We start from the raw sequence: 57671 nt of genomic DNA, 5'->3' as shown, positions 1-57671 counted from the left end.
ATAACCGCCAGGCTGTCCAAGATCACCCGGCTGCTCATCAGCGCGGTCTGCTCGGCCCAGTCATACGGCGGTGAGCACTCCACCACCTCGATGCCGTTGAGCCCGGGCTCGGAGATCAACCGGATCAGGTTGAGCGCCTCTCGGGGCAGCAGGCCCCCGGGCTCGGGCCAGCCGGTCCCCGGCACGAAACCGGCATCGATGACATCGATGTCGAACGACAGGTATACCGCCTTGGCGTCCTTCCAGGCCGTTTCCAAAGCGATCTCGGCGACCTTCTCGATCCCCACCCGCTCGACATCGCCGACGGTGATCACCGTGCTGCCGCGCTGTCGGCCCACCTGGACCCCGGCCCGCGGTGCTTGCCACCCCCCGATACCGATCTGCACCAGGTTCGTCGCCGGCGCATTCTTGATGTTGGTCGCGTGGAACCACGGGGTGGTATGCATCCGCTCGTCCAGGTCGGTTTCCTGGGTGTCGACATGCCGGTCGAAGTGGATGATGCCCACGTTGCCATCCATGTGTGGGGCCAGCCCCCGCACCGTCGGAAATCCGATCGAGTGATCACCACCGAGAATTACCGGAAACACACCCTGGGACACTACGTGCGACATCGCGGTGCTGATCTGATCGAACGACTTCTCGATATTACCCGGAATGGTCACCACGTCGCCGATGTCGACGATGTTGAGCTGCTCGCGCAGATCCACGCCCAGCTCGTAGCAATACGTGCCAAACAGGTTGGTAGCACGACGAATACCCATTGGGCCGAACCGGGTGCCCGGCCGGTAGGTGGTCCCCGCGTCCAATGGCGCCCCGAAGACCGCCACTTCCGCGTCGCCGACATCGTGCACATCCTCGAGGAACGGACACTTCAGGAACGTCCCACGCTCGCCGGCGAAGTGCGGCAATTCGCCACGAGCAAACGTCGACAACGTCCGATCTCCGATCGTCGGTGCGGCCTGCAACCCGTGGGCCAGGCAACGCTCGATCTCTTCTCGGTGCCGGCGGGTGGATAACTCCGCTTCGGCCTGCTGCGCCCAGGCACCCTCCCGATTGGGGATGTCGGCCTGACCGGCAAAAGGATTGAACATCGCTGCTTCCTCTCGTCGAGTACGAACACGGCAGAGGATGACTTGGCGACCGGCGAATCAGCAGATAACTCGACCACCCGCTCGGGGTACCGGCGCGCCACACACACCCTGCATTCGCCGTCTTGTCGCTGTCCGGGTACGGCGAACTCGTCCGGGCGGTCCATATGGCTACGCCGCTACCCAAGTTACCTACCCGGCCATGAATCACAAGATGGTCGCCGTCACAGGGCGGTGACTTTCCTGGTAATGGCTAGCGCGCGGTGCGGCAGTTCGGGCGGTGCATGTCGTTGAGCAGCGTCACGGCCATCTGCCGCGTAGGGCTACTTGTGGGTTGCCTCCTGAATCAAGGTCGCGGCCGTGCGCTTGAGGACGTCGCGCTGTCTGCTCACATCGACGATCGCCTTGCGCAGCTGATTGAGCTCGTCGCGCTCGCTGACCGGGCCGTCCTCGTCGAGGTCCGTCGGTTCGATCCATCGGCCGGCGGGGTCGTCGTGCATCCCCGACGCTCCGGCGACGGCCGGAATCATCTTGTGGCGTGCGCCTGCCCGGAGCCGATCCTGCTCGCCGCGCGGCGCATTGACGACGCTGGCCACTGGGCCCATCGTCGGCATACCGCCGTAGAAAGCTCCCGCCCGCGGCAGCGCATCCAGCCCGGCGGTAGACGATTCGGATGCAGCCAACCGGATCGGGGCGGACGTGTCCCACGTTGGCGGCACCGATAACCCGCCGACCGACGCCGACTGGCCCAGACCCGCCGCTACACCGTTACCCAGGCCCGCCGCGGCGGGGCCGCTCACCCCGGTGCTCGACGCCAGCGCCGAGCCCGACACGTCAGATGCCGCCGACGCGGCAGTCGCCGGCGCCGAGAGTGCACTGACCAACGGATTCCAGGCCGCGGCCACCGGCGGGTCGAGGGTCAGCAGAGCCCCGGACGCGTCAAAGTTCAAACCTTCCGAAAGGATCTGGTAGCCAACGGTATTCGCGCTGAAGTTGTTGAACAAGTCCAGGATCGAGGCGGGCGCCGACGATGTTTGCGACGATTCGGACGAGGTCCCCGCCGACGCGCGCTGCAGCATGCTGGGCAGGTTCGACAGCGCCGATTGCGCACCCGGGCCCGCGGCCGAGGCGGCGGCCTGGCCCATGGAGGTGCCCTGATTCGCCGTACCATCCGAATTCGTGGTCTGCGACGGCGCGGTAAACGCCGTCAACCTCGTCGCCGCCGCCGACGCCTCGGCATAACCCTGCATCATCGACACATCCTGAGCCCACATCTGCGCGTACTGCGCCTCAGTCGCCGCAATCGCCGGAGTGTTCTGCCCAAAAACGTTGGTAGCCACCAACGACGCCAACAACGCCCGATTCAACTCAATCTCCGCCGGCGGCACCGTCACCGCAAAAGCCGCCTCATAAGCCGCCACCGCCAGCCCCGCCTGACTAGCCGTCTGCCCCACCTGCTCAGCAGTACTACTCAGCCACGACACATACGGAGCCACCGCAGCCACCATCGACAACGACGACGGACCCAACCACGGCCCACCCGCCAACTCCGACACCACCGCCCGATACGACGACGCCGTAAAACTCAACGTCTGCGCCAACGCACCCCACGCAGCAGCCGCCCCCACCAACGGACCCGACCCCGCACCCACATACATCCGACCCGAAATCACCTCGGGCGGCAGGACCGCAAAATCCATCAGGCCACTCATAACATCGCTTCCTTGATCAGGCGTGCGGCGGCATCTCGTTCGGTCGCCACCTCGGCGATTTCCTTGCGCAACTTGGCGAGTTCCTCGCGCTCGCTTTCGCTCAACGCGCTGGAGACGTGTCGGCGGGTTGGGCGCGGTTGGGCGCTGTGGCCGGGCGGGTGCTCGGCGACGTCCGGTTCGCCGGGCAACGACGGCACGACTTTCTGGGCCGGGCCCGAGCGGATGCGAGTCTGTTCCCCCCGGGGAGCGTTGACCAGGCTGCCCACCGGCGGAATGCCGCCGAAGAACGGTGCGGCGCCCTCGACCTGGGGCACGGCCCCCAGGCCGGCGACCGGAAGCTGGGTTGTGCTGCTTGCCAGCCGAATCGCGGGCGAGGAGCCCCAGGACTGTGGCACCGACAACTCGCCGACGGTGGCTGCCGCACCGACGCCCGCCGACACCGAACCCGCCCCGGCGCTGCGCGAATTCACCAGCGTGCCCAGGCCCGGATCCACCGGCGTCACATCGCCGGCGACCGCCGCGGCCGTCGGAACCGCGAGGCCGTACAGACCGCCCAGGATGGGCGTGATACCGGACGCGGTGAACAGCGGTCCGCTGAGTACCAGGGCCCAGTTTCCGACGTTCTCGGTGAAGGTGTTGAGTCCGGACCCGCCGTCGCTGCTGAAGATGCCGCCCGGGCTGATCGGCGACAGCGGGTTGGACGACCCGGCGGCGAGAGTCTGCAGTGTGTGGGGCAGGTTCGACAGCGCCGATTGCGCACCCGGGCCCGCGGCCGAGGCGGCGGCCTGGCCCATGGAGGTGCCCTGATTCGCCGTACCATCCGAATTCGTGGTCTGCGACGGCGCGGTAAACGCCGTCAACCTCGTCGCCGCCGCCGACGCCTCGGCATAACCCTGCATCATCGACACATCCTGAGCCCACATCTGCGCGTACTGCGCCTCAGTCGCCGCAATCGCCGGAGTGTTCTGCCCAAAAACGTTGGTAGCCACCAACGACGCCAACAACGCCCGATTCAACTCAATCTCCGCCGGCGGCACCGTCACCGCAAAAGCCGCCTCATAAGCCGCCACCGCCAGCCCCGCCTGACTAGCCGTCTGCCCCACCTGCTCAGCAGTACTACTCAGCCACGACACATACGGAGCCACCGCAGCCACCATCGACAACGACGACGGACCCAACCACGGCCCACCCGCCAACTCCGACACCACCGCCCGATACGACGACGCCGTAAAACTCAACGTCTGCGCCAACGCACCCCACGCAGCAGCCGCCCCCACCAACGGACCCGACCCCGCACCCACATACATCCGACCCGAAATCACCTCGGGCGGCAGAGCCGCAAAATCCACCGAACACCTCCGTAACAAGTCATCACGGTGCCGAACGAATCGTGCCGAGCTGGACCCATGGCTCGGCGGTGTGGTTGTGCGCGTTGGCCTTTGCGCTACGACGCGCGAGTCGGCGGACAGCCTCGTTGCCCCGTGCTGGCGTCCTAACGACAGCCGACCACGTCACCGACTGACACCCCCAAGCTAAGTACCGGTCCCTAACTCACGCTGACTCTCATTGCCGGACTGCGTGTTTCGACTTCGCTTCTACTATTTCTATCGGGTGATAGGAATCTTAGGAGTCATTTGGATCATGCTGATGAGCATCGTGTTTCGAGCGCGTTTCGGCATTCATGTGCGCACGCGCCAAAAATGGCGGGCCACAGCGGCATTGGGCCATGAGCCGTCGCTGGACAATCGAAACATCGGACCTTATCGGCAAATCCACTAACCGCCGCGACGCTGCCGTTCGTCGACGGTGACGGGGCGACCAGTGGTTCAGAACCGGCCGGCCGCAAACTCGGGATGCGCTACCCGGCAGTGTCGATGGCCAGTTCGTCGCGGATGCGGTGGGCTTTCACCTTCAAAGCGGCCGTACATCCGGCCGTGAGCGCGCGAAGGCAGGCGTCGGCGATGCCCGTGGCGATGGCATCAGGGCCGGCCTCGGCCAACCACTCGGGGTTATCCGCGCGGATCTGGATCGAGGTCTCGACGAAGTGGAACGGCAACTCCGTCGCGACGGTCATGTCGACCTTGTTTTTGTCTTTCCATAGATTCGAGTCGGCACACGTCCGCCGGGCGAGCGTGCGGTAGCACTCGCGCAGGTATTCGCGGCGGGATTCGAAATGCGGGAATTTGGTACCGCGGATCTCGGGAAGTTGGAACAGCGCACCGAGATTCCATCGGCCCGCCAACAACTGATGCGAGTCGTACCAGACCATGACATAGAGGCGACTCGCCGGGGAACTGGGATGGTCGGACAGCCGCTTTGCCAGCCTCGCCGAGGCGTCGACGGTCCGGACCAGCAAGTTGTCGAGGATGTCATCCTTTGTCTGGAAGTGGTGGTAGATGCTGCTCTGCCTGATGCCCACCGCATCGGCAATCGCCCGGGTCGATGTCGCGGTGTATCCGTATGCGGTGAACAGCTCGGCGGCGGCGTCGAGGATTTCCTCCCGTGGGGTGTCACCGGGTCTGCGCTGATCGATGATCCTGGGACGTCCGCGTCGGACTGCTGTCATTCACAAGAGGATGCCACCAACTCGTCGTGAGTTGCTCGGTGGGTTTGGGGTCGGTTGCCGGCCATCGCCCGTCACGGTGCCGACGGCGCCGGAGCACACAGCTGCGGAATCGCGAATTCCAGCATCTGAATGGCCCGGGGCACGGGATTCTCGCCTGCGGCAAGTTCGTAGAGAACGGTGCCGTCGACGACGGCCAGGACGGCGCGCGCCGCTTGCGGACTGACGCAGCGGCCGTTGCGGGCCAGCACATGTCCGATCAGGTCGGCGAGGATTTCGTTGTAAGCACCGATTAACGAGGTCAGCTCGGCGTGCTTGCCCGCCTGTAGGTAGCGCTCGTATACGCCCGAGATCGTCGCGCGGGTCAACGATCCGTCCTCGGCGGCGTGCACTGTCGCGACTTCGGTAATGAGGCGCGCGGTCGCATTGAGGTCGAGTTCGCGGGGTAGGCGGGTGACGAAGTCGTTGGCTTGGTCGACCCACCCGTTGAGCATGAATTTCAGTCCGGCGGCCAGCAGATCGTCACGCGAGGCGTAAAAGGCCCGGACGGTCTGTTCCGGCAGGCCGCCCTCTTCAGCGACGGCCCGGCTGGTGACCGCGTCGAATCCACGTCGCCGCAGCACGGCCACCGTGGAGCGCAACACCGCCCGCCGCCGATGTTGGGAACGCGTCGACGATCCGGAAGAGTGCGCCATGGTCCACCCCGTCTCAGAGCGAGTACAGATAGCGGTCACGTTCCCAATCGGTGACGGTGCTGTGGTACGAGTCCCACTCCGCGTATTTCATGTCGACGTATTCGGAGACGAAGCGCTTGGGGAAGACGCGGCCGGCGAGCTCGCTACGGGCGAATGCCTCCGTCGCCTCAAGTAGGTTGCGCGGCAACCGGACCGCGTTGAGTGTGGGATTCGGCCCGGTGTCAATCAACGCCACATCCACCGGATCCCCGGGATCCATCGCATGTTCCAGCCCGTCGAGGCCGGCCGCCAGCAGAAAGGCGGCCGCCAGGTAGGTGTTGGCCGCGGAATCCACGGCGCGATTCTCGATCGCTGGACGGTTTTTCGGCAATCGCAGCATGCACGACCGGTTTTGTACGCCGTACGCCGACCAGGCCGGTGCCCACGATGCCGTGCCGTCGGCCAGGCGGGGATTCAGTCTCTTATAGGAATTCACCGTGGGGGTCACGACAGCCGCGAGCGCGTCCGCGTGGCGCATCAGACCCGCGATAAACCGGTATGTGGTTGCGCTCCAACCCAATCCGCGGGGGTCGGCGGCATCGCGCATCGCGTTCTTTCCGGTGCTGGACGACGCAAGGCTCATGTTGTAGTGGTGGCCCGAACCCCATGCCTGGGTATATGGCTTGGGCATGAAGGTCACGGCCAGCCCATGTCGCTTTGCGATTTGTCGAATCATCAAACGGAAGTAGGTAATTCGGTCGGCCATCCGCAGCGCGTCGTCGTAGGCGAAGTCAAACTCGTATTGGCCGTCACCACCTTCGTGATCGAAGCTGAACACCCCGAAGTCGCTGTCTTGCAGAGCAGTCACGAAGTCATCGAGAAAGCCCGCGGCATCCAGCGTCGCTTCGGCGTCGTAGGCGGGGCTGGGCTTCAACCCGCCGGTCCGGGCGAGCGGGGAGAGGTAGTCGGTCCCATCGCCGGCCCGCGCCGGGTCGAATACGAAGACTTCTGTCTCGACACCCAACTTGAAGTCGAACCCCAGCTCCCGCGCTCGATCCAGTTGAGCTTTTAGGATGTTGCGCGGACACTGGTCATGCGCCGTGGTGCCGGCCAGCATCAAATCGGCGGCCATCCATACGAATCGCTTGTCCCAGGAAAGCTGGCGTAGCGTTGCGAGGTCTGGCAGCGCCACTGATTCTTCTTCGTGGGGGTCCATTGCGCCGAAGCCGGTGATGCCCCGGGGAGTGAATCTTTCGGACCCGGCCAGCATTTCGGGGAGCCGTTCGATGGGCACCACCTTGGTCTTCGGCCGGCCATGGACATCGATCCACGAGCTCAGGGCGTACTTCGCCCCCCGGCGTGCCAGCGACTCTGCGATCTCCCGGTGTGCGGGCTCAACGGCGCTAACCGTGTCCATCGATTGCCTCCTCGAATCGAAGTGCGTGCGTGGCGTGCAGCGGCCGTGTCAACGGCGGCTCTTCGGAAACTCCCGCCAAAACCTTGCGGACGACCGCCTCCACGACGGCGTCGAACAGGGTGTTGCCCAGCGACGCGGTGGCCCGCGATGGCTGACCGGTGACGCCGTTGCCGGACAGCACCTCGGCGGTGTAGCGAAAGGTCAACGCGCCGGTACGGTCTGGGTCGTCCGCATCGAGCATCGCCGTCCGGTCGACCAGCTCCGAGAACAGATGCAACGCCAGCGAGGTTTCTGCGCGATTGGCGTGGATGTCCGCCCCATCGGTCATCACCTCGGCGGTGATCGCCGGGGTAGCAGTCCACCAGTCGAGCCACGTCGATTTGAGGTCCGGCCGGACGAATCGTAGCCGGTCGGTTGCCATCCCCAGTGCCGCAACGTTTCCCATGTGGGCATTGACGAAAATCAGTCGCCGCAGGCCGCTGCGCGCCGACCACTCGGCGATCCGGATCAGCAGCCTGGCCAGCTCCTCGGGAAACAGTGACAGGGTGCCGGGGAACGCCGTGCCGTGGCCCAGGCTGCATCCGATGCTGACCGGGGGCAGCACCATCGTGGCAGCACATCTGGCCGCGGCACCATCGCATATCGCCTGCGCGATCCGCGTATCGGTGTCGGTTGGCAGGTGCGGCCCGTGCTGTTCGGTGGCACCCACCGGAACCAGGCCGACGCAGCCTTCCAGCTCGAGCCGTCCAATCTGGGTCGACGTGCATTCGCCCCATCTCATGAGACGGCAGACCGGCTGCGATACCGACGACCGGGTTTCACCAGCGGCACTGGTGCCCTCCGACGATTCGGAGCGAAGGCTCCGCGATCCTTCCGGGCTTTTGTCCCCTGGTGTACCGCACAAGGATGTGCGGCTGCACCCCTCGGTCCAGGCCTCTCGCGAGCGGAACCCTAGGCGCCGACCCCCGTCGGGGATCTGGGATGCACGCTAGGCGACACTCGTGTCGACGCGATGTCAGAAAAGTGTCCGCGATGTTACCGACGACTCGCCGACGGCGCCGGTGCGGCGTGACCTTCGCAGCGCCAACGTATTTCGAAGATTTGCCGGCGGAATACTGCTACTCGCCCAACCGCGGTAGACATGCCGGAACGTTTCTGCAAGTATGGCCGTCGAACTCGCCTTCTGCGACGAGTTTTCTTCAATCGCAATTGTTCCCGCGATCCGCAGTCACGCCGAAAGGACATCACCATGTACGACTGGTCTGCCGTCGACGTCGATCGGTTGCGCAGCGATCGCCGCGAAGCGATCGCCGATCTGATGAGGCGGCACGAGCTATCGCACCTGCTGTTGACCGGGTTCGACCACATCCGCTACGCGACGGACTACCGCATGCAGATCATCGCGGAGGCGTTCGACTGGTTCGCCGCCGTCGTCGATCGGGACGGCGGGACCGAGATCTTTGCACCGTGGATCGACGAGACGCACGCGGCGCCGGTCGCGGACCTGCCCTGGATCAGCAAGATCCATCCGACACCTTCGTGGTCGCCGATGGTCGGGCATCCCGAGACGTGGACGGCAAGTTTGCTGGGCGCGTTGACCGGAGCCACCCGAGTGGGGATCGAGTTGATCGATCCCGCTGTGCTGCAACGCCTCAAAGACGCACTTCCCGCGGCGGACTTCGTCCCGATCGGGCGCGAGCTCTACGATGTCCGCATCCGTAAGACCCCCGAGGAGATCCGGCTGCTCGAAGATGCCAGCATCGTCAATTCGCTGGGCGCGGAGGCCGGCTTCAAGGCTGCCCAGCCCGGGATGACCGATCACGACGTGCTGGCGGCGATCATGGCGACGCTGCAGGCCAGCGGGCCGGAATTTTTGAGTCACTCCCTGTGTAACCACGGCCGTGGCGACGGCGGGTGGTTCGCCGAGGGCACCGTTCTCGCGGAAGGCGATCCGTACTTCTTCGACATCGGCCTCTACGGCCGGTGCGGCTACGCCTCGGACATCGCGCGGACCGGCTTCGTGGGCGGCGATACGCGCGCTGCGATCAAATCGGTCTACGCCAAGCTACTCAAGGCGCATGAGGTTGCCGCCGAGGCCGCCAAACCTGGTGTGCGCGTGTCGTGTATCGACGACGCGGTGAACGACTACCTGCGCTCCGAGGGCTTGCCCACCACTCCGTACGCGATCGGGCACGGCGTGGGTCTGCGCGCCTGTGAACTTCCGACGGTCTACCGCGGGTCGTTGACGGATCGCGATCAAGTCCTGGTCGAGAACAGCGTTATCGCCTTGGAGCCGGAGACAGGCCTCGAGGTGGACGGACGCTACATCCTGCTCAAGCTCGAGGACAACTACGTCGTCGAACACGACGGCGTGCGAAGGCTTTCGCCGGCGGGTTACGGACTCGACGGCCTGTGACGCAGGCCGGCAGCGGCGGTTCGGGCCGGCTGCGCGTCCTGCTGGTACAGGAATGCCCGGCCGCACGCGACGTCGACGCCAACGTTGAGCGAATTAGGTCGCTGCTTGGCAGGCATCCGGATTGCGAGATCGCGGTATTCCCCGAACTATTCGTCACCGGGTATCAGACCGATCGTCCCGCGGAGTTGGCGCTGGGCGCCGAGGCGGCGGCGGTGTCAGCAATCCGGCAAGCATGTGCCGAATGTGAAACCGCGTTCGTCGGGGGTTATCTCGAGCGGGGCGCCGACGAACGGATCTACAACTCGATGTTAGTCGTCGACGCCGGGGGAGAGATCGCGGGAAACTATCGGAAGACCCACCTCTTCGACGTCGAGTCGGCCGCCTTCGACGCGGGCGACAAGTTAGCATGCATCGACGTAGCGTCTCGACGGCTTGGCCCACTGATCTGCTTCGACATGGAGATCGCCGAAGTGGCTCGCACCCTTGCGTTTCAACGCCCCGATGTCTTCGTCGTGATCGCCGCGAATATGGCGCCGTTCCACGATGATCACGTGGTGGCCTCGCGTGCACGCGCACTCGACAATCGCACTCCGCTGATATACGTGAACCGCGTCGGTAGCGAGTCGGGTTTCGATTTCACCGGTGGGTCACGAGTCGTCGACCCGAATGGTCGCGTGGTGGCCGAACTGGGCCACGGGCAGCGGGTTGCCACCGTCGACGTCGTGCTGCGCCGCGACCCGCCCGCCGAGGTCGACTACCTGCGGCATCTCCGCCCCGAGCTGTACTGGGCGCACAACGGGCCGTGCTAACGCTGTGAGCTTGCCCGCGGCAGCAGCCGCCCCGGCACAATGCATTGCCGTGAAACATCCCCGCCGTTGATCCGGGCGACGAGCGAATCGATTGCGGCCGTCGCGATCTGGGCGGGCATCAGGTCCACCGCGGTGATCGGTACTCGCAAGTGCTGGATCATCGTGCTGTCGCCCAAAGCGGCGACCAGGATGTCGTCGGGTATCGATAAGCCGAGTTCGTCGGCGGCCACGGTGACGCCCAGCGCGAGCCGATCCAGGGTGGCCAACACGGCGTCGGACCGGACACGACCCGACAGGAGCCGCTGGACCGCCGCGCGCCCGGACTCTTCGGTGCTGCCGCCGTCGACATAGGAGATCCGGGCGGCACAGCGATGCGCCTGGCACCACCGGGTGTAATGCTCAACGGTGTCGCGGACGTACGACGCTGTCGGATCGCCGGCCAGCAGTGCGGGTCTGCGCGCTCCGGACGCGCGAAGATGGTCCAGGACGGCGGGGATAGCGGTGGGGTAGTCGTTGTCGACCCAGGGATGGTCGGCCGTCGTTCGACCTACGGTGACCACCGGGACGCCGGCGCGGGTGGCCTGCACCAGCAGACTCTCATCGTCGTCGGTGGGGTCGACGACAATCACGCCGTCGTAGGACAGGTTGGGCGGCAACGATTCTGGTGACAGTGCCAACGCAAATCCGTGCGTCGACGATCGAATGGCCGCGGTGGTCATCAGGCCGACAAAAAAGTCGATGCTCCATAGCGACGCGGCCTCGGTTCCCGGTGCGCTGACCGACATGAGCAGCAGTCCGGTACGTGCACCCACCAGGCTACGGGCGGCGGCACTGGGTCGGTAGCCCAGTTTGTCGGCCGCAGCACGCACCCGGCTGCGGGTCTTGGCGGTCAGCCGCCCATTGCCCGACAGCGCATCGGAAACCGTCGTGACCGACACGTTGGCAGCTCGCGCCACGTCCTTGATAGTCACCCGGCTGCGATCGGCTACCCGGGCCATGCACTGCCCGCTACCAGCACGCCCACCACACCCCGTCTCAAGAGAGACTGCCGAAACGATTCAGCGGTGAGGTTACACGAGGATACGGGTGTCGGGGCCGCGAAGGCCCGGGCCGCCCGAGCCGTCGAGGCGGCCCGGGGTCATTCGGCGGCGGGCACCATCGCCCATTGCGTGCCGTGCACTTGCGTTGGGCTGCGGTGCACCGCGCTGTAGATTACCGCACCGACGACGAGGGTGCCGGCGGTGAACATCAACGGGAAATATTGCAAATACCAGTGACCCCCCTGGGGGTCATAGATGGCTTGGCGCGGCCAGATCAGGTTGACGAACATCGCGGCCCCGTATCCCACCGCCACGACGTTGACCCACAACCCGGCCCGCCCCATGCTGAAGGCACGTCGCCCGTGGTCGTCGACGGCGTCGGCACCGAACACCGCCTCACCACGCAGTCGCGTCACCAACATTGCGCCGGTGACCATCAGGTAGGCCAAGTAAATGATGATGATGCACGTCGATTCCATTGCCACGAACGCGGCTTGCGGCCCGAGGTTGAGCAGCAACACCGCGATCGCGCCAAGGCCGATCGCGGTGGCCGCGGTTGCGGGGGTGCCGGTTCGACGGGGAACACGGGACAGCGCGGCATGAAACAGGGTGCGGCGGTCGCGAGCCATCGAGAACAGCATGCGGGATCCGGCCGTCTGAATCGCCAATGTCGCAACGCAAATCGCAATCGCGACCATGATCAGCAGGATCTTTCCGGTCGCTCCGGACAGTACGGTCGCCACCACGTACGCTGGTCCCTCGTCGGCGAGCCTCCCGTCGCTGAGGCTGGGCGCGGCCAGCACGGTCACGACAATGATCCCGAAGCCGAGGACGCCGGCCGCCGACAATGCGCGTAATGTGGTTCGCGGTGCGATCCTTCGGGCATTGTGGGTCTCTTCGGACATCTCACTGGCGCTGTCAAAACCCACCAGCACGTACGCGGCGGTGAACGAGGCGCACAGCAATGCGCCGAAGTATCCCGCGTGGCCGACGGTGCCGGTGGTTGCCAGGACCGCGCCCGGGCGTCGGCTGTGCACGAGCAGCAGGATGATGATGGCCACGGCACCGGTTATTTCCGATATGACGCCGCAGTTATTGATGATGTACATCAGCTTGATGCCGATGATGTTGACGATGGTGGTCAGCGCCATCAATATGCCCGCCAACAGGATTGCGTTGTGGGCACCGGAGCTGGAGGTGGGTGACGGGTCGCCGCCGACCAGCTGGAAGCCATTCCAGATTTCCGGCAGCACCACTTGCAGGGCGACGGCGGCGCTCGTCATGACGACGATCTGGCCGATGATCATGATCCACCCGGCGAACCAGCCGAAGACTGGGTTGGCCAGTCGGCTCGCCCACTGATAGATCGCGCCCGAGAGGGGGTAGCGGGCAGCGAGTTCGGCGAAACATAGCGCAACCAGCAGCTGTCCGCCCAGTACCACCGGCCACGTCCACACGTAGGCGGGCCCGCCGAAACTGAAGCCGAGCCCCGCCAGCTGGAACACGGCGGTCAGCACGGAGATGAAGGAAAAGCCCGCCGCGAAGGACGCGAATCGCCCCATCTTCCGGTGCAGCTGTTGCTGATAGCCGAAGGAGGCCAAAGCGCGGCTCTCGCTGACATCCTCTTGTTCAATAATGCTGGTTTCCATCATCTTTCCCTTCACGACTGGCCGTCAAGATTGTGGAGTGGGGTGGCCGAATGACGACAGGGCCAGCGAACTCGCCGGCAGGACAAGCTCACCCGCTTCGATGCGGTCTCGCAGGTAGACGAAACTCTGCGCCGTCTGCGCAAACAGGTGATCGCCGGCCTTCAGCGGGCCGCGTGTCGGCTGACCAGGGTCGCAGAGTTTGGGCATCGGCGCGACGATCGTGTCGTAGTCGACATTGAAAAACAGTGGGTAGGAGTATCTTTCACTGACGACCTTGCGCACCCGGTGCGTAGTGGCGACGAATAGACCGTTAGTCCAGAGCTCCAGCATGTCGCCGATATTGACCACGAAACAGCCCGGCCTGGGCGGCACGTCGATCCACTGTCCGGCGCCGTTGAGTACCTCGAGCCCCGGTTGGGTCGCCTTCAACAAGGTGATGCACTCGTAGTCGGTGTGCGCCCCGATACCCGGACTGTCGGTGGCTGCCTCGTCGACCGGATAGTGGATCAGCCGCAGCTGGCTCGGCGGATCGATCAGGAACCGGTCGAAATAGTCCTCTGATTCCCCCAAATAAAGCGCAAACGCGCGCATGATCGCACGGCCCGCCATGAACACCGCTTCGTAGTATTCAGTGACAGCCTCGGCGAACCCGGACAGTGCCGGCCATTGATTAGGGCCGCTCAGGGCGGTGATGCCGGCGCGGTCGGGGCGGTGGCGAGCGCAATCGTAGGCTTCCTTCTTGTCGGCGGTTCCACCGGCGAACACTTCGCCGCCTTGCGGCACGTAGCCGCGATGGTTCGTCGAGTTGCCGATGTAGACCGACATTTTCGCGTCCATGGACTGGCCGAAAAAGCGTTGCGACGCGCTGTGCATGCGGTCAAAGACCTCGTCCGGCACGCCGCTGCCGCTGACGTACATGAATCCCACCTGATGTGCGGCCGCGCCGAGTTGTTGCGCGACAACGGCTCTCGCCGAGGAATCCGCGGTGGCCAGCCCGGAGATGTCGATCTCGGGCACCGTATCGAACGACGTTAAGGCGGACATCTGGTTATACCTCACGTGTCTGAAGCAGGGCCGGGTCACCAGTGCGCTCGCCGATCTGCCAGCGCCCCGCCAACAGGCATGCGGAATCAAGAGCAGTGCCGGCGGTAATCAGTGCGTGCGATTCGCCCGCGTTGACCACGATTGGGAACTCGGCCGGATCATTTCTAGTCGAATCTCTTACCCGCCAACCGTTGTCGTCGATCGTGCCGATCGCAATCTCACAGTTCGAGGGACCATGACCGGTTTGGGCATCGAGTCCGCGACTCACGGCGTACCCGAAGAAGCCCGCCGACCGCAGCAGCAGGGCAACCCGGCCGGCGCCATCGCGGAGCAATGCGGTCGCCGAGTCCTCCGGCTTGTGGCGTTCGGTCCGAATCCACACCTCGCAATATGGCTCGAGGACGCCCTCCTCGACCAGCGTGTCACCGTCCCACCTGAGTCGCCCGACGTCGAGACGTCGTTCCGACGACCAGTCGATCGTGTGATGCCACGTGAATTGTGTTCTGTCGTCATCATTTTGATGCAGACGGCCAGCGAACGCATCCAATCGTGGCCCCCATTCGGCATCCGGGGACCGGTCAACCGCCGGATCCACACCGGGCCGGCGCACGTCAACGAACCATTGCCGACCCTGCAGCCAGGTCACCTGTGTGGTGGTGTCCGACCGCCCATCCGGCCACTGGATCGAGCGGCGCGACCAGACTCCACACAGGTCTTCGACTGTCGGAGCCAATGCAGACATCTATTCACTCCTAATTTTCTATCGCTCGATAGAAAATTAGGAGTCGTTTGAATCATGCGGATGAGCTCCGTGTTTCGAACGCGTTTCGGGTCGCGCACGCCCCACGCGTCAAACACGCTGAGCCACAGCATCTTCGGGATACACTACGGTTGCCGCGGCGGGTCGCCTGGTTGCTGCCCGTGTGCCGAATCGGCGCTGTCGAGACGTTTGCTGCGCGACGCCCGTGTTTGCACGCCAACGCAAGTTGGCCACCCAGCGGCCGCGGGGCGGGACCTCTTCGCGCCATCGGCGGGGTTGCCGACACTTGCTGGCCCAGCAGCGGCCCGAGCATTCGAGGCGATCGACGACGGTTTGCTGACGCCGTTTCGATACGCTGACTTCAGACCGCGCCGAGCAGGAAGACACGATGCCAGCACATTCCCACAGCCACCGCACCGTCGACCGGCCGAAGCGAATACGGCAACCGGGGGAGCCGCTGCGCATCGGCGTCGGCGGCCCGGTTGGCTCGGGGAAGACCGCTCTGGTGGCCGCGCTGTGCCGACAGCTGCGCGACGAGCTGTCGCTGGCGGTACTCACCAACGACATCTACACCACCGAGGACGCCGACTTCCTGCGCACACACGCCGTGCTGCCGCAGGATCGGATAGCGGCCGTGCAGACCGGTGGCTGTCCGCACACCGCGATCCGCGACGACATCACCGCGAACCTGGACGCGATCGACGATCTGATCAGCGCCCATGACCCCCTGGACCTCATCCTCGTCGAGTCCGGCGGCGACAACCTGACGGCAACCTTCTCCTCGGGTTTGGTGGACGTGCAGATCTTCGTTATCGACGTGGCGGGAGGCGATAAGGTGCCGCGCAAGGGCGGCCCGGGGGTGACTTACTCAGACCTGTTGGTAGTCAACAAAACCGACTTGGCCCCCCTGGTCGGAGCCGATTTGGGCGTGATGGCCCGTGACGCCGAGGCCGCGCGCGGTGGCCGGCCGACGGTTCTGCAGTCGTTGACGAAAGATCCAGCCGCATCCGAGGTAGTGGCGTGGGTTCGCACCCAACTGGCGAACTGATGCAGTCCGAGGTGGTCCTGGTCGCGTCTCGACACCGCTCCCCGCGCATCGAGTGCAGCGGAGGTATCCAAGCGCGATGCACCGCGCCGGACACGGTGCACTTCGTGGCCGCGGCTGCCACCCCGTTGGGCGGCGACACCGTCAGCATCACGGTGGTCGTCGAGTCGGGCGCGGTGTTGAAGCTGCGCAGCGCCGCCGGCACGCTGGCCTTACCCGGGCCCGACACGCCCACGTCGCGCGCCCACTGGGACGTCGAGGTGAGCGGAATGCTCGACGTCGACCTCGAGCCGACGATCGTATCCGCCGACGCCCGTCATCTATCCGAGGTGGGCGTGGTCCTGCACGACGACGGCCGGCTTCGCTTCCGTGAGCGCATTCAGATCGGCAGATGCGGTGAGCGCCAAGGCTTTTGGTCTGGATCGCTGTGGGCTGACCGCGATGATCGCCCGCTGCTGCGGCACCGCATCGAGTTGGGCGCCGGTTCGTTGGCCGATGACAGCATCGCGGCGCCCCGCGCCACTGTCAGCGAGTTCTGCTATCCGGCAGCGGATTTCTCTGATATGCCCGCCGATTCGACCGTGCTGAGGTTGGCAGGTGGCGGAACATTGAGTACCTGGCAGGCAGACCGACTGGTCGGTTAGCTCGCCGCGCGGGTCGGCGAGGAGTCACGGGCCTCGGCGGCTAATTCGGCCAGCTGCTCAAGTCGAGTTCGCGCGAACGCTTGCTGGTCGGTGATGGTGAGCTGGCCGCGCCGGGTGCTCAGGAACGTCACCGTCCAGGACAGCAGCGTGGTGATTTTGGTCTTGAATCCGATCAGGTAGACCAGGTGCAGCACCAGCCACATCAGCCAGGCGATGAAGCCACTGAACTCAAGCGGGCCAATCTTGGCGACCGCGGAGAACCGCGACACTGTCGCCATCGAGCCCTTGTCGAAGTATTGGAACGGCTCGCGCTGGGTCGCGTCCGCCCCGGCGAGCTCGGCCTTGATCGTTCTCGCGACGTACTTCGCGCCCTGAATCGCCCCCTGCGCAACGCCGGGCACACCCTCAACCGCCGCCATGTCGCCCACCACAAACACGTTCGGATAACCCGGGACCGACAGGTCGGGAAGCACTTTGACCCGGCCGGCCCGGTCCAGCTCGGCCGGGGATTGCTCGGCGATGTCGCGGCCCAGCCGGCTGGCTTGCACACCCGCTGACCAGACCTTGCAGGCGGACTCGATGCGGCGGACGGTGCCGTCGGAATCCTTGACAGTGATCCCGTTGCGATCCACATCCGTGACCATGGCGCCCAGCTGGATCTCCACGCCCATCTTCTCCAGCCGTGTCCTGGCGCGCTCGCCCAGCTTTTCTCCCATCGGCGGCAGCACCGCGGGAGCCGCGTCCAGCAGGATCACTCGCGCCTTGGTCGAATCGATATGCCGGAAAGCACCTTTCAGGGTGTACTCAGCCAATTCGGCTATCTGCCCGGCCATTTCGACGCCGGTGGGGCCCGCACCGACCACGGTGAAGGTCAGCAGCTTCTTGCGTCGCTCGGGATCGCTCGACCGCTCGGCTTGTTCGAAGGCACTCAGGATGCGGCCGCGCAGCTCGAGCGCGTCATCGATGGACTTCATACCCGGCGCGAACTCAGCGAAATGGTCGTTGCCGAAATACGATTGCCCAGCGCCGGCGGCGACGATCAAGCTGTCGTACTCGGTTTCGTAGCTGTGGCCGAGCAACTCCGAATGCACCCGTTGATTGGCCAGATCGATATGGGTGACGTTGCCGAGCAGCACCTGAACGTTGCGCTGTTTGCGCAGCACGACACGGGTCGGCGGGGCGATCTCGCCCTCGGAGATGATCCCAGTGGCAACCTGGTACAGCAACGGCTGGAACAAGTGATGCGTGGTCCGCGCAATCAACTTGATGTCGACGTCGGCGTGCTTGAGCTTCTTTGCCGCATTGAGCCCGCCAAACCCCGATCCGATGATCACGACACGGTGCCGTCGCTTGGGTTCAACTGTGGCTTCTGGCTGCGGGCTCATTGGGTGAATTGCTCCTGACGGGGCTTCGTGTCATGCGACTTCAGTTAGCTACTACGGTAGTCACCCCGCCACGGCCAAACCCAGGTAGTAAGCCTGTGTAATCAAACACATCGGCCATTAACCCTGGTGGCACCAACGTGATTCGCGTCATGTCGGCCGCTGGATGCGACCTTGGTTACATGCCGCGCAGCCGGGGTGGTGCGCGGCCACGGTCATGGTGACTTCGGGGGTATACCCACGCCCGGCGCGGCTAACGATCACTCACCGCTCGACGGCGGGGTGCTACGCGAAACGCGTCAGCGCGCCGTGGCTCACGTGCAGCGTTTGCCCCGTGATGTGGCGCGCCCCCGGAGTGGTGAGGAACAGCGCCAAGCGGGCGACCTCGTCGGCGACCGACGAGGTCGCCCGCGACAGGCCGTCGTAGCCCGGTTGTGCGCTGCGCCCGCTCGCCACCGCGTTCACCGTGATGCCGCGAGTGCCGAAGATGCCGGCCTGTCCGCTAACCCAACTCGACAACGTCGCCTTGATGGCCGCGTCGATGCTGGCCGCCGGCGGGTTCTCCGGCACGACGCTGATGATCGAGCCGCCGGACCGCAAGTGGTCACCGACGACCTGCAGCGTCAGCACGGCGGACAGCACGGTCGAGTCGAGGGTGTTGCGCCAGGCGTTGGCCGTGTCGGCGATGGAGTAGGCGCGGGGGTCGCCGGCGTCCCAGGACGGGGCGGGCACGTTGACGATGGTGTCCAGGTGATGGGGGAACGACGGGCGGGCTTCCTCCAGGCTGGCCGGATCGGTGGTGTCGCACACGATCGCGTCGACGTCGAGTTCTTTGGCGTTGACTTCGAGATCGCTGCGGCGAGCACCCACGAGGGTCACCTTGTGACCGCCATCGCGGAAGGCCTCGGCTACGGTTCGTCCTAGATCCGTGTCGCCACCGGTGACCAGCACCTCCACTGCCATGACCTCCTTGTATTCACCGTTGAATCCCGGGCCATGACGCTCGCGCCCGGGATGTCAGCGTGTTATGGCGTCGATCTGGTCAATGTTACTGGACAGTAGCTAGTCGGCGAAATTTCCGCGGGCACGACGCGCAGACGATTTCGAAAAGTTTTGGCCGCGATCGTTGAACCGGTCGCAGGCTAGGGTCTGACCCATGCGTCGGAGCCGAGTTCTGGCCAGGGTGGTGTGGGGTGTGGCGTCGATGGTGGTTGTCGCGGGTGTGACGGCCTGTGGTGCCAAGACGCCGGCCACCACACCCGCGTCGCCCGGTCAGTCGGCACCGGCCGCGGGGTCGATCGTGGTATTCGCCGCGGCATCCCTGAAGCCCGCGTTCACCCAGATCGCTCAACGTTTCAAGACCGACAATCCCGGTAGCGGCGTGGAGTTCGACTTCGCCGGTTCCTCCGAACTGGCGACCCAACTGACCCAGGGGGCGTCGGCCGACGTCTTCGCCTCGGCCGACACCGCGCAGATGGACAACGTGGTCAAGGCCGGGCTATTGGCCGGGAATCCGATCAACTTCGCCGCCAACACGCTGGTGATCGTCACCGCGCCGGGCAACCCGAAGAAGATCGCCTCCTTCGCCGACCTGACCAAGCCCGGCCTGAAGGTGGTGACCTGCCAAAAGCCGGTGCCGTGCGGCGCGGCCACCCAGCGCATCGAGGATCGCACGGGGGTGCACCTCGACCCGGTCAGCGAGGAACCGAGCGTGACCGATGCCCTCACCAAGGTCACCACGGGGCAGGCGGATGCCGCCCTCGTCTACGTCACCGACGCCAAGAATGCCCACGGGTCCGTGACGACCGTCGACTTTCCCGAGGCGGCCGGCGCGGTCAATGTCTACCCCATCGGGGTGCTGAGGAAGGCGCCGCAGGCGGCCTTGGCGCAGAAGTTCGCCGCACTGGTGACATCCGAGGCGGGCCAGCAGGTGCTGACCCAACTGGGCTTCGTCAAACCCTGACCGATCACCGTGCGCCGGACCACCAATCTGCCCCGCTGGGTGTTCGTTCCTGCCGCGCTCGGGGCTGCGTTCATGGTGCTGCCGTTGCTGGCCATCGCGGTCAAGGTTGACTGGTTGAACTTTTGGGCGCTGATCAGCAGTTCGTCGTCGATGACGGCGCTGTGGCTGAGCGTGAAGACGGCGGCCGCGAGCACGGTGCTGTGTGTGCTGTTGGGCGTCCCGATGGGCTTGGTGTTGGCGCGCAGCAGCGCACGTCTGGTCCGGGTGTTGCGCCCGCTGATCCTGCTGCCGCTGGTATTGCCGCCGGTGGTGGGCGGCATTGCGCTGCTGTACGCGTTCGGCCGGATCGGCCTGGTCGGGCGGTACCTGGAAGCCGCCGGCGTCAGCATCGCGTTCAGCACGGCCGCGGTGGTGTTGGCGCAGACCTTTGTCTCCTTGCCGTTCCTGGTGATTGCGCTGGAGGGCGCCGCCCGCACGGCCGGCGCCGACTATGAAGTGGTCGCGGCCACATTGGGGGCGCGACCCAACACGGTGTGGTGGCGGGTCACCCTGCCATTGCTGTTGCCGGGTCTGATATCGGGCGCCGTGCTGGCGTTCGCTCGCTCGCTGGGGGAGTTCGGCGCGACGCTGACCTTCGCGGGTTCGCGGCAGGGAGTCACGCGCACGCTGCCGCTGGAGATCTACCTGCAGCGCGTCACCGACGCGAACGCCGCCGTGGCGCTGTCGATTCTGCTCGTCGCGGCGGCCGCGCTGGTGGTGCTCGGACTGGGTGCCCGCCGGCTGACCGGGACGGACGTGGGGTAGGCGACCATGGGCGAACTGCAGCTTCGCGCGGTGGTGACGGAGCGACGGTTGGACGTGGAATTCTCCGTGGCCGCCGGGGAGGTACTCGCGGTGCTCGGACCCAACGGCGCGGGCAAGTCGACCGTCCTGCACGTGATCGCGGGGCTGCTGCACCCCGACGAGGGGTTGGTGCGATTGGGCGACCGAGTGCTGACCGACACGACAGCCGGCGTCGAAGTACCGACGCATCAGCGACGAGTGGGGCTGCTCCTGCAGGATCCCCTGTTATTCCCACACCTGAGCGTGGCCGCCAACGTCGCGTTCGGACCGCACAGCCGAGGTCGCGGACTGCTGCGCTTCGCCCGGTTCGGCGCCCGACGCGCGGAGCACGACACGGCGCTGCGCTGGCTGCGTGAGGTGGATGCCGAACAGCTGGCCGGCCGCAAACCGCGACAGTTGTCCGGCGGTCAGGCCCAGCGGGTCGCGATAGCGCGCGCGCTGGCCGCCAAGCCCGATCTGCTGCTGCTCGACGAGCCGCTGACCGGCTTGGATGTCGGGGCCGCCGCCGCCGTCCGCGCGGTGCTGCGCAACGTCGTCGCCCACAGCGGCTGCGCGGTCATCCTGATCACGCACGACCTGCTGGACGTATTCGCCCTCGCCGATCGGGTGCTGGTGCTCGAGTCGGGGCGTGTGTCCGAAATCGGGCGGGTAGCCGACGTGCTGACCGCGCCGCGCAGTCCGTTCGCGGCCCGGATCGCCGGTGTCAACGTGGTCGGCGGAACCATCGGCCCGGACGGCGCCCTGCACAGCCAGGCTGGCGCCCGCTGGTACGGGTCGCCGGCCCCCCAGGCGGGTGCCGACCTGGCCGACGGGCAGGACGCGGTTGCGGTGTTTCCTCCGACGGCGGTCTCGGTGTTCCGGGAGCCACCGCACGGCAGTCCCCGCAACTGCGTCGGTGTCACCGTCGCCGAGCTGGACGTCCGCGGCGCCGCGGTCGTGGTGCGCGGCGCCGAGCAAGCCTACGGGGCCCCGGCGCTGGCGGCCGAGATCACTGTCGACGCGGCCACCGAGCTGCGACTGACGCCCGGGGATCGGGTGTGGTTCACGGTCAAGGCCCTCGCGGTGGCGCTGTATCCGGCCGCACCCCATCGCCCGGGATGAACAGCGCAGACTCACCGTAGATTGCACTCCGGCAACATCGCGAAATCCGGCTCGCATCGCCCGCACGGCGCCCTTGCTTCACCGCGGTAACACGGTAGGTTCGTCGCCATGGATCAGGTGGACTCACGCTCGACACGTCGCAAAGGAATGTGGACGACGCTGGCGGTTGCCACGGTGACCACCGCGGGGGCCGTGACCATCGCGTTGCCGGCCGTCGCGGATGCCGACCCCGAGGTCCCCACTCCGGTCCCGGCAACGACGACCGCGCCGCCACCGGCAGCCGCGCCGCCACCGGCAGCCGCGCCGGCTCCCGCGGGACAACCTGCCCCGGCGGCCCCGGCCCCCGCCGGACAACCCGCCCCGGCGGCTCCGGCCCCGGCCGACCCGAACGCGGGACCCGTTGCGCCGCCCGCGCCCGTCGACCCGAACGCGCCGGCGCCACCACCGCCGCCGCCTGCCGATCCGAATGCGCCGCCGCCCGTTGATCCCAATGCCGCGCGCATCACGAACCCCGTCGGGGGATTCAGCTATCTGCTACCCGGCGGCTGGGCGGAGTCGGACGCATCGCATCTCGACTACGGCTCGGCGCTGCTCAGCAAGATGACCGGTCCGCCGCCGGCGCCGGGCCAGCCCGCGCCGGTCGCCAACGACACCCGCATCGTGATGGGACGACTGGACCAAAAGCTGTACGCCAGCGCGGAAGCCAACGACAGTAAGGCCGCCGTCCGGCTCGGCTCGGACATGGGCGAGTTCTTCATGCCGTACCCGGGCACTCGGATCAACCAAGAATCCACCCCGCTGACCGGTGCCAACGGGCTCACCGGAAGCGCATCGTTCTACGAGGTCAAGTTCAGCGACCCCAGCAAGCCGAACGGGCAGATCTGGACCGGCGTCGTCAGTGCCCCGGGGGCGTCCACCACCGGCCCGCCGCAGCGCTGGTTCGTGGTGTGGCTGGGAACCAGCAACAACCCGGTGGACAAGGTCGGTGCGAAGGCGTTGGCCGAATCGATCCTGCCGTTCACCGCGCCCGCCGCACCGCCGCCCGCGCCGGGCGCGGCCCCGGGTGCACCGGCGCCGGCTCCCGCGCCCGCGGCACCCGCTCCAGCACCAGGGCAAGCCCCGGCCAGCGAAGTGGCCCCCGCGCCGCAACGGACATACACCGCCTGAGTTTTCGGCCCGTGAGGGCGCCAGGCGGCCAGCCCGTGCGATGCGCCCGAAATCGCCGAGGGTTTGCGACTTCGGGAGCGGGTATACCTCCTTCGTCCCCGTCTGTAGCTAACACTCGAAGGAGCCGGTCGTGGTTCTGCACATCATCTGGCTAATTGTTTTGGGTCTTATCGTCGGTCTGGTCGCGCGCCTTCTCGTGCCCGGCAAACAGCCGATGGGGTGGATCGCGACGGCCGTACTGGGCATCGTCGGCTCCTACGTCGGCGGCACCCTGGGCAGCGTCATCTTCCCGCCGCACAAGTTCGACATCCACCCACCCATCCAGCACTCGTTCCTCGGTGCACTGGTGGGTGCGGTGATCCTGTTGCTGATCTACAAGTTCGCCACCTCGCGCACGAAAACGCTGTAGCGGCGGACCGACTCGCGACTCGAGCGGATCGATCGGTAGCCGTTAGCGGCATCATGGGGTGATGACGTCCGAGTCGACGCCGACGACGATGACCGCGTGGCAGGTGCGGCGCCCCGGCCCGATGCACACTGATCCGCTGGACCGCGTCAACACCGACGTCCCCCGGCCCGGCCCGGCGGAGTTGCTGGTGGCGGTTCGCGCGTGCGGGGTATGCCGCACCGACCTCCACGTCACCGAGGGCGATCTCCCGGCGCACCGCGATCACGTCACCCCGGGGCACGAAGTGGTGGGGGAGGTTGTCCAGGTCGGGTCCGCGGCGGACGCCGAGGAATTCCGGGTGGGCGATCGGGTCGGTATCGCCTGGCTCCGCCACACCTGCGGGGCGTGCAAATACTGCCGTCGCGGCGACGAGAACCTGTGCCCGGAATCCCGTTACACCGGGTGGGACGCCGACGGTGGATATGCCGAATTCGCGACCGTCCCGGCGGCGTTCGCGCATCGCCTGCCGAGCGGTTACAGCGACAGCGAGCTGGCGCCGCTGCTGTGCGCCGGCATCATCGGGTATCGGTCGCTGCTACGCGCCGAGCTCCCGCCCGGCGGACGCCTGGGTATCTACGGCTTCGGCGGCAGCGCGCACATCACCGCGCAGGTTGCGTTGGCCCAGGGCGCCGAGGTGCACGTGATGACTCGCGGCGAGCAGGCCCGAAAGTTGGCGATGGAGCTGGGCGCGGCCTCGGCGCAGGGCGCCGCGGACCCGCCGCCGGTGCCGCTGGACGCAGCGATCCTGTTCGCCCCTGTCGGTGATCTGGTGTTGCCGGCGTGCGAGGCGCTGGACCGCGGCGGCACCCTGGCCATCGCCGGAATTCATCTCTCGGACATCCCGGTCCTCAACTATCAGCGTCACCTGTTCCAGGAACGCCAAATTCGCTCGGTCACGTCGAACACCCGGGCCGATGCGCGGGAGTTTCTCGACTTCGCCGCCCGTCATCGCATCGAGGTGACGACGCCGGAATATCCGCTGGCGCAAGCCGACCGGGCGCTGCGCGATCTGGCTGACGGACGCATCGCCGGGGCCGCGGTGCTGCTGGTGTAGCGCTCAGGTCGACAGGTGCCAAACCAGGGCGGCGGCCAACGCGCCCAGGCCGTTCAACGACCAGTGCAGCGCAATCGGCGCGATCAGGCTGCCGCTGCGTCTGCGCAACCAGCTGAAGACGAACCCGGCCGTTCCCGTGGCCAGCACCGCGAGCGTCACCCCGGCCGTCATGCCGACCAAGCCGCCGCCGAACAACCGGGTGAAGCCGACATTGTTGCTCGTCAGCCCGAGCGAGGTCGCGACGTGCCACAAACCGAACAGCAGCGAGCCGCCCAGCGCGACCCCGCGGAATCCCCACGCCCGGTGCAGGGCGCCGTGCAGCACACCGCGGAAAGCCAGCTCCTCAGGAATCACGGTTTGCAGCGGGATGATGACCATTGACGCGATCAGCGCACCGGAGACCGTGGCGTAGTGATTGTTCAAGAACATCGGCCGAGTCACCGGCAGCAGCACCCCGACCGTGATCACCGACGCCACCACTGCCACGGCGGCCAGCGCATAGCCCATCCCGGACTTCCAGTGCTCGCGTCCGAGCCCCAGATCGACCCAATCCAGGCCGTTGGAGCGCATCAGCAGCACCAGCCCGGCCGCCGCGACCGGGACGGCGGCAACGCTTGCCCACGGCGTGGTGAAGTGCGCGATCAGATTCGTCAGCACCAGCACGGCGACGACCACGGCGATGTCGAGGTGCAGCCGAAGACGGTGCAACGCCGACAGCTGCGAGACCACCGGGTGCAGATCGACACCGGCCGGGATCTGGCCGAGGGTGGTCGCAGTGTGCTCAGACATCCTGGCCGAGTTTACCGGCGCGTCAGCGGTTCGACTGCCATCGCCAGGTCGCGATGCGGGGGTCGTCTTCGCCATGTTCGCGGGTATAGCGGCGGGCATCCAGCCGCGCGTCGACCATGTGCTGACGCAGCAGCGCGGCCGGGCCAGCCAACCCGTCCACCCGGTCGATGACGTCCATGACCAGGTGGAAGCGGTCCAGATCGTTGAGCATCACCATGTCGAACGGGGTCGTCGTGGTACCCCGCTCTTTGAAGCCGCGCACGTGCAGGTTCGCGTGATTGGCACGGCGGTAGCTGAGCCGGTGGATCAGCCAGGGATAGCCGTGATAGGCGAAGATGACCGGCTTGTCGCGAGTGAACAGGGCGTCGAATTCCTTGTCGGGCAAGCCATGTGGGTGTTCGGAATCCGGCATCAACCGCATCAGGTCGACGACGTTGACCAGTCTGACCGCCAGATTGGGCAGCTCGCGCCGCAGGATGTCGGCGGCGGCCAGTGTCTCCTGCGTCGGGATGTCTCCGGCGCAGGCGAGTACCACGTCGGGTTCGCCGGTCGCGGTGCTGGCCCACTCCCAGATCCCTAGGCCGCGGGTGCAGTGCGCGATCGCCTCGTCCATGGTCAGGTAGCCCAGCGCCGGCTGCTTGCCCGCGACGATCACGTTGATGTAGTCCCGGCTGCGCAGACAATGGTCGGCCACCGACAGCAACGTGTTGCCGTCCGGCGGCAGGTACACCCGCGAGATTTCCGGCCGCTTGTTGGCGACCAGATCGATGAAGCCGGGGTCCTGATGTGAGGCGCCGTTGTGGTCCTGGCGCCACACGTGCGAACTCAACAGGTAGTTCAGCGACGCGATCGGCTGCCGCCACGGTAGTTCGCGGCTGGTGGCCAGCCACTTCGCGTGCTGGTTCAGCATCGAGTCGACGATGTGCACGAACGCCTCGTAGCAGTTGAACAGCCCGTGCCGCCCGGTCAGCAGGTAGCCCTCGAGCCAGCCCTGGCACAGGTGCTCGGAGAGCACCTCCATCACGCGGCCGTCCGGGGCGAGGCCCTCGTCGTCGGGCTCGGTCCGCGACAGCCACACCTTGTCGGTGGACTCGAACACCGCCGACAGCCGGTTGGAGGCGGTTTCGTCGGGTCCCATCAACCGGAAACGATCGGGGTTGCGGGTGATGACGTCACGCAGGAAGGTACCCAGCACGCGGGTGGCTTCATGCATTGAGGCCCCCGGCGCCTCGACCGGCACCGCGTAGTCGCGGAAATCCGGCAGGTCCAGTTCGCGCAGCAGCAGGCCGCCATTGGCGTGCGGGTTGGCGCTCATCCGCCGCTGACCGGTGGGCGCCAGCGCGCGCAGCTCGGGACGCAACGCGCCGCCGCGGTCGAACAGCTCCTCGGGGCGGTAGCTGCGCAGCCACTCCTCGAGTTGCGCGCGGTGCGCAGGATTGTCGTGCGTCTCGGACAGCGGCACCTGGTGCGCGCGCCAGCTGCCCTCGACGTGCTTGCCGTCCACCTCTTTGGGCCCGGTCCAGCCTTTCGGGGTGCGCAGCACGATCATCGGCCACACCGGGCGGTCGGTCTGGGTTCCGCCGCGGGCCGCGTGCTGGATGTCGGCGATGTCGTCGAATGCGTCGTCGAGCGCGGCGGCCAGCTCTCGGTGCACGGTGGCCGGATCGTCCCCGGCGACGGTGATCGGGCGGTAGCCGTAGCCGCGCAACAGCGCTTCGAGCTCGGCGTGCGGGATCCGGGCCAGCACGGTCGGGTTGGCGATCTTGTAGCCGTTGAGGTGCAGGATCGGCAGCACCGCCCCGTCGACGGCCGGGTTGAGGAATTTGTTCGAATGCCACCCGGCGGCCAGCGGCCCGGTCTCGGCTTCCCCGTCGCCGATGACGCAGGCGACCACCAAATCCGGGTTGTCGAATGCCGCGCCAAACGCGTGCACCAGCGCGTAGCCGAGTTCGCCGCCTTCATGGATCGACCCCGGCGTCTGGGCCGCGACATGGCTGGGGATTCCGCCGGGGAAGGAGAACTGGCGGAACAGTTTGCGCAGTCCCTCGACGTCTTCGCCGATTCCGCTGTACACCTCGGTGTAGGTGCCCTCGAGGTAGGCATTGGCGACCAGACCGGGGCCGCCGTGACCGGGCCCGGTGACGTAGATGACGCTGGCGTCGCGGTTGCGGATGACGCGGTTCAGGTGCGCGTAGATGAGGTTGAGGCCGGGCGTGGTGCCCCAGTGTCCTAACAGCCGAGGTTTGACGTGTTCTGCCGCGAGCGGTTCCCGCAGCAGCGGGTTGTCCAGCAGATAGATCTGGCCTACCGAGAGATAGTTCGCGGCGCGCCAATACTTGTCGATCAGGGTCAGTTCGTCGTCGGAGAGTGCTTCGGGCGCTGAGGTCGGGGTTTGCAGGCTCACTTGCTCGATTGTCCGCGCCGCCGCGGCACCTCGCTAGGAGCGAAAGTCACTCGTCGCCGCGGGCGCGGGCCTCGTAGGCACGGCGTTTCTCGACGTCGACGTCGTCGGTGAACACGTGGTCGCCGCCCAGCAAACGGTTCAACCCCTCGGCCAGGCGCCGGGGCCAGAACTTCTGCGAAACCACCATCGCACCAGCGGCTTTGGTGATCCGCACCCGCGGCTTGGGCCGTGCCACGAGCGCCACGATCGCGTCGGCGATCTCGTTCGGCTCGGCGTTGCGGAAACCCTTCATTCCGGGCGTGCCGGCCACGAGTTCGGTGTTGACGAACGTCGGCAGCACCGAGGAGAACTGCACCCCGGCCGAGCGGTACTCCAGCCGGGCGGCGTCGGTGAACGCGAGCACCGCATGCTTGCTGGCGCAGTACGTCGCCAGTCCGACGATGTGCAGCTCGCCGGCCAGCGAAGCGACGTTGATGACGTGCCCCTGACCGCGCGGAACCATGCGTTGTGCGGCCAGCTTGCTGCCCAATATCACCCCGTAGACGTTGATGTCCAGAATGCGGCGGGTGACCGCGTCGGGTTCGTCGATGATGCGGCCGACGGGCATGATGCCCGCGTTGTTGACCAGCACGTCGATCGGGCCGAGTTGACGCTCGACCTGGTCGAGGAACTCCGCAAACGACTGGGGATCGGTGACGTCGAGTTTTCCGTAGACGTCCAGGCCGAGTGCGGCGCCCGACTCCTTGACCCGAACCTCGTCGACATCGCCGATCGCGACCTTGGCGCCCAGATTGTGCAGCGCGGTCGCGGTGGCCAGACCGATTCCGCGGGCGCCGCCGGTGATCACGATGACCTTGCCCTGAATTTTGAGGCCGATCGATGCGATGTCTGCCATGCTGCTAAGCACAGCACTCGGCTCCGGACCGCGCAACGAAGCTCCGATCACAGACGAAGGCCCGATCACAAACGAAGGCCCACTCACCGATACTGCAACGGTGATCCGTGTGCGCCGCGCCGTCGCGGCCGACGCGCCCGAGGTCGTCCGGGTCCACGTCCGGTCGTGGCAGTGGGCGTACCGCGGCTTGCTTGCCCAGGACTACCTCGACGGCCTCGACCCGCAGGGGTGGACCGCCAGATTCCGCGTGGTTGGCCTCATCGACGGCCCTGCTGGAGTGAACTCACCGGAGTAGTGAAGTGGCTGAGATGTCACGTGGGCCGGTGGAAGACCGCTCAGTCGAGCGACGATCTTTGCGCGTTGCACGATGTCGAGGACCTCTCCACACTCTGCGCGGTCCAGATATCGACTGGCGCGCGTGCGCAACTCAGTGACAGAAACGGCGGTGCTCGCCCGATGCGGCTTGTCGGCATCGTCGGTTGTGGGGTCAGACATGGTTACTGCCAGTCGGCCGCGTCGCAGGATGAGAATGACTGCGCCAGTGGAAATGTGGCGGATCAAACCCGTGATGTCTGAGCGAAGTTGGCCCACTCCCACGGTGATCGTCACACCCGGAATCGGGTCGAGGTCACTCATGTGCGCCAACGCTACGCATTGAGCGCGTAGTAGGACTCGTCGATGAGATGGCTTACCACAACGACTGTCAACTGCTCCACGTGGTGGTTTTCGTTGGCACGAATGACCACAAACTGAGCAGCCGTTTCCGGCCTGCGGCGTGCGTGCGTGAGTCGTGGTGGTGGGTGTGGCGTGGTGGGGCGGTGTTTGTGGCGTGGGTGTTCTAGCGGTGGTGGTAGTGGGGGGTGATGCTGGCGGCGGTGGCTTGTGAACGCGGTGCGAACGGTAGGGGAATGAGCACTATGGGTTGGGTGGATTTTGTGGTGTCGTCCGGTGGGGTTGCTGGGCCGGGGGGCCGATTTTTCCCGCCGGGACCGTGGGTGGGGTGTGGGCACACGCGGGAGTTGCGGCGCGCGCGGTGATCGGTGGGGCCGATCAGGGGTGTTGAGGTCGGTGGGGGTGTTGTTGGTGTGGCTGTCCTTGGGTGCAGAGTTGCATCGGCTTGGTGTGAGGGGTTGCGCCGGTCTGCTGGTTGCGGGGTAGGCGACAGAGCAAAACGAGTGGGGCCCGTGGTGGTGTCGCATCTCTGGGGTGTGGGGGTGCGGGGTGGGTATTGAGATTCCGCCGGAGTTGCAGTGGGTTGCGTATTTGACGGGGCAGCAGTGGCCTCAGGGTGATGAGACGGCGATGTTTGCCCTGGCGGGCGAGTGGAATGGTGCGGCGGAGCAGTTGTCGGATGCGGCGCCGGGGTTGGAGCAGGCGCAGTCGCAGGTGTCCTCGTCGTTGACGGGTCAGACCGCGGATGCGGCGGCGGGGCAGTTTGCGTCGTTGTTGTCGGGTGATTCGTCGGTGTCGTCGGTGGCGGGGTCGATGACGTCGTTGGGGAATTTGGCGGAGCAGACCGGGACGCAGATTCAGTACACGAAGTTGCAGATTTTGAGTTCGTTGGCGATCGCGGCGTATGAGATCGCGACGGCGTTGTGGGAGGCGGATTTTACCTTTGGTGCGTCGTTGGCGTGGATTCCGGCGATTGAGGCGATCACGGTGGCCGCGGTGCGGGAGTTGGTCGAGCAGTTGTGGGATCGGATCGCGGCGTTGTTGTCGCAGGTGGTGACTAAGGAGGGGTTGGCAGCCTTGGGTAAGGCTGCGTTGGTGCAGGCGGGGCATTTGCTGCCTGGTATTGCCGAGTCGGTGGCCGAGGGGGTGGTCCAGGGTGTGGTGCAGGATCTGTTGATTCAGGACTTTCAGATAGTGGAGGGGGTGCGTAACGGTCTTGATGTGCAGCAGACCATCGACATTGGGGTGAGTGGGCTTGTCGGTGGGGTGGTGGGTCCGGTTGTGCATCATGGGTTGGCTCATGTGGTGGGGCAATCGAGCAGCATTGTGGGGAAGGCGCTCAGCGGGGTGGGGACCCATTTCGGGGTGGGGGTGGTCGCCAATGTCGCGGGGACGGTGGCCACGGGGGGCAGTGTGGATGCGGCCGATATTTTTGGGGGGGCGGCCGGGGGAGCGCCGTCGGGAGGAATCCGCAGCTTCGAACACGGCGGGGCTCACGGCGCAGGGGATGACGAGGCCCACCCGGTGGCGGTGCCCGACACCAAGCCCACCACCCCCCACACCGACACAGCTGCTGATACCCACTCCGACGCCGGGGGTGGTGGTGGGGGGTCGCGCGATCCGCTATTCCAGCCACCGCCAGACGAGCAGACCCCGTCCGCAATCCCGGACACCTCGAATACCTCGGTCGGGGGCGCTGGTGGTGATCCTGCTGGGGCGCAGGGAATTTCGACTGACATCAACGGGGCCGGCTCACTAGCGCAGAGCAATACCACCTCCGGGCCGGAGGGGCCAACACCCACCGGCACGGCATCCCCCAACGGTGCCGGGTCAAGCCCACAGCGTGATCTGTCGGCTGCCGGCGACACCTCGTCGGCCGGTGCCCGACACGACGCGCGAGGGTCCGGGCAATCAAGCCAGGGGGTGTCCTCGGATGTGGCCGACGCCGGCGGTACCGCCGGGGCGTCGACGTCGACGTCCTCCACCGTGGCGGGTGGGGATGCGAGCACGTCCACGCCCACCCACGGCGCGGGGCAGGGCAGGGCAGGACAGCAGTCCTCGGGATCGGTTGCCGACGCGGCGGCAACTACTGCCACATCCAAGTCGGCGGCGGGTTCGGCGGGGGCCGCGGCCAGCACGTCGGTGGCCAACTCCTCCCACCATTCGGCGGCGGGGCAGGGGTCGGCAACCGGGTCGGCGCTGTCACAAGCATCACGGTTCGCCCACCAACCCGCGGCCACCCCGACTGCGACATCGGGTGCGGCCCAGTCGATTACCCACACCCCGTCCCACGCCGAGGGTGATCCGACGGGGAGTCAGCAATCTCAGGTGCATGCGGTGTTGGGTTCGGCCGGTGCGGACTCCTCGACCACCACGCCGTCGTCGACGGCCTCCTCGGTGGTGGCCGAGCCGGTGCGGTCGCCGGTGGCGGATACCCCCGCCCCGGCGCCGCCTCCGCCTCCGGTCGCGGTCCCGGCCGATCGTGGGACCGGCGCACCGGATGCGGGTGTGGGTGTCGTGTCGGCGCTGGGTTCTGATCAGGGGGGTGCAGCGTCTCCACCGCCCGTTCAGCTTTCCCTCGAGCATGCGGCCTCGCCCACTGCCAACGGGGATGACGCTGCGGGCCTGCCGGATCGGCAGGGAAGTGTGGAGTCAGACAGTTCGACGCCAGCCATGGTGTCCTCGGATCACCTCGACGATGATCCCGCGTTACCCACCGCATCGGGGGCCGCTGTCCCGGATGCGGGACTGCCTGCTGCGGGGGGTGACCGTTCGGGTTTCCCGCAGGGCCCCGTTGTGGGGGGTGGCGCGAGTGTGGCTGGCGGCAAGGCGGATTCGGAAATCCTCGGGGGGCGAGGTCTGGTCGCATTGTCGGAGTCGGGGGCAGCGGGCGGTGAGGCGCGGGAGTCGGTGTCTGACAGTGCGGGTGGTGGGTTGCGGGGGACACCGGCGGACAAGCCTGGTGGTTCGTCGGCGGCTACCGCCGGGGCTGGGCGCTCCTCCCGGCCCGAGCCGACGGTGGTGGCGCGGTCTGCGGAAGGGCCGGTGGCGGGACCGGTCAAGGCGTCGTCTGAGGGTGGTGAGGGCTCCCATCCCGCTCGGGGGTCCACGACCCACCATATCGGTGATGACATCGAGGCGGTCGGTGCCGGGGACGGTGCCACCAGGTCCACACCAGGCGCCGCGGCGGCCGGCACTGACCACGCTGAACCAGCAACCACCACAGTTAAACCCCCGCACGACAGCGCGAACGGCGATGACGTAGACCCGTTCTCCGACAACGACAGTCATCGTTCAACCAAGGAATCATCGACTGCTGGCGACCACGACCAAGACAGCCAAGACAGCCAGGGGCACCAGGGCAGCCATGATCCGGTCGAGCAAACCGACACCGCGCACCCCCATCCTTCAGAGCGCGTGGCCACCCACACCAGCACCGACGGCCGCGGGAACGAGGCGAGTCGTGCCGGCGGCCCTGAAGTAGATTCCGCCACCAGGCCCGAAAGCCGTGGTGCGGTAGGGGATGGCGAGGGGGAGGGGCACGACGCGTCGGGGCGGGTCGTGGCTGGTGGGCACGGCCAGGAGGGGGGCGCGGCAGACCCGGTTGGGGGGGATCGGTCGTGGGTGGGGGTGACGACGCCGTTTGATGATTGGCGTCGTTTTGAGGCGGGGGAGCCGCAGCGCGCTGCGGATGTGTTGGGTGCGGTGACGGCCCGGTTGCGTCGGGCTGGGTTGGGTGAGGACGACGGGGAGTGGGTGCAGCGGGCTTATCGGGAGCTTCCCCCCGATCAGCGTCGTCGGGATTCACGGGCGCTCGCGGAGATCCTTTTCAACCGGGTGGTGACGGGTCAGTCGTATCCCGGGGGTCGGGGCGGGGCTCGTGACGGGCACAATGCGCGCTTGGACGCGGCCCTGCGGGCAGCCGAGGATCCCACCCGCGGCGCTGGCGGGTCGTCCTGGCATCAGGATGTGCTCACCGAGATTCTCAACCATGTGGACCAGATCACCGACGACCAATATCGACGTCTGCATGCTTTGGGTGTGCGGGTGCCGACGCGGGTGCGGGTATCTGCTGGGCGGGCCACCGTGGGAGCTGGCGGGTCGGGGTCGTCGCGGGGGGTCGGGCTGCCCGTGGCACGCGCAGGCCAGTCCCATCAACCGCACGGCCCGCAGTCCTCTCGCAGCAGCGGTTCAGGGCCCAGTAGACACGCCTCGTTGAGCGGGGCTTCGGGGTCACACACGGTGCAGCATCGGCTATCTCAGGGTCCGGGGCCGGTGGCGGGTCGTCGGGATGTGGTGTCGGGGCAGGGTGCTAAGGCGGCCGGTGAGGGGCAGGAGCGGCGGGTCACGGTGCCCGGTGATGGGTGGTGTTTGTTGTATGCGGTGGTGGTCAGTACCCCGCCGCGGCATTGGCCGCAGGGTTTGTCGGACACTGCTGATGCTGATCATGCGGCGATCTTGCGGCAGTTACAGGATCGGGGCAGCCGGGCCGATGCTGGTGGGCGGGGCGGGGCGGGTCCGCAGCCGACGGTGTTGGATCGCACCGCGCGCGCGGTGCACCAGTTGGTCATGCGGTGGGTAGACCAGGCCGGTGCGGGGGGGTTGCCCCCCGATGTGGTGGCGCCTTATCGCCGTAGCCAAGAGCAGATGGCTCAACTCGACGATTTCGTGCGCCAGGCCAGTCGTGAGCAGTTGTCGGCTCGGCTGCGGCACGCCGGGATCACTGAGGTCGGTGCGCCGGACTGGTTGGATCCCAGCCATTTACGTGAGCTTTACATCACCGCGCGCGCCAATGAGTTCGTCCACGACACCGGTCAACCGGTCGAGCAGGCGCGTGAGCGAGCGCGAAACGAAGTGACAGCTGAGCGCGGGGGGGCCTCCGCTGATGCGGTGTTGGGCGTGCAGAGGCAGTTCGATTATTTGAGCCGACACAATGCGCTGCCCGGTATGGACCAATTGACCGACGCGGAGTTAGGCACTGCGGTCCGAGAAACCCACGCCCAGCAAGCACTGACCGCTGAAGAACACCAACAGTTAGTCAATGCGGTGCGCCAATGGGGACCCGGTACCACCGCCTGGAACAGCGCCTACGGCGAAATGTTTCCTGCTTTGGTGGCCCATTCCCTGGGCGTGCGGATCCGCAACACCATCGCCGGGGATCTACAAGAGGTCGGCCCACCCACCACCAACCGCACCATCACCGTGCACTACAACGGACACGACCACTACGACGCCACCCTGCCCACCGACCACCACCAGCCCCCACACCACCCGACCTTCCGGGAAAACCGCCGACCGGATCCCACACGGCCACACCCCCACCCGCACAACACCACCACACACAAACGCCCCCGCGACCACGACGACCACGACCGCGACGACGACCGCGAGGACTCCCGCCGTCAACGCCGCCGCCACGACCACGACCGCGACGACGACCGCGACAACACCCGCCGCCAACGCCCCCGCCACGACCACGACCGCGACGACACTCGCCGCCAACGCCCACCCCAGTACGAGCAGCCACACCGGGCAGCCTTCCGGGAAGGCTTGCGATCGGATTCAGGAAGGCTGGGCTCGCGCAGGCCGGACGACGTCAGCGCACGCAAACGGTCCCGCGACGACGACTATGACCGCGACGACACCCGCCGCCAGCGCCCCCGCCGCGACGAGGACGTCGCGGCCCGCGACACCCGGCGTGACCCACCCCCTCCCCGACACGAACAGCCACACCGCGTGGCGTTCGGCGGTGATGAGCATGGTTACCCGGTGGGGAGGTTGTCTCGTGAGCTCAAGGCAGAGCTCAAAGGGATGGCCGGGGTTGGTGGCAGGGGCAGGCAGGGCGGGTATTCGCCGACACAGCGGGCGGTGATTGCTGAGTATGCCGGTGACTTTTTAGCGTCGGGGGATACCGCCCCGATGCGGGGGGATGAGGTTGCCGGTTATGGCGGGCTGGCCAATGAGTTCAGCAAGAATGTCGAGGATCCGGATTCACGAGACGCGTTAACTGTGGTGGCGCGCAAATTTGCTGGCCTGCCCCGGCACGGTCGCCCGCTCGCGACGCGTGATCTGGCGTTGTTCGCGAACGCGTTCAGCAAACTCGACCTCGACGCTTACCGCCCGGTGCTTCACGCACTGGAAAAGATCGCCATCACCGTCGCCCACACCGGGCTGCCCGGCCACGGCTCCCAGAATTTGGCGATGATAGCCAACGGGTTAAGCAAGCTCGAGGTTCACCCAGAATCGGATGCCGAACGCGCACTAAACAACATCGCTGCCACCGTGGCCAACACCGATCTGCCCGGCTACAGTTCCCAAGATTTGGCGATGATAGCCAACGGGTTAAGCAAGCTCGAGGTTCACCCAGATTCGAATGCCGAACGCGCACTAAACAACATCGCTGCCACCGTGGCCAAGAGAGATCTGAGGGATTTCACGTCGCAACAGGTGGCGATGGTAGCTAATGGGTTAAGCAAGCTACATATTGACACAAATTCGCGCGCCGAGCGCGGACTAAACAGCATCGCTGCCACCGTGGCCAACAGAGACCTCAAGGATTTCATTCCACAGCATTTGGCGATGATGGCCAACGGGTTAAGCAAGCTAGACGCCAGTAAAAACCTTGATGCAGCACCCGCACTTAACAACATCGCTGCCACCGTGGCCAACAGAGATCTGAGGGATTTCACGTCGCAGCAGGTGGGGATGATGGTCAACGGGTTGAGCAAGCTCGATCCCACCAGCAGCGTGCCCGCCAGGATGGCGCTGGACACCATCGCTACCGCGGTGGCCGCTAGGGATCTGAGGGGTTTCACCTCGCAAGATTTGGCGATGGTGACCCATGGGCTGGGCAAGCTCGATCCCACCAGCAGCGTGCCCGCCAGGATGGCGCTGCACACCATCGCTACCGCGGTGGCCGCTAGGGATCTGAGGGGTTTCACCTCGCAAGGTTTGGCGATGGTCGCCAATGGGCTGGGCAAGCTCGATCCCACCAGCAGCGTGCCCGCCAGGATGGCGCTGCACACCATCGCTACCGTGGTCGCCAACCGAGATCTCACGGAGTTCACTGCACAGCAGGTGGGCATGGTGGCCAATGGGCTGAGCAAGCTCGAGGTTCAGACCGATTCGGATGCCGAAGACGGACTGAACAACATCGCTAACGTGGTGGCCGCCCGGGATCTGAGGGCTTTCACGTCGCAAGATTTGGCGATGGTGGCCAACGGGCTGAGCAAGCTAAATATCGTAGGGGGTTCGGATGCCGAACATGCGTTGGACAGCATCGCTAACGTGGTGGCCGCCCGGGATCTGAGGGCTTTCACGTCGCAAGATTTGGCGATGGTGGCCAACGGGCTGAGCAAGCTAGATGTCCTACAGGGTTCGGATGCCGAACACGGATTGAATGCGATCGGTGCCACAGTGGCCGACCGAGATCTAAAGAATTTCACTTCTCAGAACTTGGCGATGGTGGCCGGCGGGCTGAGCAAGCTAGATGTCCTACAGGGTTCGGATGCCGAACACGGATTAAACAAGGTCGCTGCCACCGTGGCCAACAGAGACCTGACCGACTACACGCCGCAAGAGTTGGCGATGGTAGCCAACGGGCTAAGCAAGCTAGATGCCGAGAGAGATTCGCACGCCGAGCACGGACTGAACAAAATCGGTGCTGCGGTGGCGAGCAGAGATCTGACGAAGTTCACGTCGCGAAATTTGGCGATGGTGGCCGGTGGGTTGAGCAAACTAGACATCGGTGACAACCCGGATGCGGCACGCGGGTTGGGCACGATCGGTGCCGCAGTGGCTGTTGCGGATTTGACTGGCTATAAGCCGCAAGATTTGGCGATGGTGGCTAACGGGCTGAGCAAGTTAGCTATTAGTGACAACCTGCATGCGGTGGGTGGGTTGGGCAAGATTAGTGCCGCGGTGGCCGACAGAGATCTGAAGGATTTCACGTCGCAAGAGTTGGCGATGGTGGCCGGTGGGTTGAGCAAGCTGGATGTTGAGAGAGATTCGCACGCGGCGCACGGACTGAACAAAATCGGTGCTGCGGTGGCCAGCAGAGATCTGACGAAGTTCACGTCGCGAAATTTGGCGATGGTGGCCGGTGGGTTGAGCAAACTAGACATCGGTGACAACCCGGATGCGGCACGCGGGTTGGGCACGATCGGTGCCGCAGTGGCTGTTGCGGATTTGACTGGCTATAAGCCGCAAGATTTGGCGATGGTGGCTAACGGGCTGAGCAAGTTAGACATCAGTGACAACCCGGACGCGGCACGCGGGTTGGGCACGATCGGTGCCGTGGTAGCCGACAGAGATCTGAAGGATTTCACGTCGCAAGAGTTGGCGATGGTGGCTAATGGGCTGAGCAAGTTAGACATCAGTGACAACCCGGACGCGGCACGCGGGTTGGGCACGATCGGTGCCGTGGTAGCCGACAGAGATCTGACGAAGTTCACGTCGCAAGATTTGGCGATGGTGGCTAATGGGCTGAGCAAACTAGACATCAGTGACAACCCGGACGCGGCACGCGGGTTGGACACGATCGGTGCCGTGGTAGCCGACAGAGACCTGAAGGATTTCACGCCGCAAGATTTGGCGATGGTGGCTAATGGGCTGAGCAAACTCGACATCAGTCAAAATCCGGACGCGGCACGCGGGTTGGACACGATCGGTGCCGCAGTGGCCGACGGCGCGGATCTGAGGGCGTTCAATTCGCAGGATTTGGCGATGGTGGCTAATGGGCTGAGCAAACTCGACATCAGTCAAAATCCGGACGCGGCACGCGGGTTGGACACGATCGGTGCCGTGGTAGCCGACAGAGATCTGACGAAGTTCACGTCGCGAAATTTGGCGATGGTGGCTAATGGGCTGAGCAAACTAGATATCAGTCAAAATCCGGACGCGGCACGCGGGTTGGGCACGATCGGTGCCGTGGTAGCCGACAGAGATCTGAAGGATTTCACGTCGCAAGATTTGGCGATGGTGGCTAATGGGCTGAGCAAGGCGGATCTGGGGGCGGGTTCGGATGCGGCACGGGGGTTGGGCAGGATCGGTGCCGCCGTGGCCGAAGTCGATTTGACTGACTTCAAGCCGCAAGGTTTGGCGTTGGTGGCGAATGGGTTGGGCAAGGTAGCCAGCAGTGATAACCCGGACGCGGTGGGTGGGTTAGGCAAGATTGGTGCCGCGGTGGCCGATGGGGATTTGAGGGGGTTCCCGTCGCGGGATTTGGCGTTGGTGGCTAATGGGTTGAGTAAGGCGGATTTCGAGGCGAGTCCGGAGGTGGGGCGGGGTTTAGAACAGATCGCGCGGACGGTGGGTCGAGGGGCGCATTGGTGGGGGTCCTTCGAGCAGGTGGACGTTAACCAGTTGGCCAATGCGTTGTCGCGGGGGTGGACCGCGGAGGGGGATGGGCCTGACGGGATGGCCCGGCAGGCGGTGTTCGCCGAGCGGTTACATCAGTTGGCTGATTATTGGGTGGATTCTGGGCGACTCCCCGAGGCTGGGGTGTTGGATATCGCGACGGTGTTTAAGGCGTTGGGAAAGGTGGGTCTGCACGACGATTTGCAGGTGTTGGCCGGGCCGGGGCTGACTCGGTTGGAGGAGGTGCGGGCACGCGACGGGCTTGACCGCGTGGATTTGGAGACGCTGGGCAGTGTGGGTGCGGCGTTGTTGCCGATGCTGCGTAACCCGCGGTTGCGTCGGCATCGGGTGCAGGCGCTGGATTTTTTGGTGACTGTGCAGCCCGAGATCGCCCGCGATATCAACTTGTTTCACGGGAAAGAGTCAGCGCGCCCGGGGGAGAAGTTTGATACCCGGGCTCCGGCGTTGACGATGTTTCAGGTGCTCAAGACCTATTCGGTGGTCGCGGACATGGTGCGCCGCGGGGGGCGGGGCAACAGCGCCGACCCGCAGCGGGCAGAGGATCTGAAGGCGTGGCTGCGTGCGACGCTGCGAGACAACCAGGCACTGATTGAGAGTGATTTATCGAGTCACAGCTGGAATTTGATCGCCCAGCTGGAAGCCGAGCATCCCCTGGATGCACTCGATGAGTGGTTGCAGGCAGACGGGCGCCAGGAGCAAGCCAGCCTGGGGGTGCCTGCCGCGTTTGATGTGGCCGCGGTGGTCGAGCAGATGCGTCACGAGCCGGCGCCACCCCCGCCGCAGGCCGGCGTGGTGAACCTGTCGAACAAAGTTGATTTGCGGGGGCGCCCGATTCGAGGCGCTCAGCAGGATGTGCCGGAGCCGCGGTATTCCATTTTGAGTCGCTTGACCGAGGGCACACTCACACCGGTGTCGGTGCAATTGCCGGGCAAACTGAGCACGTTCATGTTGGCGCGGATGGTGCATATCGGGGGTGTGCCGCACCGGATGGACATCGTGGGCGGCAGCGCGATGAAAGCCCCAGGGGAGCGACTGGAGGATATCTTCAAGCGCCGGCCGGGGGAGGCCCGGGTGCCCGATGGGGGGCGGTTGATGGCGTTTCCGCTGGCTGATACCCGTCCGAGTAGTGCGTTTTCCCGGCTGATGGCCAAACTGTTGCCCAACCAGGAAAGTTTCTACTACTTCCAACGGATGATGCTGGCTTCTCCACCGGGTATTGGGGGGTTGAAGCCCCATGATTATGTGTTGGAAGGCGAGTTTCCGATTGCGATTCTGCCCGACCGCCCCCCAGCGCAGGGACACGCGTTTCAGCTCGAGGGGGGGATCGCGCTGCGCCCGCACGACGGGACCGGGTTCATCAAGGAATCCGTCGCCCACAAAATGGGCCTGTTTGACAAAGCAGGGGCAAAGTTACCGGTCTTTGGACAAGAACGCCCGGCCAAACTGCCCGCCCAAGCACTGCAGCACTACCCTCGCTCCGCGGACGTGGTCACCGAAGTCGTGGACAAACTGCGGGCCAGCCTGGCGGCCAGCAGCACCCCGCTGCAAGGGGAGGACTTATTCCGCACCGTGACCACCGGCAACATCACGGGGGCGCATGCGGTGGCGGTCCCCTCCTCCGACGGCAAGCTGCACCTGCCCCCCCAAAAGCGAAGCGACGCAGGCGCAGCCGACGCGGTGGGCCCACACTCCGCTGGTGTTCTGCTGGGCCGGGCTCCGTATGACAAGCCCAACCTGCGGCCGATCCCACCCGACCGGGTCGGTGAACCCGACGACGCCACCGCAGCGTTCCTGCAGCAAGCCACCGCCCTGCAGTACAGCTTTGTCGCGGCCGAACCCCACGACAGCCCCCAATCTGAGCCGCAACTGTTTTTCGCCAAGGGTGTGCTGGTGCTGGTCCCCGATGACAAATGGCCCGCAGCCTATTCCACCCGCAGTGTGGTGTTTTCCGCTGAAGACATCAAAACGCATTCCAGCTGGACTACCAGCAAGAACCGCCCCACCACCGACACCGCCATGGTCGCTACCGGCATCCTGCAAGCCATCGAAGTGTTCGGCCCGGGATCATTAGTCGCGGTCCCCCCCGAGGAACAAAAAAAGCTCGACGGGGACTTCGACGGCGACGCCGTCCTACTCCTGGGCGACCGGCCCGCGTTGTTTAACCACGTGCACACATTCGAGGAAACTCAAAAACCGCTGCCGTCTCTCAAACCACCCAAATCCCACACCCCCGCCATCGACCGCACCACCGGCCAGTACACGTTCGGACGTGCCCGACAAATACTGTCCACCAAACTCGGCACGCTGGAACGCTACAGCGGTCTGCTGCAAACCTACCTCGCCCAACCCGACCACACCCGCGCCTGGCTGGCCCGACGCAGCGTATTCGGCACCTACGAAGGCCTGCACCCCGACCTCAAACGCCAACTACGCACCGCCCTAGAACACACACCCCCCACCACGACCGACCACCCCACCACCGACCCCCACACCACCGACGCGCACACCACCAGCCCCGACACCACCGACGCGCACATCACCGGCCCCGATACCACCGACGCACCGACAATCGACCAGCTCACGACCGCCCTGGACGAGGAGTTCAACCGCGCCCACAACCCCCACACCAAAACCGTGATCCGTATATTGCAAGACCAACTACGGGCCTGGCGCCACAACCCCACACCCACCCCCCACGACAACCCCGCCCAGTCACACTCAACACCGGCCCCGCACGACCCCGCGTCGGTCCCGCGGCCGGTCGCGCACGACCCTGCGCCGGTCCCGCGGCCGGTCGCGCACGATCCTGCGTTTGTCCCACACGACCTTGCGCCGGCCGCCCATGATGCTGCGTCGGTCCGGCAGCCGGGGGCGGTTTCTGGGCGGCATGAGAGGGGTGGGCAGTCAGGTCAGGTTGGGGGTGAGCTGCCGGTGCGGCACGACATTATTAGTGCTGACTTGGTGGAATTGTTCCCTAATCTGGACGAGGTCAACACCGCGCGCACCCCGGCCGAGCGCATCGTAGCGATCCTTAACGGTTTTCCGAACCGTATGCATCTTGATCCCGCCGGCTACGATCCCACCGACCTGCACCAAAGCCTGCAGAACTTCCTCAGTTTGGGCATCAAGGTCGGCACCGACGCCTATAAATCCGATACCGGCGCTTATGAGTTCACACGCAAAGCCCACCGCCTTCAAGCCCTGTTCCAGCAGGCAGAAGGGTTGAAGAAGGTTCCTTACAGCAAAGCCGCGGCCCGCCGTTTACACCGTGGAACCCTCGACCCAGACGCTGATCGCCGTGAACTTCACGGTAATCCCACCCTGGCCGCCGGTCTCATGGAAGCCGGCCTAGACCTCGCCCAGGAGCACCAGTTGCTGGCCCGATCAGCACCCCCCGAAGACCCTGTCGAGGCCGCCGCGCACTACGCCAACGCCAACACAACAGCGCAGGCATTACGCGCCCACGCCGAACAGCAGGAACCGCTCATCACCCCCATTCTGGCGGGCATCGCCCGTACCGTGGGCACTGAGCTGGCCGACCCACACAGGCAGCTGCGCAGCATCGGGTCGATGCGAGAAGATTTGGCTGCGGCAGGCCCCACTTCCAGCACCCACACCGACCAACCACGATGGAATCCCTTGCGTTATGTCCTGGTGTTCCCGGAGGACCAGTTCACCGCACGCACCCGCCAAGCTCTAGAAGAGCTGCAGCGTTTCGGTTTCAGCAAAATGCGTCTCACCAACCATTTCCTCACCAGCAATCCCCGCTTCCGGGGAGTGACCGCGGTCATGGCCACCGACGAGGGATACCGCTTCGGTGTCCAATTCCACACAACTCAGAGCCACCAGGCCAAACTCGACAATCACGACACCTTGAAGTCCCACCAGTCACAGCGCGACGCTGAGCAACTCCAGCGCTACCGGCGCCTTCTGGACGAGGTATACGCACCCGACAAGGTCCCTATCCCCAACGACGTCAACCTCATCCGCAACTTCGCCCCTCTTCACCCCGGCGTCGACGTGACCCCAATCCCCAAACACAGCTCAGCTGGCCCAGCCCCCACCATCCCCAGCAAGCCCTCCACTCGTCCCACGACCACTTCCACCCGCCCCCAACCCGCCAGACAACCGCGGCCCCAACGACCCACCGGCACAACAACTTCGCGCACCATCCCGCCAACGGCTGCCCACACCACCACCTCGCAGCCGGGACGGGTCCCCCTCGTCGACTCGAATCAGCCTCACCACGCAGTGACCGATCCCCCCGTGCGGGTCCAAGACCAGCCACCCACCCACGTCGACCTCGACCACGAGTACGGGCCTCTAGTCGAGGCAAACTGGGTCAAGACCCATGAGAAAGACCCCACAACCGGACTTCCCCGCGTTAATCCGGTCTGGTACCGGCTCACCGACATGCCAGCTGAGGTGTTGCTGTCCCACACCGGCGCGAAATGGCATTACACCGTCGACGCCCACGGCCATATCCGCATCGGCAGCGCAGAACTGGGCGCCCTGCTTCCCGACGACGAACTCACCGACCACTACCGCTTCCACCACCAAGGACAACACCCCAGCACCGAACAACTCAGCGCCTTCCGCACCACCCTGGATAAGCAAGGACTTCCCACCATCGCCGTGGAATTCACCGCCGACGGCGCCATCGAAGGCGGCCGGCGCCCCCCGGCTCGCATCAGCGGCGAAATCGTCTTCAACCCCACCACCGCCACCTGGGAAGTCAACGTCTATTCCGGCCGCTACATGCTCGGCAAAAATGGCTGGGCCAAAAACCGCAAACCCATTCCACAGCCCCCCGAAATCGACCGCTGGCTCACCAACGTCGCCACCCGACTCGCCCGCCACCTCGGCGTACCCATAACCACCAAACCGCGCTAAGCGGAAGTGGTCAGGTAGTCCCTCACACCCTCAACATCATGCCCCGCAAGACCAATCTGACTTGATAGTTCAATAACCCGTGTGCCACAAGAAATTCGCCTTCGTGACGGTTTGCAGGCGATCAGGGTGTGGGCAAGTGCCTCGGGGAGCCGGGTGTGCCGGCTTTTGTTGGCGGCGATAGACGTGCGCGCGGTGCTCGATGCGACCAACGTAGAGCACACGATCGTCGTCGATTACTCGGAGCGTCACCCGGTAATCACCGCGGCGCGCGACACGATGTCGACCTTTATTGGTGACCCGCGATATTCGACACCGCCGTATTTTCCGTGCTGATAGTCGGCAGATTGTTCAAGCTTTCCGAGTGCGCGGCGGATGTAATCGTGGTGTTTGCAACACTGGGGGGCGCAGGCGGGCGGAAGCCTCGACGACTGGCCGTTTGCGGTCAAGTCCAGGGACGTGGTGTACGGTGCGGCGCCGGATTTCCTTGTTGAGCCGTTGTTCGGGGTTGTTAGACCAAATCTGGCGCCAGATCTGCTTCGGGAAGGCGGTGAACGCCAGCAGATCCGGGCGGGCGTTCTCCAGATGATCGGCGACCTTGGGTAGCTTGTCGTCAAGCGCATCGACGATCCGAACATATTGGGCTGCAACGGAATCAGCGTCAGGTTGGTCGTAGATCGAATGCAGCAGGGTGCGCACCCACGGCCAGGACTACTTCGGGGTCACGGCCATCAGGTTGGTGGCGTAGTGCGTACTGCAGCGCTGCCAGGCCGCTCCGGGCAGGGTGGCCCCGATCGCGGCCAGCAGCCCAGCGGGGGCGTCGCTGGTGACCAACCCAACCCCGGACAGCCCTCGAGCGGTCAGCGACCGCAACACCTTCGGCCGGGTGGGGTTCGCGCTGCCGGCCACTCAGGTCGCCGTCGACGGCGCGGCGGTGTGCGGTCTGGTCACCACCGGCCTGTGCCGCGACCCCGACCTGTCGAACTTCGGCGAGGTGATGGCGATCTACGTCGAGCCGGCGCATCTGCGCCGCGGCGTCGGCCGGGCACTGATGAATGCCGCGCGCTGTCGGCTCCGCCGGGTGGGCGTCGGCTGGGCCGCGCTATGGGTGCTGGACGGCAATGTCGGGGCGCGGCGATTCTACGAGCGCGACGGCTGGGACTGCGACGGGGCGCGGCGCACCTCGACCTACGGCGGCGTCGAGGTGACCGAGGTGCGCTATCGCCACAACATCGAACGCGCTTGAGCGACTACGGGTTTGGCCACCGAAACATTGACCGCGATGCGCGCCCGGTACGGTGAGCGGATGGCCGAACGGTTGCTCGCCGGGGTGCGTGTGCTCGACTTGTCCGGCGGTGTCGTCGACACGGTGACCCGCCTGCTCGCCGACCTGGGCGCCGACGTCGTGAAGGTCGAACCGCCGGGCGGCAGCCCGGCTCGCCGTGCCCGGCCGACGCTGGCGGACACCAGCATTCCGTTCGCCGTGCACAACGCCAACAAGGCCAGCGTGGTGCTGGACGGGCGCGACGACGACGACCGCCGCAGCTTCTTCGAACTCGTCGCGACCGCCGACATCGTGGTTGACGCCGGTTTCCCGGGGCAGGCCAGCGCGTTCGGCAGCTCCGGCGCCGAGCTGGCCGAGCGGCATCCCCACCTGGTCGTCGTGTCGATCACCGACTTCGGTGCGACGGGTCCACGCGCGTCATGGCGGGCGACCGATCCGGTGCTGTTCGCCATGTCGGGGTCGTTGTCGCGCTCGGGGCCCACGATCGGGGCCCCGGTCTTGCCGCCCGACGGCATCGCCTCGGCCACCGCCGCCGTGCAGGCGACCTGGGCCACGTTGGTCGGGTACTACAACAAACTGCGTTGTGGCACAGGCGATTACATCGACTTCTCCCGCTTCGACGCGGTCGTCATGGCACTCGACCCCGCCTTCGGCGCGCACGGGCAGGCGTCGGCCGGGCACCGCAGCAGCGCATGGCGGGGCCGCCCGAAAAACCAGGACCCCTACCCGATCTGCGCGTGCCTTGATGGTTACGTCCGGCTCTGCGTGATGGCGCCGCGGCAGTGGCACGGCCTGCGCCGCTGGCTGGGGGAGCCGGCGGAATTCCAGGACCCCAAGTACGACACCCTGGCCGCCCGGTTCGCCGCGTGGCCGCAGATCGCCGTCCTGGTCGACGCGCTGTTCGCCGACAAAACGATGAAGGAACTGGTCACCGAGGGCCAGGCCCACGGGGTGCCCATCGCGGCGGTGCTGACACCGTCGCGGATTCTGGCCTCCGAACACTTCCAGGCCGTCGGCGCGATCACCCACGCCGAGCTCGTCCCCGGTGTGCAGACCGACGTGCCCACGGGCTACTTCGTGGTCGACGACGAGCGCTGCGGTTTCCGGACGCCTGCCCGGGCGCCCGGCGCCGACCCACCGCGCTGGCCCGCCGAGCCGGCGGCCGCACCCGCACCGACCGGCACGGTCGGCGAGCACCCCTTCCGCGATCTGACGATTCTGGATCTGGGCGTCATCGTCGCCGGGGGAGAGCTGAGCCGGCTGTTCGGTGATCTGGGCGCCGACGTGATCAAGGTGGAAAGCGCCGACTATCCCGACGGGCTGCGGCAGTCCCGCTTCGGGGACGTGATCAGCGAATCGTTCGCGTGGACGCATCGCAATCATCGCGGCCTGGGCCTGGATCTGCGCAGCGAGCACGGCAAGGACATCTTCCGGCGGCTGGTCGGCCAGGCCGACGCGGTGTTCGCCAACTTCAAACCCGGAACCCTGACCGCCCTTGGCTTTTCTTTCGAAGCGTTGCGCACGCTCAATCCCCGGATCGTGCTGGCGGGCAGCAGCGCGTTCGGCAACCGCGGCCCGTGGAGCCGGCGGATGGGCTACGGCCCGCTGGTGCGCGCGACCACCGGGGTTACCCGGCTGTGGACGTCGCAGCAGGCCGCGGCCGACAGCTCGCGGCATCCGTTTTACGACGCGACGACGATCTTCCCCGACCACGTGGTGGGCCGCGTCACCGCGATCGCGGCACTCGCGGCGCTGATCCGGCGCGACCGCACCGGCGATCCGGCCCATGTCCACATCTCGCAGGCCGAGGTCGTCGTTAACCAGCTGGACACCCTGTATGTCACCCAGGCCGCGGCGCGAACCGACGCCGCTGAAGTCTGTGACGACATCAGCCTGCACGCGGTCTACCCGTGCGCCGGGGATGACGAGTGGTGCGTCATTTCGATTCAGTCCGACAGCGAATGGCACTGCGCCACCGCGCTATTCGGACATCCGGAGTGGGCGCACGATGCGCGGTTCGCCACCGCCGAAGCGCGCCTGGCCCACCGGCGCGAGCTGATCGAGTTGGTCTCCGCCTGGACCCGCGCCCGGGCGCCGGCGCAGGCCGCCGCGGCGCTGCAGGCGGCCGGCATCCCGGCCGGCCCGATGAATCGCCCGCCCGACATTCTGGACGACCCGCAACTCGTCGAGCGCGGGCTGCTCAGCGAGATGACGCATCCGCTGGTCAAGCTGCCGATGCCGGCCGAGACGGGCTCGGCGCCGTTCCGGCACATCCCGCCGGCGCCCACTCGTCCCGCGCCGCTGCCCGGCCAGGACACCCGCGAGATCTGCCGGAAGCTGCTGGGCATGAGCGACGAGGAGATCGACCGGCTGATCACCGACCGGGTGCTGTTCGAGGCCCCCAGCAAAACTGAGCAGGACTGAGCCCGACGCCGTCCCCGCCGACGGGCCGCCGACACGGCCCGCGGGCGCGCCGAGATAGGTTCGTCCTATGCCCGTCGACCCCAGAACCCCGGTGCTGATCGGCTACGGCCAGGTCAATCACCGTGACGAGATCGACCCGCAAAAGCGTTCGATCGAGCCCGTCGACCTGATGGTCGCTGCCGCCCGCGAAGCCGCCCCGGCCCGGGTGCTGGAAGCCGTGGACTCCGTCCGGGTGGTGAACGTGCTGTCGGCGACCTACCGCGACGCCGGGCTGCTCGTCGGCGCCCGGATCGGCGCGCGGAACTTCACCACGCTGTACAGCCCGGTGGGCGGCAACGTCCCGCAGATGCTGCTCAATCAGGCTTGCCTGGACATTCAGCAGGGCCGCGCCGGCGTGGTGCTGATCACCGGCGCCGAAACCTGGCGGACCCGGCGCGGGCTGCACGCCAAGGGCGCCAAGCTGGAATGGACCGTCCAGTCGGTGCCGATGGCGCCGGTCAGCGGCGAGGACGTGCCGATGGCCGGGGAGGCCGAAATACGGATCGGGCTGGATCGCCCGGCCTACGTGTATCCGCTGTTCGAGCAGGCGCTGCGGCTGGCGAACGGCGAGTCGGTCGAGGACCACCTGGCTCGGATCGGTGAACTGTGGGCGCGGTTCAACGCGGTCGCGGTCGACAACCCGCACGCCTGGATCCGCACCCCGGTCACCGCGGCGGAGATCGCCCGACCCGCCCCGCAGAACCGCATGATCAGCTGGCCGTACACCAAGCTGATGAACTCGAACAACATGGTCGATCAGGGCGCGGCGCTGGTGCTGACGTCGGTGAAGCACGCCACCGGCTTGCAGATCCCCGCCGAGCAGTGGATTTACCCGCACGCCGGCACCGACGCCTACGACACGCCCTCGATCGCCGAGCGCGACGAGCTGCACCGCTCGACGGCGATCCGCATCGCCGGGGCACGCGCGTTGGAGCTCGCCGGGCTGGGTATCGATGACGTCGAGTACGTCGATCTGTATTCGTGTTTCCCGTCCGCGGTGCAGGTGGCTGCCGCCGAGCTCGGAGTGAGCCCCGATGACCCGGCACGCCCGCTGACCGTTACCGGCGGCCTGACGTTTGCGGGCGGCCCGTGGAGCAACTACGTGATGCACTCGATCGCCACCGTCGCCGAGTTGCTGGTGGCCAATCCGGGGCGGCGCGCCTTGATCACCGCCAACGGCGGCTACCTGACCAAGCACAGTTTCGGCGTCTACAGCACCGAACCGCCGAGCGAATTCCGTTGGGAGAACGCTCAACCCGCGGTGAAGCGGGAACCGACGCGGGATGCGCTGATCGAATGGGACGGCGTCGGCACCGTGGAAGCGTGGACGACACCGTTCGACCGGGAGGGGCAACCGGAAAAGGCCTTCGTCGCCGTACGCACACCCGACGGTTCGCGGGCGCTGGCGGTAATCACCGATTCTGATGCGGCGCGAGCTACTGTCGTCGAAGATATTGGTGGCGCCAAGATCGCCGTCGCCAACGATGGCAGCGCCACGCTGTCGTAGGCACCCGGAATAAAGCGCCAGGCCAGCGCAATTCACGAGTAACGCTCGCGCAAGCGGTGGTGACCCGCATATTGTCGAGGGGACGTTGGGGGAGGTGAGCCCAGGTGCACATCCTGGTTACCGACGCCACCGGCACGGTCGGGAGGCTGGTTACTCGCCAGCTGATCGCTGCCGGGCACACGGTCGCCGGCATTTCCGATCACCCCGACGTCCGCCTGGATCCCGCGGTCGAGTACGTCTGCGCCCCGTTGAGCGACCCTGTCCTGCAAACACTGGCTGATGCGGCCGACGCGGTGATCCACCTGGCACCGGTCGAACCCGGCGTGCCGGGCAGCGCCCAACTCAACGGGGTGGCCTACGTCACCGACGCCGCGGCCCGCGCCGGCGCGCGACTGCTGTTCGTGTCCCAAGCCGCCGGGCAACCGGAAGTCTACGAACCGGCCGAGGATTTGGTGTCCACCAGCCTGGGGCCGAGTCTGATCGTGCGGATCGCGCCGCCGGTGGGTCGGCAGCTCGATTGGATGGTGTGCCGGACCGTTGCCACACTGCTGCGCGCGAAGGTTTCCGCGCAGCCCATGCGGGTGCTTCACCTCGAGGACCTGGTGCGCTTCTTGGCGTTGGCATTGGACACCGATCGCACCGGTGTGGTCGATGTCGCGACACCGGACACCATCAATGTGGTGACCGCATGGCGGCTGCTGCGCGCCGTCGACCCGCGGTCCCACATTCGGGGGATTCCGGGCTGGCCGAGGCTGATTCCGCTGCTCGATCCCGTTGCGGTCCAAGAGGATTGGGGATTCGAGTTTGGCTGGGCGGCGTTCGACGCAGTCGCCGACACCGGACGCGGACTTGTCGGGCGGCGGATCGGCGCCGCGGGTGCGACCCTGCACGGAGCGCAGATGGCGCTTCCCGTGGAGGTCGTCGCGCCGCCCGCCGGACCCGAGGAGCTGCACAGCGCCGCGCCCGAGGGTTTGGAGGGCGAGTTCGACGATCGCATCGATCCCCGCTTCCCTGTCTTCGCCGCCGACGGCCTCGCCGAGGCACTGCCGGGGCCGTTGACCCCGATCACCCTGGACGTTCAGCTGAGCGGGCTGCGCACCGCCAGTCGGGTGCTGAGCCAGGCGCTGGCGCTCGGCGGCGTGATCGATGACGAGTGGGGGAGCCGGGCGATTGCGGTGTTCGGACACCGGCCCTATGTCGGGGTGTCGGCCAACGTCGTCGCCGCCCATCAGCTGCCCGGCTGGGACGACAAGGCGCTCGTCCAGCGGGCGCTGGTCGACCAGCCGCAGGTGGGAGACGTGCTGCCGTTCGGTCAGCCGCGGCTGGTGGGCGGCACGCTGGGCTCGCTGGCCAAGGTCGTGGCCACCACCCGATCGCTGGCGCTGCTGCGCCACCTCAGGGCCGATACCCGCGCCTACACCGCGGCCGCCGACGTCGAACAGTGGGATCCTGCGCAGCTGAGTTTGCTGCCCGAGGCGAGCCTCGGTGTCCGAGTTCGGCTGCTGCGGGACCGCATTCACCAAGGCTGGATCCTCACCGCGCTGTGGCTGATCGATACCGGCGTCACGGCCGCCGCGCTGGAGGACGAGGACGCCCGCGTGCCCGGGCTGGGCGCGATCCTGGAAAGCCATCGCGTCGCGGCCGAGATCAGCGAGCTGACCGCGGCCTTACGCGCCGATCCGCCGCTGCGGGCGATGGCCCAGGACGGCAACCTGGCCAGCATCCGCGCCTTGTCCCCGTCCACCGCCGCCCTGCTGGACGCCGCGGTCGCCCGGATCGGGCACCGGGGGCCCGGGGCAGCTGAGCTGGCCAGCCGCGTCTACAGCGACGACCCGGCGATGTTGCTGACTGCGGCGGCCGAGGCTGCCGCCGAACCCGACCAGCCCGACGCCCCGCCGTCGCTGATCCAGCGCATCTCGACCAAGGCCCGGGCGTCGCGCGAGACTGCCTACGACACCACGCTGCGTTACACGCACGAACTACGAATAGCGTTGCGCGAGTTAGGGTCTCGCTGCGTAACCAGCGACGCAGTCGACGTTGCGGACGACGTGTATTACCTGACCTGCGACGAGTTGGTCACCATGCCGGCCGATGCCCGGCTGCGGATCAAGCGGCGTCGCACCGAACGGGAACGGTTGCAAGCGTTGCGGCTGCCCGATGTCATCGATCATGCCTGGGTACCCGTCGACCCGACGTCAGCCCAGGAGATCGCCGAGGGGTGACTGCGGGTCGGCCAGGGTGTCCGGGTCGACGGGGGCCGCGGACCGAATCAGGGCTTTGACGTCGTCGAGCACATCCCAGATGTTGACGTTCATCCCGGCCAGCACCCGGTTATCGCCGTCGAGCCAGAACGCGACGAATTCGCGCCCGGCGACGTCGCCGCGGAACACCACGTTGGCGAAGTCTGGCGCGTACCCGACGTATTCCATGCCGAGCTCGTACTGGTCGGTAAAGAAGTACGGTAGTTCGGCGTATTCGGTTGGCGTGCCCATCATTCCAGCGACAGCGACAGCCGGCTGTTTGAGCGCATTGGCCCAGTGTTCGGTGCGGATGCGTTCGCCGTACAGCGGATGTTGGGCGGCGGCGATGTCGCCGACGGCGTAGATGTCGGGATCGCTGGTGCGTAGCGAGACATCGACGAGGACACCGCGCTGTCTGCCTGACCCGATGGACAACCCGGCTTGCTCGGCGAGTTCGATGTTCGGTTGTGCGCCGACGGCCACCAACACCGCATCGGCCGCCACCATCGAGCCGTCCCGCAGCCGTAGCCCGGTGGCCGTTTCGCCGATCGTGGCGATCTCGTCGACCTGGGTATCCAGTCGCAGATCGACCCCGTGGTCGCGGTGCAGCGCGGCGAATACCTCCCCGACGGTTTCGCCGAGCGCCGCCAGCAGGGGTTGTTTGGCGGCCTCGACCACGGTCACGTCAACGCCACGCTGCCGGGCGGCCGCGGTGACTTCGAGCCCGATCCACCCGGCGCCGATCACCGCCAGCGAAGATCCTTCGGTGAGAACGGCATCCAACAGCTCGGCGTCCTCGTAGCTGCGCAGGTAGTAGACACCGTCAGCCCGAGCCCCGGGGATCGGGGGCCGCCGCGACGCCGACCCGGTAGCCAGTAGAAGCTTGTCGTAGTGCACGGTGGTGCCGTCGCCGACCGCCACGGTGTGGCCGCCGGGATCCACGCGGGATATCGGCGATCCGAGTCGCAGGTCGACATGGCGGTCCACGTACCAGTCGGAGTTGTGCACTGTGAAGTCGGAAAGTGTCTTCTTGCCGGCCAGGTACTCCTTGGACAGCGGCGGGCGTTCGTAGGGCAGCCGCGACTCCTCGGCAAAGAGAATGATCTGACCGTCAAAGTCGCTGTCCCGCAGGGCTTCTACGGCCTTCGCTCCAGCAAGGCCGCCGCCGACGATGACGAAAGTGGTCGAACTGGCCATTATCGATGCTCCGTTCGTGTCGCGTTCCCAGCCTACTCGTGGCGGGTTAACCGACCAGGTCACGCAGCAGCAACGCATTGCGGACCGCGTGACCGCCGAGGTCGTTGTTGAAGTACATCCACACGTCCCTGCCCTGGCGATCCCATTCGGCGAGGCGGTCGGCCCAGACCCGCAATTGGTCGGCCGAATAGGAGCCGGCGTAAATCGCGTCGGAGTCGGGTCCGTGCATCCGGACGTACACAAAGTCGGCGGTGGCTCGGGGTATGCATGCCAGCCCGGCGCCGCTCATCACCACGTATGCGGCGTGGTGGCGTTCCAATGTCTGGTAGACGACAGGCTCGTCCCAGGACGGGTGCCGCAATTCCAGGGCCACCCGGATCTGCTTCGGCATCTGTTCGAGGAACGCTTCGAGGCGGGTCAGCGTGGCGTCGTCGCGCTGTAGTTCGGGATGGACCTGCACCAGCAGTACGCCACGTCGCTCGCCCAACAGCTGCCAGCATCGTTCGAATCGCTCGATCCACGGTTCGGGGGAAGACAACCGCCGATAGTGCGTCAGTCCGCGGTGCGCCTTGACCGACATGGTGAACCCCGTCGGGAGTCGGTTTCGCCATCCGGCAAACGTCGAGTCCTTGGGCCAGCGATAGAAACTGGCATTCAACTCGACGGTGTCGAATACTTCGGTATAGCGGTCCAGCCGACGCGCGGACGGCGTCCGCGGCGGGTATAGCACGTCAATCCAGTGGTCGTAGGACCATCCGGAGGTCCCGATGCGGATGGTCAAGCCGTCATCCGCCGGCGCAGATCCTCATCCAGCGATGCCCTGACAAGTGCGGCCGCCAGTCGCGAGTTGGCGCGTGGGGCAAGGGCTTCCAGCTTGTCCGGCGCAGCGGGCAAACCGAGTTTTCGGGCGGTGCCGGTGGCCCGGTCGTCGAAATAAGGGCGCACCCATGTCCATACGTCTTGAATCTCGCGCAGATAGATGTCGGCGCCGGTATCGCCGATTCCCTTGAACCGCTTCAACATTCGTTTGGCCTGGGCAGGATCGTGGTGACTGCGTTCGGCGAGTTCGCGCAGATCGCCGGCGTACTCGTCGCGGACCCGCTGCGCCATCTCGGTGAGGCGGGTCGCCGAGCTTTCGTCGTAGCGCACGTAGTGAGCCCGGCCGAAGGCGTTGATCATCGTCTGTCGATCTGCCGCCAACACGGCCTTCGGCGTGCGCAGGCCGGCCTTGAACAGCTCCCGAGCAGCCTGCATGGCGATGGCGGCATCGATGGGCTTGCTAGCGAGCATGCACAACACGAGCAGCTGAAACAACGGCATCGGTTTGTCGCGGAGCGCGATTCCCGCTTCCTGGGCGTAAGTGGTGCCCCCGACCTTGAGCACCCGGCGCACCTGCTGTTTGGCGTCCTGCGTCTTGCTCATGGGACAGCGCGTACCCACGCTACGCTGCGCCAAACGCGTTATTTCGGTGGCAGCGCGCTCACATACCGGACGCCGCGGGCGACCCAACCCGCAAGCTGGCGTTGGGTTTTCACGCCCTGGGCATCGACTCGCACCCAGCCGCGCGTCTCGCGGCCGGCCATCACCATCGGACTCACGTGGGCTTGCCTCAGCAGTGCGGCGGTGTCCGCGGGCGGCACCCGCACCATCAACCCGCCCTTACTACTGACCGCCACCGCCATGTGACCGCCCACCAGGAACGCGAGTCCGCCGAACATCGACCTCTCATCGACACCGCGCTGCTGCGCCAGCACCTCGCGGATGCGGTTGGCGAGATCGGGATCGTAGGCCATGATTCGACGGCGGACCGGTCAGTCCAGGTCCACCCGGATGGTCAGCAGGTTGCTGCCCATCATGCGGACCACCGCGCTATTGAGCTTGGGCAGATGACCTAGCCGCGCCACGGGGTCATCGTCGGGCAGCAGGTGGGCGATGCCGTTGCGCCACCGCCCGCCGACGCGTACTCGCACACTCGGATTGGCCTTGATGTTGCGGACATAGTCGGAATGGTCACCGTGCTCGGAGACCATCCAGAACTGGTTATCCACCACGCGCCCGCCCACCGCGGTGCGGCGGGGCAGTCCGCTTTTGCGCCCCGTGGTTTCGATCATGGTCACGGGCAACTGCCGGCCCACCGGATTGATCACCAGCCGCTGCACCCGGTGCACCACTTGCCGTTTTAGATCGCCGAGGTCGGTCATATCACTCATTGAACCGGAAGGTGGCGGGAACGATCTGGGCGAGGGTGGATTATTGCTTCCGGTTCGATGGCGCTTGACCGGCCAGCCGAGGTGCTTTGCTGGGCGAAACGCGGGACTGCGGCAGCCGCCCCCGGGTGGGAGGCGACTGCCGCAGTGGCCTGCTATCCCTGGTAAGGGATGAACACGCCGTTCGGTGTCAGGTAGACGCCCCACGATGACGCATTCGGATTCCACACCACCGGGTAATTCCCCGGCGCGTTCGGTGGACTCCAAGTCGCCGGAAGGCCGTACCCGACCGGATCATTCCAATGCCCGGGCGGCGGCGCCCCACGCTGTCCCGGTGGCAGCGGATTGCCGGGCCCGTTGCAGTTGACGCCCGGCCCGTTACAACCCGGTATCCACGGTGGATCGTTCGGGTGGGCCTGCGCCAAACCCGCGCCGATGCCCAGGGCACCGGACGCCAACGCACCGGCAATCACGGTGCTGGCAGCGATCTTGTTCAACCTCATGATGAACTCCTTATCCTGCCGCTGGTCTGCCAGGCGGCAGCCTTGCGGCGGTGATTTGTTGTTCGTCCCCGACGTCTTTGCTCAGACATCGGGTAGAGGTCACACCCCCCGGCTGGTTTACCTCTGCCAGCACGCGTACCCCGCCCCGGGGGAGGCTAAAACGTATCTAGAGCCATTCCCACCGGGGCGGGGTGTGCTCAGGCTGCCGCCACGGCGGCATCGGCCACCGGTTCCAGGGCCTGCGCGACGATCTCCGCGACGTCGGTCATCGGTTTGACGGTCAGCGTCGCCAGCACTTCGGCAGGAACGTCATCCAGATCCGGTTCGTTGCGTGCGGGTATGAAAACCGTTGACAATCCGGCACGTTGGGCGGCGAGCAGCTTCTGCTTGACCCCGCCGATCGGCAGCACCCGGCCGTTGAGCGTGACCTCCCCGGTCATGCCGACATCGGAACGGACCTGACGTCCGGTCGCCATCGACACCAGGGCGGTCACCATCGTGACGCCGGCGGACGGCCCATCCTTTGGCACCGCGCCCGCCGGCACGTGCACGTGGATGCGCCGGTCCAGCACCGTGGGGTCAACCCCCAACTCGGCAGCGTGGGAGCGGACGTAGGACAGCGCAATCTGCGCCGACTCTTTCATCACGTCCCCGAGCTGACCGGTCAGCTGCAACCCGGTTTCGCCGTCGGTGGCCCCGGCCTCGATGTAGAGCACATCGCCGCCCAGGCCCGTGACGGCCAGCCCAGTCGCGACCCCCGGCACCGCGGTACGTTCGGCGGACTCGGGTGTAAACCGGGGCCTGCCAAGGTAATTGACAAGATCTGGCTCGTCGACGACCAGCGGCTCACTGTTCTCCGCGAGCCTGGTAGTCACCTTGCGCAAGGCCTTGGCCAGCAGCCGCTCGAACTGCCGCACCCCAGGCTCGCGGGTGTAATCCGCGGCGATCTTGCGCAACGCCTCGTCGGTGACGGTGACCTCGTCGGCGGTCAGCGCGGCCCGCTCCCGCTGCCGGGGCAGCAGGTAGTCGCGTGCGATGGCGACCTTGTCGTCTTCGGTATAACCGTCGATCTGCACCAGCTCCATGCGGTCCAGCAGCGCCGACGGAATGTTCTCGATCACGTTGGCGGTGGCCAAGAACACGATGTCGGACAGGTCCAAATCCAGATCCAGGTAGTGATCACGGAAGGTGTGGTTCTGCGCCGGGTCGAGCACCTCGAGCAGCGCCGCGCTCGGGTCGCCACGATAGTCGGAACCGACCTTGTCGATTTCGTCAAGCAGCACAACGGGATTCATCGATGCCGCCTCACCGATCGCGCGCACGATCCGGCCCGGCAGCGCCCCGACGTAGGTGCGCCGGTGACCGCGTATCTCGGCCTCGTCGCGCACGCCGCCCAGCGCGACGCGCACGAATTTGCGACCGAGCGCCCGGGCCACGCTCTCGCCCAACGACGTCTTACCGACACCGGGAGGGCCGGCCAGCACCATCACCGCGCCGGAGCCGCGGCCGCCGACGATCTGCAGACCACGCTGGGCGCGACGGGCACGAACCGCCAGATATTCGACGATGCGGTCCTTGACGTCATCCAGCCCGTGGTGATCGGCGTCCAGGATTGCCCGGGCCGCCGTCAGGTCTGTCGAATCCTCGGTCCGCACGTTCCAGGGCAACTCCAGCACCGTGTCCAGCCAGGTGCGGATCCACCCGCTCTCGGGGCTTTGGTCGCTGGACCGTTCCAGTTTGCCGACCTCGCGCAGCGCGGCCTCGCGCACCTTCTCGGGCAGGTCGGCCGCGTCGATCCGGGCACGATAGTCGTCCGAACCGTCGGGCTCGCCCTCGCCGAGTTCCTTGCGGATGGCGGCGAGCTGCTGGCGCAGCAAGAATTCCTTCTGCGTCTTCTCCATGCCCTCGCGCACGTCTTCGGCGATCTTGTCGTTGACCTCGACCTCGGCCAGGTGGTCGCCGGTCCACTCGATCAGCACCCGCAGCCGCTCGGCGACGTCGACCGTCTCCAACAGCTGACGCTTTTGCACGCCGGTCAGGTACGACGCATACCCGGACGTGTCGGCCAGCGCCGACGGGTCGGTCAGGCTGTTGACATAGTCGATGATCTGCCAGGCCTCGCGGCGCTGCAGCATGGCCAGCAACAGCTTCTTGTACTCGGCCGCGAGCGCCTTGATCTCGTCGGTGGTCTCGGGCCCGCCGACCTCGGTGACCTCGACCCACAGGGCGGGGCCGGGCCCGCTGGCGCCGGCGCCGATTTGTGCGCGGCGCTCGCCCCGGACGACGGCGGCAGACCCGCCGCTTCCGGCGATGCGTCCGACCTGCAGGATCTTGGCGATTACGCCGTGCGAGGGGTAGCGGTCCTCCAGCCGGGGGGCGATCAGCAGTTCACCCGACTCGCTGGCCCGGGCCGCGTCGATTG

At 66.3% G+C, this 57671-nt stretch carries 40 protein-coding genes, 1 pseudogene and 2 riboswitches (2 of these 43 only partly in view); of the genes and pseudogenes, 17 read left to right on the top strand and 24 right to left on the bottom strand.

The window, feature by feature from the left end; translation table 11 throughout:
- The 7 genes from G6N33_RS25675 to G6N33_RS25645 all read right to left on the bottom strand — a co-directional run.
- On the bottom strand, nucleotides 1-1091 hold the 5' portion of the coding sequence (locus G6N33_RS25675) for an agmatinase family protein (protein ID WP_044505895.1). 73 nt of this gene lie to the left of the window's left edge; only the first 1091 of its 1164 coding nucleotides appear in the window; its start codon is at nucleotides 1089-1091; its stop codon lies beyond the left edge, outside the window.
- A gap of 111 nt (nucleotides 1092-1202) precedes the next feature.
- A riboswitch (guanidine-III (ykkC-III) riboswitch) is annotated at nucleotides 1203-1265 on the bottom strand.
- Nucleotides 1266-1411: 146 nt separating this feature from the next.
- Entirely contained in the window at nucleotides 1412-2800 is a 1389-nt protein-coding gene (locus tag G6N33_RS25670) for a PPE family protein (RefSeq protein WP_170310412.1), read from the bottom strand.
- Nucleotides 2797-4149 (bottom strand): PPE family protein, encoded by a 1353-nt coding sequence (locus tag G6N33_RS25665; protein ID WP_163771719.1) that lies wholly within the window; start codon nucleotides 4147-4149, stop codon nucleotides 2797-2799. Before G6N33_RS25665 ends, G6N33_RS25670 begins: the two co-directional genes overlap by 4 nt.
- 509 nt (nucleotides 4150-4658) lie before the next feature.
- Nucleotides 4659-5366 (bottom strand): TetR/AcrR family transcriptional regulator, encoded by a 708-nt coding sequence (locus G6N33_RS25660; RefSeq protein WP_044505897.1) that lies wholly within the window; start codon nucleotides 5364-5366, stop codon nucleotides 4659-4661.
- Nucleotides 5367-5437: 71 nt separating this feature from the next.
- Nucleotides 5438-6058, bottom strand: a complete 621-nt coding sequence (locus tag G6N33_RS25655; RefSeq protein ID WP_081661942.1) for a TetR/AcrR family transcriptional regulator — start codon at nucleotides 6056-6058, stop codon at nucleotides 5438-5440.
- 13 nt (nucleotides 6059-6071) lie between these two features.
- Nucleotides 6072-7454, bottom strand: a complete 1383-nt coding sequence (locus tag G6N33_RS25650) for a glutamate--ammonia ligase (protein ID WP_044505900.1) — start codon at nucleotides 7452-7454, stop codon at nucleotides 6072-6074.
- Entirely contained in the window at nucleotides 7441-8235 is a 795-nt protein-coding gene (locus G6N33_RS25645; RefSeq protein WP_044505902.1) for a creatininase family protein, read from the bottom strand. Before G6N33_RS25645 ends, G6N33_RS25650 begins: the two co-directional genes overlap by 14 nt.
- 87 nt (nucleotides 8236-8322) lie before the next feature.
- A riboswitch (guanidine-I (ykkC/yxkD leader) is annotated at nucleotides 8323-8420 on the bottom strand.
- A 283-nt stretch (nucleotides 8421-8703) separates the two neighbouring features.
- Here G6N33_RS25645 and G6N33_RS25640 point away from each other — a divergent pair.
- A complete protein-coding gene (locus tag G6N33_RS25640; RefSeq protein WP_044505904.1) occupies nucleotides 8704-9870 on the top strand; it encodes a M24 family metallopeptidase in 1167 nt (388 codons plus the stop codon).
- The gene (locus G6N33_RS25635) at nucleotides 9867-10679 is read left to right on the top strand and encodes a carbon-nitrogen hydrolase family protein (RefSeq protein ID WP_049918913.1); all 813 of its coding nucleotides are present in this window, start codon (nucleotides 9867-9869) and stop codon (nucleotides 10677-10679) included. The genes G6N33_RS25640 and G6N33_RS25635 overlap by 4 nt, the downstream gene beginning before the upstream one ends.
- Here the strand turns inward: G6N33_RS25635 and G6N33_RS25630 are convergent.
- The 4 genes from G6N33_RS25630 to G6N33_RS25615 form a co-directional block, all read right to left on the bottom strand.
- On the bottom strand, nucleotides 10676-11677 hold the full coding sequence (locus G6N33_RS25630) for a LacI family DNA-binding transcriptional regulator (protein ID WP_044505905.1): 1002 nt from the start codon (nucleotides 11675-11677) through the stop codon (nucleotides 10676-10678). The genes G6N33_RS25635 and G6N33_RS25630 overlap by 4 nt on opposite strands.
- Nucleotides 11678-11817: 140 nt before the next feature.
- Complete coding sequence (locus tag G6N33_RS25625; RefSeq protein WP_044511774.1) at nucleotides 11818-13368, bottom strand: amino acid permease; 1551 nt, start codon at nucleotides 13366-13368, stop codon at nucleotides 11818-11820.
- Nucleotides 13369-13392: 24 nt separating this feature from the next.
- A complete protein-coding gene (locus tag G6N33_RS25620; RefSeq protein WP_044505907.1) occupies nucleotides 13393-14412 on the bottom strand; it encodes an isopenicillin N synthase family dioxygenase in 1020 nt (339 codons plus the stop codon).
- 4 nt (nucleotides 14413-14416) lie between these two features.
- Nucleotides 14417-15154 (bottom strand): hypothetical protein, encoded by a 738-nt coding sequence (locus G6N33_RS25615; RefSeq protein WP_049918914.1) that lies wholly within the window; start codon nucleotides 15152-15154, stop codon nucleotides 14417-14419.
- Between the two features lie 406 nt (nucleotides 15155-15560).
- Here G6N33_RS25615 and ureG point away from each other — a divergent pair, with 406 nt between their 5' ends.
- Together ureG and G6N33_RS25605 are read left to right on the top strand one after the other, a co-directional pair.
- Nucleotides 15561-16220, top strand: a complete 660-nt coding sequence (ureG, locus tag G6N33_RS25610; RefSeq protein ID WP_044505909.1) for an urease accessory protein UreG — start codon at nucleotides 15561-15563, stop codon at nucleotides 16218-16220.
- Nucleotides 16220-16861 carry an urease accessory protein UreD gene (locus tag G6N33_RS25605; protein WP_044505910.1) on the top strand — a complete coding sequence of 214 codons (642 nt, stop codon included), beginning with the start codon at nucleotides 16220-16222 and terminating at the stop codon, nucleotides 16859-16861. Before ureG ends, G6N33_RS25605 begins: the two co-directional genes overlap by 1 nt.
- Here the strand turns inward: G6N33_RS25605 and G6N33_RS25600 are convergent.
- Together G6N33_RS25600 and G6N33_RS25595 are read right to left on the bottom strand one after the other, a co-directional pair.
- Nucleotides 16858-18246, bottom strand: coding sequence for an NAD(P)/FAD-dependent oxidoreductase (locus G6N33_RS25600; protein WP_044505911.1), 1389 nt, complete (start codon nucleotides 18244-18246; stop codon nucleotides 16858-16860). The genes G6N33_RS25605 and G6N33_RS25600 overlap by 4 nt on opposite strands.
- Nucleotides 18247-18528: 282 nt before the next feature.
- Nucleotides 18529-19206, bottom strand: a complete 678-nt coding sequence (locus tag G6N33_RS25595) for an SDR family oxidoreductase (RefSeq protein ID WP_044505913.1) — start codon at nucleotides 19204-19206, stop codon at nucleotides 18529-18531.
- Nucleotides 19207-19399: 193 nt separating this feature from the next.
- Between G6N33_RS25595 and modA the strand changes: the two genes are divergently transcribed.
- The 6 genes from modA to G6N33_RS25565 all read left to right on the top strand — a co-directional run bounded on the left by modA (nucleotide 19400) and on the right by G6N33_RS25565 (nucleotide 24819).
- Nucleotides 19400-20206: a molybdate ABC transporter substrate-binding protein gene (gene modA / locus G6N33_RS25590; RefSeq protein ID WP_044505914.1), complete on the top strand. Its 807-nt coding sequence runs from the start codon at nucleotides 19400-19402 to the stop codon at nucleotides 20204-20206.
- Nucleotides 20207-20278: 72 nt separating this feature from the next.
- A complete protein-coding gene (locus G6N33_RS25585) occupies nucleotides 20279-21010 on the top strand; it encodes an ABC transporter permease (protein ID WP_081662292.1) in 732 nt (243 codons plus the stop codon).
- 6 nt (nucleotides 21011-21016) lie between these two features.
- Entirely contained in the window at nucleotides 21017-22150 is a 1134-nt protein-coding gene (locus G6N33_RS25580; protein WP_044505918.1) for a sulfate/molybdate ABC transporter ATP-binding protein, read from the top strand.
- A 108-nt stretch (nucleotides 22151-22258) separates the two neighbouring features.
- Entirely contained in the window at nucleotides 22259-23317 is a 1059-nt protein-coding gene (locus tag G6N33_RS25575; RefSeq protein WP_163771709.1) for an alanine and proline-rich secreted protein Apa, read from the top strand.
- A 130-nt stretch (nucleotides 23318-23447) separates the two neighbouring features.
- Nucleotides 23448-23726 (top strand): GlsB/YeaQ/YmgE family stress response membrane protein, encoded by a 279-nt coding sequence (locus G6N33_RS25570; RefSeq protein ID WP_044505923.1) that lies wholly within the window; start codon nucleotides 23448-23450, stop codon nucleotides 23724-23726.
- A 61-nt stretch (nucleotides 23727-23787) separates the two neighbouring features.
- Complete coding sequence (locus G6N33_RS25565) at nucleotides 23788-24819, top strand: zinc-binding alcohol dehydrogenase family protein (protein ID WP_044505925.1); 1032 nt, start codon at nucleotides 23788-23790, stop codon at nucleotides 24817-24819.
- A 3-nt stretch (nucleotides 24820-24822) separates the two neighbouring features.
- Here G6N33_RS25565 and G6N33_RS25560 read toward each other — a convergent pair whose 3' ends face one another.
- The 3 genes from G6N33_RS25560 to G6N33_RS25550 are packed head-to-tail and all read right to left on the bottom strand — an operon-like array spanning nucleotide 24823 to nucleotide 28907.
- A complete protein-coding gene (locus G6N33_RS25560) occupies nucleotides 24823-25608 on the bottom strand; it encodes a CPBP family intramembrane glutamic endopeptidase (protein ID WP_044505927.1) in 786 nt (261 codons plus the stop codon).
- Nucleotides 25609-25630: 22 nt separating this feature from the next.
- A complete protein-coding gene (locus tag G6N33_RS25555; protein WP_044505929.1) occupies nucleotides 25631-28012 on the bottom strand; it encodes a phosphoketolase family protein in 2382 nt (793 codons plus the stop codon).
- Between the two features lie 46 nt (nucleotides 28013-28058).
- Nucleotides 28059-28907, bottom strand: a complete 849-nt coding sequence (locus G6N33_RS25550) for an SDR family oxidoreductase (RefSeq protein ID WP_044505930.1) — start codon at nucleotides 28905-28907, stop codon at nucleotides 28059-28061.
- Nucleotides 28908-29007: 100 nt separating this feature from the next.
- Here G6N33_RS25550 and G6N33_RS27250 point away from each other — a divergent pair, with 100 nt between their 5' ends.
- The 3 genes from G6N33_RS27250 to G6N33_RS25535 all read left to right on the top strand — a co-directional run bounded on the left by G6N33_RS27250 (nucleotide 29008) and on the right by G6N33_RS25535 (nucleotide 44183).
- Nucleotides 29008-29202 carry a hypothetical protein gene (locus G6N33_RS27250; RefSeq protein WP_196806361.1) on the top strand — a complete coding sequence of 65 codons (195 nt, stop codon included), beginning with the start codon at nucleotides 29008-29010 and terminating at the stop codon, nucleotides 29200-29202.
- 926 nt (nucleotides 29203-30128) lie between these two features.
- Nucleotides 30129-43850 carry a WXG100-like domain-containing protein gene (locus G6N33_RS25540; protein ID WP_163771707.1) on the top strand — a complete coding sequence of 4574 codons (13722 nt, stop codon included), beginning with the start codon at nucleotides 30129-30131 and terminating at the stop codon, nucleotides 43848-43850.
- Between the two features lie 81 nt (nucleotides 43851-43931).
- A complete protein-coding gene (locus tag G6N33_RS25535; RefSeq protein ID WP_155945856.1) occupies nucleotides 43932-44183 on the top strand; it encodes a hypothetical protein in 252 nt (83 codons plus the stop codon).
- Between the two features lie 132 nt (nucleotides 44184-44315).
- Here the strand turns inward: G6N33_RS25535 and G6N33_RS25530 are convergent.
- Nucleotides 44316-44717: pseudogene (locus G6N33_RS25530) on the bottom strand (transposase); the annotation flags it as partial.
- Between G6N33_RS25530 and G6N33_RS25525 the strand changes: the two are divergent.
- The 4 genes from G6N33_RS25525 (at nucleotide 44674) to G6N33_RS25510 (ending at nucleotide 51324) form a co-directional block, all read left to right on the top strand.
- Nucleotides 44674-45093: a GNAT family N-acetyltransferase gene (locus G6N33_RS25525; protein ID WP_231382390.1), complete on the top strand. Its 420-nt coding sequence runs from the start codon at nucleotides 44674-44676 to the stop codon at nucleotides 45091-45093. The pseudogene G6N33_RS25530 and the gene G6N33_RS25525 sit on opposite strands and share 44 nt — an antisense overlap.
- 60 nt (nucleotides 45094-45153) lie before the next feature.
- On the top strand, nucleotides 45154-47556 hold the full coding sequence (locus G6N33_RS25520; RefSeq protein WP_044511780.1) for a CaiB/BaiF CoA transferase family protein: 2403 nt from the start codon (nucleotides 45154-45156) through the stop codon (nucleotides 47554-47556).
- A 67-nt stretch (nucleotides 47557-47623) separates the two neighbouring features.
- Nucleotides 47624-49102, top strand: coding sequence for an acetyl-CoA acetyltransferase (locus tag G6N33_RS25515; RefSeq protein ID WP_044505942.1), 1479 nt, complete (start codon nucleotides 47624-47626; stop codon nucleotides 49100-49102).
- Between the two features lie 104 nt (nucleotides 49103-49206).
- Nucleotides 49207-51324, top strand: a complete 2118-nt coding sequence (locus G6N33_RS25510; protein WP_044505943.1) for an NAD-dependent epimerase/dehydratase family protein — start codon at nucleotides 49207-49209, stop codon at nucleotides 51322-51324.
- Here the strand turns inward: G6N33_RS25510 and G6N33_RS25505 are convergent.
- From G6N33_RS25505 to lon, 7 genes are all read right to left on the bottom strand, one after another.
- Nucleotides 51298-52539 carry an NAD(P)/FAD-dependent oxidoreductase gene (locus G6N33_RS25505; protein ID WP_044505944.1) on the bottom strand — a complete coding sequence of 414 codons (1242 nt, stop codon included), beginning with the start codon at nucleotides 52537-52539 and terminating at the stop codon, nucleotides 51298-51300. The genes G6N33_RS25510 and G6N33_RS25505 overlap by 27 nt on opposite strands.
- 46 nt (nucleotides 52540-52585) lie before the next feature.
- The gene (locus G6N33_RS25500) at nucleotides 52586-53320 is read right to left on the bottom strand and encodes a DUF72 domain-containing protein (RefSeq protein ID WP_044505945.1); all 735 of its coding nucleotides are present in this window, start codon (nucleotides 53318-53320) and stop codon (nucleotides 52586-52588) included.
- Nucleotides 53317-53961 (bottom strand): endonuclease, encoded by a 645-nt coding sequence (locus G6N33_RS25495; RefSeq protein ID WP_044505946.1) that lies wholly within the window; start codon nucleotides 53959-53961, stop codon nucleotides 53317-53319. Before G6N33_RS25495 ends, G6N33_RS25500 begins: the two co-directional genes overlap by 4 nt.
- Nucleotides 53962-53999: 38 nt before the next feature.
- Nucleotides 54000-54332: a TfoX/Sxy family protein gene (locus G6N33_RS25490; protein WP_044505948.1), complete on the bottom strand. Its 333-nt coding sequence runs from the start codon at nucleotides 54330-54332 to the stop codon at nucleotides 54000-54002.
- 18 nt (nucleotides 54333-54350) lie between these two features.
- Entirely contained in the window at nucleotides 54351-54740 is a 390-nt protein-coding gene (locus G6N33_RS25485; protein ID WP_101528276.1) for a nitroreductase family deazaflavin-dependent oxidoreductase, read from the bottom strand.
- Between the two features lie 161 nt (nucleotides 54741-54901).
- The gene (locus G6N33_RS25480; RefSeq protein WP_044505952.1) at nucleotides 54902-55249 is read right to left on the bottom strand and encodes a hypothetical protein; all 348 of its coding nucleotides are present in this window, start codon (nucleotides 55247-55249) and stop codon (nucleotides 54902-54904) included.
- Between the two features lie 197 nt (nucleotides 55250-55446).
- Nucleotides 55447-57671, bottom strand: partial view of an endopeptidase La gene (lon, locus tag G6N33_RS25475; RefSeq protein WP_044505953.1) — the 3' portion only. Its footprint extends 100 nt past the window's final position; 2225 of the gene's 2325 nt are visible here — the last part of the coding sequence; its start codon lies off the right edge, out of view; the stop codon is at nucleotides 55447-55449.

The organism is Mycobacterium simiae (genome assembly GCF_010727605.1).
In the GTDB taxonomy this organism is placed as follows: domain Bacteria; phylum Actinomycetota; class Actinomycetes; order Mycobacteriales; family Mycobacteriaceae; genus Mycobacterium; species Mycobacterium simiae.
Note: the sequence above shows the minus strand (reverse complement) of the source record. Positions and strands in the feature narration are given on the sequence as shown.

What these genes read in the sequence shown, in the direction of transcription:
- G6N33_RS25670 (WP_170310412.1), bottom strand. Translation starts at nt 2,800, where the DNA reads ATGAGTGGCCTGATGGATTTTGCGGTCCTGCCGCCCGAGGTGATTTCG.
- G6N33_RS25660 (WP_044505897.1), bottom strand. Translation starts at nt 5,366, where the DNA reads ATGACAGCAGTCCGACGCGGACGTCCCAGGATCATCGATCAGCGCAGA.
- G6N33_RS25655 (WP_081661942.1), bottom strand. Translation starts at nt 6,058, where the DNA reads ATGGCGCACTCTTCCGGATCGTCGACGCGTTCCCAACATCGGCGGCGG.
- G6N33_RS25650 (WP_044505900.1), bottom strand. Translation starts at nt 7,454, where the DNA reads ATGGACACGGTTAGCGCCGTTGAGCCCGCACACCGGGAGATCGCAGAG.
- G6N33_RS25645 (WP_044505902.1), bottom strand. Translation starts at nt 8,235, where the DNA reads ATGAGATGGGGCGAATGCACGTCGACCCAGATTGGACGGCTCGAGCTG.
- G6N33_RS25640 (WP_044505904.1), top strand. Translation starts at nt 8,704, where the DNA reads ATGTACGACTGGTCTGCCGTCGACGTCGATCGGTTGCGCAGCGATCGC.
- G6N33_RS25630 (WP_044505905.1), bottom strand. Translation starts at nt 11,677, where the DNA reads ATGGCCCGGGTAGCCGATCGCAGCCGGGTGACTATCAAGGACGTGGCG.
- G6N33_RS25625 (WP_044511774.1), bottom strand. Translation starts at nt 13,368, where the DNA reads ATGGAAACCAGCATTATTGAACAAGAGGATGTCAGCGAGAGCCGCGCT.
- G6N33_RS25620 (WP_044505907.1), bottom strand. Translation starts at nt 14,412, where the DNA reads ATGTCCGCCTTAACGTCGTTCGATACGGTGCCCGAGATCGACATCTCC.
- G6N33_RS25615 (WP_049918914.1), bottom strand. Translation starts at nt 15,154, where the DNA reads ATGTCTGCATTGGCTCCGACAGTCGAAGACCTGTGTGGAGTCTGGTCG.
- ureG (WP_044505909.1), top strand. Translation starts at nt 15,561, where the DNA reads ATGCCAGCACATTCCCACAGCCACCGCACCGTCGACCGGCCGAAGCGA.
- G6N33_RS25605 (WP_044505910.1), top strand. Translation starts at nt 16,220, where the DNA reads ATGCAGTCCGAGGTGGTCCTGGTCGCGTCTCGACACCGCTCCCCGCGC.
- G6N33_RS25600 (WP_044505911.1), bottom strand. Translation starts at nt 18,246, where the DNA reads ATGAGCCCGCAGCCAGAAGCCACAGTTGAACCCAAGCGACGGCACCGT.
- G6N33_RS25595 (WP_044505913.1), bottom strand. Translation starts at nt 19,206, where the DNA reads ATGGCAGTGGAGGTGCTGGTCACCGGTGGCGACACGGATCTAGGACGA.
- modA (WP_044505914.1), top strand. Translation starts at nt 19,400, where the DNA reads ATGCGTCGGAGCCGAGTTCTGGCCAGGGTGGTGTGGGGTGTGGCGTCG.
- G6N33_RS25585 (WP_081662292.1), top strand. Translation starts at nt 20,279, where the DNA reads ATGGTGCTGCCGTTGCTGGCCATCGCGGTCAAGGTTGACTGGTTGAAC.
- G6N33_RS25580 (WP_044505918.1), top strand. Translation starts at nt 21,017, where the DNA reads ATGGGCGAACTGCAGCTTCGCGCGGTGGTGACGGAGCGACGGTTGGAC.
- G6N33_RS25575 (WP_163771709.1), top strand. Translation starts at nt 22,259, where the DNA reads ATGGATCAGGTGGACTCACGCTCGACACGTCGCAAAGGAATGTGGACG.
- G6N33_RS25565 (WP_044505925.1), top strand. Translation starts at nt 23,788, where the DNA reads ATGACGTCCGAGTCGACGCCGACGACGATGACCGCGTGGCAGGTGCGG.
- G6N33_RS25560 (WP_044505927.1), bottom strand. Translation starts at nt 25,608, where the DNA reads ATGTCTGAGCACACTGCGACCACCCTCGGCCAGATCCCGGCCGGTGTC.
- G6N33_RS25550 (WP_044505930.1), bottom strand. Translation starts at nt 28,907, where the DNA reads ATGGCAGACATCGCATCGATCGGCCTCAAAATTCAGGGCAAGGTCATC.
- G6N33_RS25520 (WP_044511780.1), top strand. Translation starts at nt 45,154, where the DNA reads ATGGCCGAACGGTTGCTCGCCGGGGTGCGTGTGCTCGACTTGTCCGGC.
- G6N33_RS25515 (WP_044505942.1), top strand. Translation starts at nt 47,624, where the DNA reads ATGCCCGTCGACCCCAGAACCCCGGTGCTGATCGGCTACGGCCAGGTC.
- G6N33_RS25505 (WP_044505944.1), bottom strand. Translation starts at nt 52,539, where the DNA reads ATGGCCAGTTCGACCACTTTCGTCATCGTCGGCGGCGGCCTTGCTGGA.
- G6N33_RS25495 (WP_044505946.1), bottom strand. Translation starts at nt 53,961, where the DNA reads ATGAGCAAGACGCAGGACGCCAAACAGCAGGTGCGCCGGGTGCTCAAG.
- G6N33_RS25490 (WP_044505948.1), bottom strand. Translation starts at nt 54,332, where the DNA reads ATGGCCTACGATCCCGATCTCGCCAACCGCATCCGCGAGGTGCTGGCG.
- G6N33_RS25485 (WP_101528276.1), bottom strand. Translation starts at nt 54,740, where the DNA reads ATGACCGACCTCGGCGATCTAAAACGGCAAGTGGTGCACCGGGTGCAG.
- G6N33_RS25480 (WP_044505952.1), bottom strand. Translation starts at nt 55,249, where the DNA reads ATGAGGTTGAACAAGATCGCTGCCAGCACCGTGATTGCCGGTGCGTTG.